At 37.0% G+C, this 57,671-nt stretch carries 53 protein-coding genes and 1 pseudogene (2 of these 54 running past the window's edge); 9 read left to right on the top strand and 45 right to left on the bottom strand.

Going from position 1 to position 57,671, the window contains the following annotated elements:
* The 7 genes from dnaI to ytaF all read right to left on the bottom strand — a co-directional run.
* Positions 1 to 677, bottom strand: partial view of a primosomal protein DnaI gene (gene dnaI / locus ACE38V_RS13155; protein WP_375841787.1) — the 5' portion only. It extends 253 nt beyond the left edge of the window; 677 of the gene's 930 nt are visible here — the first part of the coding sequence; it begins with the start codon at positions 675 to 677; its stop codon lies beyond the left edge, outside the window.
* A 5-nt stretch (positions 678 to 682) separates the two neighbouring features.
* Complete coding sequence (locus ACE38V_RS13150; RefSeq protein WP_375841785.1) at positions 683 to 2,089, bottom strand: replication initiation and membrane attachment family protein; 1,407 nt, start codon at positions 2,087 to 2,089, stop codon at positions 683 to 685.
* Between the two features lie 112 nt (positions 2,090 to 2,201).
* Positions 2,202 to 2,663, bottom strand: coding sequence for a transcriptional regulator NrdR (gene nrdR, locus ACE38V_RS13145; RefSeq protein ID WP_375841783.1), 462 nt, complete (start codon positions 2,661 to 2,663; stop codon positions 2,202 to 2,204).
* A 233-nt stretch (positions 2,664 to 2,896) separates the two neighbouring features.
* Positions 2,897 to 3,277, bottom strand: a complete 381-nt coding sequence (speD, locus tag ACE38V_RS13140) for an adenosylmethionine decarboxylase (RefSeq protein WP_375841781.1) — start codon at positions 3,275 to 3,277, stop codon at positions 2,897 to 2,899.
* 600 nt (positions 3,278 to 3,877) lie between these two features.
* Complete coding sequence (locus ACE38V_RS13135; RefSeq protein ID WP_375841779.1) at positions 3,878 to 4,906, bottom strand: glyceraldehyde-3-phosphate dehydrogenase; 1,029 nt, start codon at positions 4,904 to 4,906, stop codon at positions 3,878 to 3,880.
* A 160-nt stretch (positions 4,907 to 5,066) separates the two neighbouring features.
* Positions 5,067 to 5,666: a dephospho-CoA kinase gene (gene coaE / locus ACE38V_RS13130; RefSeq protein ID WP_375841776.1), complete on the bottom strand. Its 600-nt coding sequence runs from the start codon at positions 5,664 to 5,666 to the stop codon at positions 5,067 to 5,069.
* Between the two features lie 22 nt (positions 5,667 to 5,688).
* Entirely contained in the window at positions 5,689 to 6,321 is a 633-nt protein-coding gene (gene ytaF / locus ACE38V_RS13125) for a sporulation membrane protein YtaF (protein ID WP_375841774.1), read from the bottom strand.
* 57 nt (positions 6,322 to 6,378) lie between these two features.
* Between ytaF and ACE38V_RS13120 the strand changes: the two genes are divergently transcribed.
* On the top strand, positions 6,379 to 6,525 hold the full coding sequence (locus ACE38V_RS13120; protein WP_375841772.1) for a hypothetical protein: 147 nt from the start codon (positions 6,379 to 6,381) through the stop codon (positions 6,523 to 6,525).
* Positions 6,526 to 7,040: 515 nt separating this feature from the next.
* Here ACE38V_RS13120 and mutM read toward each other — a convergent pair.
* The 10 genes and pseudogenes from mutM to ACE38V_RS13070 form a co-directional block, all read right to left on the bottom strand.
* Positions 7,041 to 7,880: a DNA-formamidopyrimidine glycosylase gene (gene mutM / locus ACE38V_RS13115; protein ID WP_375841770.1), complete on the bottom strand. Its 840-nt coding sequence runs from the start codon at positions 7,878 to 7,880 to the stop codon at positions 7,041 to 7,043.
* A 24-nt stretch (positions 7,881 to 7,904) separates the two neighbouring features.
* Complete coding sequence (polA, locus tag ACE38V_RS13110; RefSeq protein ID WP_375841768.1) at positions 7,905 to 10,538, bottom strand: DNA polymerase I; 2,634 nt, start codon at positions 10,536 to 10,538, stop codon at positions 7,905 to 7,907.
* A gap of 310 nt (positions 10,539 to 10,848) precedes the next feature.
* The gene (pnpS, locus tag ACE38V_RS13105) at positions 10,849 to 12,618 is read right to left on the bottom strand and encodes a two-component system histidine kinase PnpS (RefSeq protein ID WP_375841766.1); all 1,770 of its coding nucleotides are present in this window, start codon (positions 12,616 to 12,618) and stop codon (positions 10,849 to 10,851) included.
* On the bottom strand, positions 12,615 to 13,331 hold the full coding sequence (locus ACE38V_RS13100) for a winged helix-turn-helix domain-containing protein (protein ID WP_375841763.1): 717 nt from the start codon (positions 13,329 to 13,331) through the stop codon (positions 12,615 to 12,617). The genes pnpS and ACE38V_RS13100 overlap by 4 nt, the downstream gene beginning before the upstream one ends.
* Positions 13,332 to 13,762: 431 nt before the next feature.
* Positions 13,763 to 14,941, bottom strand: coding sequence for an IS200/IS605 family element RNA-guided endonuclease TnpB (gene tnpB / locus ACE38V_RS13095; protein WP_375841760.1), 1,179 nt, complete (start codon positions 14,939 to 14,941; stop codon positions 13,763 to 13,765).
* Between the two features lie 148 nt (positions 14,942 to 15,089).
* Positions 15,090 to 15,371 (bottom strand): annotated as a pseudogene (locus ACE38V_RS13090) (hotdog family protein); the annotation flags it as partial.
* 157 nt (positions 15,372 to 15,528) lie between these two features.
* Positions 15,529 to 16,467 (bottom strand): malate dehydrogenase, encoded by a 939-nt coding sequence (gene mdh / locus ACE38V_RS13085; protein ID WP_375841758.1) that lies wholly within the window; start codon positions 16,465 to 16,467, stop codon positions 15,529 to 15,531.
* Between the two features lie 86 nt (positions 16,468 to 16,553).
* Positions 16,554 to 17,822, bottom strand: a complete 1,269-nt coding sequence (gene icd / locus ACE38V_RS13080) for an NADP-dependent isocitrate dehydrogenase (protein WP_375841756.1) — start codon at positions 17,820 to 17,822, stop codon at positions 16,554 to 16,556.
* A 276-nt stretch (positions 17,823 to 18,098) separates the two neighbouring features.
* On the bottom strand, positions 18,099 to 19,217 hold the full coding sequence (citZ, locus tag ACE38V_RS13075; RefSeq protein WP_375841754.1) for a citrate synthase: 1,119 nt from the start codon (positions 19,215 to 19,217) through the stop codon (positions 18,099 to 18,101).
* Positions 19,218 to 19,938: 721 nt separating this feature from the next.
* Entirely contained in the window at positions 19,939 to 20,400 is a 462-nt protein-coding gene (locus tag ACE38V_RS13070) for a DUF441 domain-containing protein (RefSeq protein WP_375841752.1), read from the bottom strand.
* Positions 20,401 to 20,844: 444 nt separating this feature from the next.
* Between ACE38V_RS13070 and ytvI the strand changes: the two genes are divergently transcribed.
* The gene (gene ytvI / locus ACE38V_RS13065; protein WP_375841749.1) at positions 20,845 to 21,969 is read left to right on the top strand and encodes a sporulation integral membrane protein YtvI; all 1,125 of its coding nucleotides are present in this window, start codon (positions 20,845 to 20,847) and stop codon (positions 21,967 to 21,969) included.
* A gap of 62 nt (positions 21,970 to 22,031) precedes the next feature.
* Here ytvI and ACE38V_RS13060 read toward each other — a convergent pair whose 3' ends face one another.
* The 8 genes from ACE38V_RS13060 to dnaE form a co-directional block, all read right to left on the bottom strand.
* Positions 22,032 to 22,418, bottom strand: coding sequence for an FxsA family protein (locus ACE38V_RS13060; protein ID WP_375841746.1), 387 nt, complete (start codon positions 22,416 to 22,418; stop codon positions 22,032 to 22,034).
* A 100-nt stretch (positions 22,419 to 22,518) separates the two neighbouring features.
* Positions 22,519 to 24,279 carry a pyruvate kinase gene (gene pyk, locus ACE38V_RS13055; protein WP_375841744.1) on the bottom strand — a complete coding sequence of 587 codons (1,761 nt, stop codon included), beginning with the start codon at positions 24,277 to 24,279 and terminating at the stop codon, positions 22,519 to 22,521.
* Between the two features lie 23 nt (positions 24,280 to 24,302).
* Positions 24,303 to 25,262 (bottom strand): 6-phosphofructokinase, encoded by a 960-nt coding sequence (pfkA, locus tag ACE38V_RS13050; protein ID WP_375841743.1) that lies wholly within the window; start codon positions 25,260 to 25,262, stop codon positions 24,303 to 24,305.
* A gap of 299 nt (positions 25,263 to 25,561) precedes the next feature.
* Positions 25,562 to 26,539, bottom strand: a complete 978-nt coding sequence (accA, locus tag ACE38V_RS13045) for an acetyl-CoA carboxylase carboxyl transferase subunit alpha (RefSeq protein ID WP_375841741.1) — start codon at positions 26,537 to 26,539, stop codon at positions 25,562 to 25,564.
* Positions 26,533 to 27,405, bottom strand: a complete 873-nt coding sequence (gene accD, locus ACE38V_RS13040; RefSeq protein WP_375841739.1) for an acetyl-CoA carboxylase, carboxyltransferase subunit beta — start codon at positions 27,403 to 27,405, stop codon at positions 26,533 to 26,535. The genes accA and accD overlap by 7 nt, the downstream gene beginning before the upstream one ends.
* A gap of 158 nt (positions 27,406 to 27,563) precedes the next feature.
* On the bottom strand, positions 27,564 to 28,187 hold the full coding sequence (locus ACE38V_RS13035) for a FadR/GntR family transcriptional regulator (RefSeq protein WP_375841737.1): 624 nt from the start codon (positions 28,185 to 28,187) through the stop codon (positions 27,564 to 27,566).
* 15 nt (positions 28,188 to 28,202) lie between these two features.
* Complete coding sequence (ystJ, locus tag ACE38V_RS13030; RefSeq protein WP_375841735.1) at positions 28,203 to 29,432, bottom strand: NADP-dependent malic enzyme; 1,230 nt, start codon at positions 29,430 to 29,432, stop codon at positions 28,203 to 28,205.
* 80 nt (positions 29,433 to 29,512) lie between these two features.
* On the bottom strand, positions 29,513 to 32,878 hold the full coding sequence (dnaE, locus tag ACE38V_RS13025) for a DNA polymerase III subunit alpha (RefSeq protein ID WP_375841732.1): 3,366 nt from the start codon (positions 32,876 to 32,878) through the stop codon (positions 29,513 to 29,515).
* 159 nt (positions 32,879 to 33,037) lie between these two features.
* Here dnaE and ytrH point away from each other — a divergent pair, with 159 nt between their 5' ends.
* Both ytrH and ytrI read left to right on the top strand, forming a co-directional pair.
* Positions 33,038 to 33,370: a sporulation membrane protein YtrH gene (ytrH, locus tag ACE38V_RS13020; RefSeq protein ID WP_375841730.1), complete on the top strand. Its 333-nt coding sequence runs from the start codon at positions 33,038 to 33,040 to the stop codon at positions 33,368 to 33,370.
* Positions 33,371 to 33,372: 2 nt separating this feature from the next.
* Positions 33,373 to 33,876: a sporulation membrane protein YtrI gene (gene ytrI, locus ACE38V_RS13015; protein WP_375841727.1), complete on the top strand. Its 504-nt coding sequence runs from the start codon at positions 33,373 to 33,375 to the stop codon at positions 33,874 to 33,876.
* 42 nt (positions 33,877 to 33,918) lie between these two features.
* On the opposite strand, the gene ACE38V_RS13010 is transcribed toward ytrI, so the two are convergent.
* Positions 33,919 to 34,848 carry a DHH family phosphoesterase gene (locus ACE38V_RS13010; protein WP_375841725.1) on the bottom strand — a complete coding sequence of 310 codons (930 nt, stop codon included), beginning with the start codon at positions 34,846 to 34,848 and terminating at the stop codon, positions 33,919 to 33,921.
* 132 nt (positions 34,849 to 34,980) lie between these two features.
* Between ACE38V_RS13010 and ACE38V_RS13005 the strand changes: the two genes are divergently transcribed.
* Positions 34,981 to 35,286 carry a YtpI family protein gene (locus ACE38V_RS13005; protein ID WP_375841723.1) on the top strand — a complete coding sequence of 102 codons (306 nt, stop codon included), beginning with the start codon at positions 34,981 to 34,983 and terminating at the stop codon, positions 35,284 to 35,286.
* Between the two features lie 279 nt (positions 35,287 to 35,565).
* Here the strand turns inward: ACE38V_RS13005 and ACE38V_RS13000 are convergent, their stop codons facing one another.
* The 3 genes from ACE38V_RS13000 to ACE38V_RS12990 all read right to left on the bottom strand — a co-directional run bounded on the left by ACE38V_RS13000 (position 35,566) and on the right by ACE38V_RS12990 (position 37,989).
* Positions 35,566 to 36,885: a DRTGG domain-containing protein gene (locus tag ACE38V_RS13000; RefSeq protein WP_375841721.1), complete on the bottom strand. Its 1,320-nt coding sequence runs from the start codon at positions 36,883 to 36,885 to the stop codon at positions 35,566 to 35,568.
* Between the two features lie 104 nt (positions 36,886 to 36,989).
* Positions 36,990 to 37,229: a hypothetical protein gene (locus tag ACE38V_RS12995; RefSeq protein ID WP_375841718.1), complete on the bottom strand. Its 240-nt coding sequence runs from the start codon at positions 37,227 to 37,229 to the stop codon at positions 36,990 to 36,992.
* Positions 37,230 to 37,308: 79 nt separating this feature from the next.
* Positions 37,309 to 37,989 (bottom strand): metal-dependent hydrolase, encoded by a 681-nt coding sequence (locus ACE38V_RS12990; RefSeq protein WP_375841716.1) that lies wholly within the window; start codon positions 37,987 to 37,989, stop codon positions 37,309 to 37,311.
* A 284-nt stretch (positions 37,990 to 38,273) separates the two neighbouring features.
* On the opposite strand from ACE38V_RS12990, the gene ACE38V_RS12985 reads away from it, so the two are divergent.
* Entirely contained in the window at positions 38,274 to 39,371 is a 1,098-nt protein-coding gene (locus ACE38V_RS12985; RefSeq protein ID WP_375841714.1) for a M24 family metallopeptidase, read from the top strand.
* A 43-nt stretch (positions 39,372 to 39,414) separates the two neighbouring features.
* Here the strand turns inward: ACE38V_RS12985 and ald are convergent, their stop codons facing one another.
* Positions 39,415 to 40,536: an alanine dehydrogenase gene (ald, locus tag ACE38V_RS12980; RefSeq protein WP_375841711.1), complete on the bottom strand. Its 1,122-nt coding sequence runs from the start codon at positions 40,534 to 40,536 to the stop codon at positions 39,415 to 39,417.
* 263 nt (positions 40,537 to 40,799) lie between these two features.
* Positions 40,800 to 40,952, bottom strand: a complete 153-nt coding sequence (locus ACE38V_RS12975; RefSeq protein ID WP_375841708.1) for a hypothetical protein — start codon at positions 40,950 to 40,952, stop codon at positions 40,800 to 40,802.
* Between the two features lie 106 nt (positions 40,953 to 41,058).
* On the opposite strand from ACE38V_RS12975, the gene ACE38V_RS12970 reads away from it, so the two are divergent.
* A complete protein-coding gene (locus ACE38V_RS12970) occupies positions 41,059 to 41,517 on the top strand; it encodes a universal stress protein (RefSeq protein ID WP_375841706.1) in 459 nt (152 codons plus the stop codon).
* Between the two features lie 56 nt (positions 41,518 to 41,573).
* Here ACE38V_RS12970 and argH read toward each other — a convergent pair whose 3' ends face one another.
* Complete coding sequence (gene argH, locus ACE38V_RS12965; protein ID WP_375841703.1) at positions 41,574 to 42,947, bottom strand: argininosuccinate lyase; 1,374 nt, start codon at positions 42,945 to 42,947, stop codon at positions 41,574 to 41,576.
* Entirely contained in the window at positions 42,944 to 44,152 is a 1,209-nt protein-coding gene (locus ACE38V_RS12960) for an argininosuccinate synthase (RefSeq protein WP_375841700.1), read from the bottom strand. The genes argH and ACE38V_RS12960 overlap by 4 nt, the downstream gene beginning before the upstream one ends.
* 232 nt (positions 44,153 to 44,384) lie before the next feature.
* Between ACE38V_RS12960 and ACE38V_RS12955 the strand changes: the two genes are divergently transcribed.
* Positions 44,385 to 44,711, top strand: coding sequence for a hypothetical protein (locus ACE38V_RS12955; protein WP_375841698.1), 327 nt, complete (start codon positions 44,385 to 44,387; stop codon positions 44,709 to 44,711).
* Between the two features lie 90 nt (positions 44,712 to 44,801).
* Here ACE38V_RS12955 and ACE38V_RS12950 read toward each other — a convergent pair whose 3' ends face one another.
* The 9 genes from ACE38V_RS12950 to sppA form a co-directional block, all read right to left on the bottom strand.
* Positions 44,802 to 45,317, bottom strand: a complete 516-nt coding sequence (locus ACE38V_RS12950; RefSeq protein ID WP_375841695.1) for a MogA/MoaB family molybdenum cofactor biosynthesis protein — start codon at positions 45,315 to 45,317, stop codon at positions 44,802 to 44,804.
* Entirely contained in the window at positions 45,307 to 46,155 is an 849-nt protein-coding gene (locus ACE38V_RS12945; protein ID WP_375841693.1) for an EcsC family protein, read from the bottom strand. The genes ACE38V_RS12950 and ACE38V_RS12945 overlap by 11 nt, the downstream gene beginning before the upstream one ends.
* 108 nt (positions 46,156 to 46,263) lie before the next feature.
* Complete coding sequence (locus ACE38V_RS12940) at positions 46,264 to 47,457, bottom strand: acetate kinase (protein WP_375841690.1); 1,194 nt, start codon at positions 47,455 to 47,457, stop codon at positions 46,264 to 46,266.
* A 285-nt stretch (positions 47,458 to 47,742) separates the two neighbouring features.
* On the bottom strand, positions 47,743 to 48,726 hold the full coding sequence (locus ACE38V_RS12935) for a class I SAM-dependent methyltransferase (RefSeq protein WP_375841687.1): 984 nt from the start codon (positions 48,724 to 48,726) through the stop codon (positions 47,743 to 47,745).
* A 152-nt stretch (positions 48,727 to 48,878) separates the two neighbouring features.
* Positions 48,879 to 49,379, bottom strand: coding sequence for a thiol peroxidase (gene tpx, locus ACE38V_RS12930; protein ID WP_375841686.1), 501 nt, complete (start codon positions 49,377 to 49,379; stop codon positions 48,879 to 48,881).
* Between the two features lie 488 nt (positions 49,380 to 49,867).
* On the bottom strand, positions 49,868 to 50,353 hold the full coding sequence (gene ytfJ / locus ACE38V_RS12925; protein ID WP_375841683.1) for a GerW family sporulation protein: 486 nt from the start codon (positions 50,351 to 50,353) through the stop codon (positions 49,868 to 49,870).
* Positions 50,354 to 50,380: 27 nt separating this feature from the next.
* Positions 50,381 to 51,070: a DUF2953 domain-containing protein gene (locus ACE38V_RS12920; RefSeq protein ID WP_375841680.1), complete on the bottom strand. Its 690-nt coding sequence runs from the start codon at positions 51,068 to 51,070 to the stop codon at positions 50,381 to 50,383.
* A 76-nt stretch (positions 51,071 to 51,146) separates the two neighbouring features.
* Positions 51,147 to 51,674 carry an RDD family protein gene (locus ACE38V_RS12915; protein ID WP_375841678.1) on the bottom strand — a complete coding sequence of 176 codons (528 nt, stop codon included), beginning with the start codon at positions 51,672 to 51,674 and terminating at the stop codon, positions 51,147 to 51,149.
* A 12-nt stretch (positions 51,675 to 51,686) separates the two neighbouring features.
* Positions 51,687 to 52,700, bottom strand: a complete 1,014-nt coding sequence (gene sppA, locus ACE38V_RS12910) for a signal peptide peptidase SppA (protein ID WP_375841677.1) — start codon at positions 52,698 to 52,700, stop codon at positions 51,687 to 51,689.
* Between the two features lie 149 nt (positions 52,701 to 52,849).
* Here sppA and ACE38V_RS12905 point away from each other — a divergent pair, with 149 nt between their 5' ends.
* Positions 52,850 to 53,650 (top strand): NAD kinase, encoded by an 801-nt coding sequence (locus ACE38V_RS12905; RefSeq protein WP_375841675.1) that lies wholly within the window; start codon positions 52,850 to 52,852, stop codon positions 53,648 to 53,650.
* Positions 53,651 to 53,953: 303 nt separating this feature from the next.
* Here ACE38V_RS12905 and rarD read toward each other — a convergent pair whose 3' ends face one another.
* The 3 genes from rarD to mbcS form a co-directional block, all read right to left on the bottom strand.
* Positions 53,954 to 54,880: an EamA family transporter RarD gene (rarD, locus tag ACE38V_RS12900; protein ID WP_375841672.1), complete on the bottom strand. Its 927-nt coding sequence runs from the start codon at positions 54,878 to 54,880 to the stop codon at positions 53,954 to 53,956.
* A 106-nt stretch (positions 54,881 to 54,986) separates the two neighbouring features.
* Entirely contained in the window at positions 54,987 to 56,597 is a 1,611-nt protein-coding gene (locus ACE38V_RS12895) for an amidohydrolase (protein ID WP_375841671.1), read from the bottom strand.
* Positions 56,598 to 56,665: 68 nt separating this feature from the next.
* Positions 56,666 to 57,671, bottom strand: the 3' portion of a protein-coding gene (mbcS, locus tag ACE38V_RS12890; RefSeq protein ID WP_375841668.1) for an acyl-CoA synthetase MbcS. Its footprint extends 575 nt past the window's final position; the window shows 1,006 of its 1,581 coding nt (coding positions 576-1,581); its start codon lies beyond the right edge, outside the window; it ends in the stop codon at positions 56,666 to 56,668.

Here is a 57,671-nt window from a genome sequence, read left to right as displayed (position 1 = left end):
ATCAAAACAGGGGCTTTTTTGATTAAATCAATTTTTTGATTTAAATTGTCCTCACCAATGGAGCTCTTTATTTCCCTTAGAAATTCCGGAACATAAACTATAAGAGAAGAAACCTTTCTTTCAGCTAATTCATTGGCAATCGCCCCTAAAATATAGGTTTTACCCGTTCCAAATGGGCCATGAAGGTATAAGCCCTTCATCCACTTTTCAGGATGATAATTCTTGACAAAATCCTTAGCAAATTGGATGGCTTTAAATCTTCCTTCGTCAATATCCAGATTCGAAAATGTGGCCTGTAAAATCTCTTTTGGAACATAAAGACTATTAATGAGCTTCTCATGCTTTTTATGTTCTTCATCCATGATTTTACGTGGACATTTTTCATATTGAATATCAATCATTTGATTTCGAATCACAAGGACAGGGCTGTAGCCTTGAAGCATATTCTTACACTGCTGTAAGCTCGGACAATCATGGCATTCTTTGCTTTGCGAAATAAATTCATAAAGTTTGTTTAATCCTCGGTCTATGATTGCTTGATTTAATTCGTCCCGATGTTCCTGGATAAAATTCTTCACGTATGGGTCGCTTAGAATTTGGCTACGTAATCGCTCATGCCTTTTTTGAAAATCTTGATGATTTGAAAGCCGGCTGATGGTATCGCTAATTCTTTCCACACTCATCACCTCTCTTTTCTAAACTGTTTTAATTCCTCTTCCAATTTTCTTTTCTCTTCTTCGAAATCGAAATCCTTTTCAATCTCGGTATTTTGCTCTGCTTCTTGATCTTGATTCTTAAACCAATCAGGGATGACTTCCGTTCTTATCGCTTTTCTTTTATAAGTATTGACCTTTTGTGAGCGATTGGCTGCATATTCTTTATATTCTTTATCCTGATTCCGTGCAAATTCAATCGCTTCTTTAGCCGTTTTAATATTTTTTCGTGCCCAATGGGAGGCAATCTTCCCGATATAACTTTTATTTAATTTCATATCCTGCTTGATCATAGCAAACTCTATTAATACATTCATAACCCCAGGCTCGAGCTTTTGCTTTGTCATAATGTCTTCGATTAATTTCAAATCAGCTAGGGATGGCTCTGCCCCACCAGCTAATTGTATTAAAAGTTGTCTTGACGAGGTAGTTTCTAAGTAATATATATGCTCTTCTTCTTTATTTTTGGGTGGTTCGGAGAGTGAATGTAGCATAGGGGGTTGTATTTTATCTACTAGTAATGGCAATTTATCATTATGATTAAATTGATACCAAGTTTTTGTATTTTCCTTTAACTCATCCACGTTGATTTCATCCGTGTTCGGTTGAAAAGCATCTAGTACGAGCTGCATCATTTTGATGGCATCGATTCCATAGACAAAAGCAAGAATCCCCATTGTCTTTTTAACGAGTGGTGTAAAGGCTTCAGGTGGAATCATTTTCGATTGATTTATAATAAAATCAATATCGATGAAAGCTTCGGCATTTGTAAATATCTTAGGCGTTTCTCCACTGCCAATAAACCTTCTATCTGATTGAAAATCCATTTTTTTTTCTAATTCAATTGATTCCTGTAGGGCTTTATCAGAAATAGAAGTATATATTTCCTCAAAAGGGATGGTTTCTTCAGTAAATCCGTTTTTAGAAATAAGCTTATCACTAAAATATTGTTTCAGACGGAGATATTGTTTTTCACCAACCTTACGCTCCAAATAAATATTTAACGCCCCACTGTTAAAAAAAAGTTCTGGAGATGGCGGCGGCTGTAATTCATAGATGATAAGGCGCTCCTCCTCGGTTTCCTTGACAAATGTCTTCAATAATCCAATCCCTTCAAGCTTGGTTCTCCACAAATAAATATTGCTTAAGCTTTCCCCAAGCAGATGCATTAAATCCCGATGTAATGATGCCTTATTTGAACGAAGACGATTTTCTTCTAACTCACACCAAAAATTCATATATAAACCATATGACTCTAACCCAATTAATGGTTGATACAAAAAAGTGAGAATTCTTCGATCATATTCTTGCAATAGCCCATTTGACGTAACCACATATCGATCCATAGGTCTTAGTTTATTCCAAAGCTGCATCATTATTTCAATCCTTTTTTCAAATGTTTAAAAGAAGATCCAATCTCAAATAAATGAGGATGTAATGAAACGATATTCTAAAACAAATATTGAATGGAAATGAATTGAGTAACCATTATGATTGGTCTTTTTTCAATAATTCCTTTAATTCTTCAATAAATACATTTATATCTTTAAATTGTCGATAAACAGAAGCAAATCTGACATAAGCTACTTCATCAATATTCGCTAAGCGATCCATGACCATTTCACCAATGACCTCACTTTTAATTTCAGAAACTCCTTGGCTTCTAAGTTCCTTTTCTACCTCAGAAGTAATAAACTCCAGTTCCTTTAAAGCAACCGGTCGTTTTTCACATGCCTTAATAAGGCCGCGTAAAATTTTCTCACGGCTAAATTCTTCCCGCGTTCCTTCTTTTTTCACGACAATCAATGGAATATCTTCCACTTTTTCAAAAGTAGTAAACCGATAACCGCATTTTTCACATTCTCTTCGGCGGCGAATTGAGCGTCCTTCATCAACGGGGCGAGAATCCAGCACTCGTGTATTATTATTTTGACATGAAGGGCATTTCATATGATCAGCTCCAAATCAATATTCCTTTTCGACTATTTCTTACTAATATCTTATATAAAAGAGGGTTTTAGTACAAGTATTACAACAAGCACTCCCAAAGAAAAAAAGCAATCAGCTTCTCACCGATTGCTTTTGGTAAAACTTATATATAGACTATTTATATTCAATTTATGTATTGTTCCATCTAAAAAGAGGTGCATATGTATGTCACCTCTAGTCATTGTACTATATCATTATAGGACATTTGCTTTTGGCTGTTTAACTTGAACAGGACCCATACCTCTTGGGATTTCAATGTTTTCTCTCGTTTGAGCTCCTAATGCCTCTGCAATATAATCTGCAGCGATATTAGGGTCTAGGTCACCGCATGTAAACACATCGATGCTTGCATATCCATGCTCCGGGAAGCTATGAATAGTTAAATGTGATTCTGAAATAATGACAACTCCACTTACTCCTTGTGGCGCAAATTTATGAAATGCTACCTCTCTAATTTCCGCACCAGACTTTAATGCAGCATCTACAAAAATTCGTTCAATTTGATCCATGTCATTTAATTTTTCAAAATCACAACCCCATAACTCAGAGATAACGTGACGACCCATCGTTTCCATATTCAATTTCCCCCTTTACTTTAATGAAGATCCCTTTTTCATTTGGGTTATAACTACCACGGGGGAAAGTTAGTCCTAAGAGGTCCTAACCCTTTAAGTAGAAAAATCACCAAATCTCAAGAAGTTCACGAGCATTAGTATACTTGGTTTGATTTTTTTTTGCAACATGCTTAATAAAAAAAATTACCCAAGCCTGCAATTCTATTCATTTTTAGAAATTACCCTTTTATGATCCATTTCCTATAAAACCGCCTGAAACTTTTCATTGCGTATAAAGTGAAACTTCCATCAGTGGGGGTTTTCGACGCACAGGACGTGAAGTGTGCAGACTTGTGTGTTGACGTCACGCTTTTAGTCTGTCATCCATCCCCCCACTGATGGTTAGTTGAACTTATCGGACCTTTACGGACAGTTGATCTCCCACTTATCTTCTTCGTATTCTCAAAATCTTGAAGTGGGAGTCTTACTGTCCGTTAAGAGTGGGAAAAAAAGACCAACCTTTAAAGAAAATTTTCAAAGATTGGAGAAACGGTTCGTTTTCTCTATGAAAATTCCATAAAAAGTTAGTCTTATATTATATTCAAAATCATTGATTTGCGACTAAACGTTAACCGTTTTGGACTTTAGCAATTTTTGTGCTACATATTTAGTTAAATCCACAACGCGACATGAATAACCCCATTCATTATCATACCACGCTAACACCTTAACTTTGTTGCCTCCAATGACCATGGTGGAAAGTCCATCAATAATTGCAGAGTTTTCATTTGTATTAAAATCCACTGATACTAATGGTTCGTTTGTAATATCTAAAATTCCTTGCAGGGATCCCTTTGAAGCTGTCTCAAACACTTGATTGACTTCTTCAATGGTCACATCTCTACGAAGGTCCACAACTAAATCAACAAGCGATACATTGGGAGTTGGTACGCGAAGCGCCATTCCATGTAGTTTCCCTTTTAAGTGTGGTATCACTTTTGCCAATGCTTTCGCTGCCCCAGTTGTAGTTGGAATAATGGATTCACCGCATGCACGCGCTCTTCGCAAATCTTTATGAGGATTATCAATATTATTTTGATCGTTTGTAAATGCATGAACAGTCGTCATTAATCCATTTTCAATACCAAATTGCTCATCTAATACTTTCACTACAGGTGCAAGACAATTCGTTGTACACGACGCATTTGAAATCACATTATGATCATCTATATTTAATACGCTTTCATTAACACCCATAACAATGGTTACATCTTCATTTTTTCCTGGTGCCGTGAGAATCACCTTCTGAGCACCTGCTTCTAAATGCTGGGCTGCCATTTCCCTTGCATTAAATTTTCCCGTTGCCTCTATAACAATATCGATTCCAAGCTCCCGCCAAGGTAATTCCACAGGGTTACGATTGCTTAGATGTTTAACTCTTTTGCCATTCACCACAATGGATTCTTCCTCGGCACTTATATCCCCATCAAATTTCCCATGTACTGTGTCATATTTTATTAAATGTGCTAACGTTTCCGGTGGATAGCTAGCATTAATAGCCACAATTTCTAAATTTTCATCAAGAATGGCTTTTCTAAATACCATTCTCCCTATTCTCCCAAACCCATTAATCGCAATTTTTGCCTTCATTTTACGGCCCCTTCCGCATAAATGTTATACTTTTTTGTTTGAATTTTAAAATTAGTATAACATAATAGTCCTTGTTTGTGATGAATAAATTGCTGAATTTGAAATATTTGATTCTTATTTAGGCAATAAAAAAGAGAGAGACATCTAATCTCTCTACAGTCTAAAGCACATCCCATTCCCTTAAAATTTGGCTTAGCTGTGCTTCTGTTTCCTCAATAAGACCATTATTATTAATGACTTTATCCGCGAAAGGAATCTTTTCTTTTAAAGGCATTTGCGAATTCATTCTTGCCTGTGCTTCTTCTTCTGTATATTGATTTCGTGCTATTAATCGCTTTAATTGCGTTTCCTCATCCACATAGACAAGGATAATTTTCTCCACCATACTGGTTAATTTACTTTCAATTAATAGGGGAATATCAAGAACAATCAGCTTTTCCCCACACGCTAATGCTTGTTCTTTCTTTTTAAGCATTCTTTTTCTAACGGCTGGATGAACGATGCTATTTAGTTTTAATCTTTTTTCTTCATCATGAAAAATAATCGAGCCCAGCTTTGCTCGATCAATTGACCCATCATCTAAGAGGACATCTTCACCGAAATATTCGATAATTTCGAAATAGGCAGGTTCTCCCTTTTCAACGGCCAGCCTTGCTTCTAAATCAGCATCAATAATCGTATATCCTCTTTTTTTAAGCATATTGGAGACGGTACTTTTTCCACTAGCAATCCCGCCAGTTAATCCGACAACAATGGACATGAAGCAAATTCCTTTCCACTAGTTACATTTTCCATATTCCTATTATAATTAATATCACTCCGGGAATAAACGAAAACTTCTCTAACCAGCTTCCACCTGAAAGAAGTCTGCCCGACTTTAAACCAATATAAACGAATAATGAACTCATAAAAGCAACAGTAAGAGCTAAATAAAATGGGGAAAATCCTAACATAGCTGCTCCTATTCCTGCCCCAAAAGCATCTAAGGACAATGCAAAACCAAGCATAATCGCCTCAATTCCCGTAATCGTCCCTGACTGGTCAAAGTCCGCAGACATTGGTTTTCTTAAAATATGAATGACTAAGCCAAGCGATTTAATTTCAAAATTGACAATTGTTTTTTCTACTGGTTGTTGAACCTTTTTTTCTGGTCGATAAAATTGAAAGATCACCCATGCCCCAAGAATAATAAGGAGAATCCCTCCAATACTTTCAGCAGCATGAGGAGAAATTATCTTTTGAATAACATGCCCCATTACCATTGCCAACATAAGGACAATCGCAGAACAGCCTGCTATAATGACAATGGATTTAAAAGGAATTTGCATTTTCCTGAGTCCGTAGGTGAATCCGACGCTAAAGCTGTCAATGCTAACAGCTAAGGCAAGAAGTATCAGTGATAATGTATATCCCATGGTTGGATTAGCTCCTTCCTATCAAACGCTACGATAGTATATGAAGGAGGGATTGCAATGTTAATGAAAAAGTTTACAGATAGAGAAAACTCGCCGATTGGCAAGCGTTTGGCGAAGACAGAGTATGCTTTATTCCTAAAATTGGCGCTACTTGGTCGATCCTCATCACTGCTGCCAATCAGTATTCTCTTAAGCATAAAGTGAAACTTCCATCAGTGGGGGTTTTCGACGCACAGGACGTGAAGTGTGCAGACGTTGCGATTGACGTCGCGCCTTTAGTCTGCAGTCTGCCATCCATCCCCCACTGATGGTTAGTCACGCAGAGCCTGATTGATTTTTCTAAGGGCTGAAGCCCAAAGAAAAATCTTATTTCACTTATCACGCTCAATAACGCCACGTCCTGTGGCTTCGCCTGACTAGGACCTTAATCCCTCGTCGGACCTTTACGGACAGTTGATCTCCCACTTATCTTCTTCGCATTCTCAGAATCTTGAAGTGGGAGTCTTACTGTCCGTTAAGAGTGGGATAAAAAAGGAAGTGGGATGAAGAATGATCTTCTACACCCGCTTCCCTTTGTCAATTATGCTTTTGTTCTTCCATACAGTCTCTTGTCTTAAACTTTGTTTTTTGTTAGCAACTGATTCAGACTGCAATCGAGTCTAAATCAGAAGCCCTACGCTGAGTTTTAATTGAGATCTGTTCGAAACAACATCACTAGCTTAAACAGCACTATTGTCATTTTTTTGACATTTTGGACAGTAAACACTGCCTCTTCCTCCAACCACTTTTCGTTTCATTTCCGTTCCACACCGTTTGCATGGCTCACCTTTACGGCCATAGGCAAATAGCTCCAATTGGAACATTCCCATCTGTCCTTGTGAGTTTACATACGAACGAATCGTGCTTCCTCCCTTTTTAACCGCTTCAGAAAGAGTCAGCTTGATTTCTTTATAAAGTTTCTTCATTTCTTTCTGTTTCAATTGACTTGCAAGCCGCTCAGGATGAATTTTAGAACGGAAGAGAGCTTCATCAACATAGATATTTCCTAGACCAACAACGATTTTTTGATCCAAAAGCGCAGATTTAATCATGCGATTTGTTTTCAATAATTTGCGTTGAAACTCTTCAAAACGAAACTCCTTTGAAAATGGTTCAGGTCCTAATTGGGATAGAGGAAGGCTTTCCATTTCTGTTCCCTTTTGAAAAAGGTGCATCGTGCCAAACTTTCGTACATCTTTGTAACGCAATTCAGTCCCATCTGTGAAATGAAAGATGACATGCGTATGCTTTGTCACTTCATCTCCTAGTTGATGCAAAGCATATTTTCCTTCCATGCGCAAATGAGAAACTAAAGCAAAATCATTCGTATAGAAAATAAGGAATTTTCCCCTTCTTCCCATTTCGAGAATCGTTTGACCTTGAAGAGCATCTTTAAATTGCTCTACTTCCGGTTGCTTGATAATTTTGGGCCAATTGACCGTTACCGCTTTTATTTTTTTATGAAGGACTAGTTCTTCTAGAGTTCTTCGAATCGTTTCTACCTCAGGAAGCTCAGGCATAATCGAACCCACCTCCCTCCTATTTTATTTTGCATCAAACCAAGTAGAACCATATGCATAATCCACCTTTAATGGAACCTTTAATTCAATTGTGTGCTCCATTACATCTGGAACCACAATCTTTAGCCTTTCAATCTCCTCTTGAGGTGCTTCAAAAATTAATTCGTCATGGACCGATAATAAAAGTCTGGCCTGTAGTCCTTCCTCAACCAAGCGATTTGCCATATCAATCATCGCTTTTTTAATGATATCTGCAGCACTTCCTTGAATCGGAGTATTCATGGCTGTCCGTTCGGCAAAGCTTCTAATGTTAAAGTTTCGGCTCGTAATTTCAGGTAAATATCTTCTTCGATGCAATAAGGTGCTCACATAGCCTTTTTCTTTTGCATCACGAACAATTTCACTCATATACTCTTTCACACCTGGATAGCTCTCTAAATAACGATCAATAAAGTGCCCTGCCTCTTTTCGGCTAATGCCTAAGCTTTGTGATAACCCATAATCACTTATTCCATATACAATTCCAAAATTAACAGCCTTCGCATGACGCCTCATATTTGCCGTGACTTCCTCTTTTTGAACATGGAAAACTTCCATCGCCGTTTTTGTATGGATATCCATACCTTCTTTAAAGGCTTGGATCAATTTTTCATCATCAGCAATATGTGCAAGCACCCTCAACTCAATTTGTGAATAATCTGCTGCAAACATAACCCAATTTTCCTCTGATGGGATAAATACTTGACGAATCTTTCTTCCCTCTTCCAAGCGAATTGGTATATTTTGCAGATTGGGGTCAGTAGAACTTAGTCTTCCTGTTTGTGTAAGCGCCTGATTAAATCGTGTATGGACCTTTCCAGTCTTCGGATTAACTACCTTCAATAAGCCCTCTATATAAGTAGATTGCAGCTTTCCAAGTTGCCTATATTGGAGAATTTCTTTAATGATTTCATGCTTATGCTCTAATTTTTCCAATATATCAGCGGATGTCGAATACCCTGTTTTTGTTTTCTTTACAACAGGTAATCCTAATTTTTCAAATAATATCACTCCAAGCTGCTTTGGAGAATTAATATTAAAGATTTCTCCAGCCAGCTTATAGATTCTTCCTTCGATTTCACTTAGCTTTTGAATGATTTCTTCACCCATTTTACGCAAACGCTCTGTATCGACCTTCACACCAGTGGCTTCCATATCAGCCAGAATGAGGGAAAGGGGCATTTCTAATTCCCGAAATAATTCGTATTGTTGATTTACCTCTAAAGCCTGAACAAGTTTCTCCTGTAAGAAGATAAGAGCCTCTGCCTTTCGTACTAAATGCTCGGCAAGCAGCTTTTCTTCAGGAATTTGACGTTTCGCTCCTTTTCCATAAAAGGAATCATCTGATTGTACATTTTCAAAGCCATAACGTTTAGCAATCGTTGCTACATCCCCAACTGCCTCAGCTGGATTCATAATGTAAGACGCGATAAGAAGATCAAATTCGACCCCTTTTAAATGGATATGATGATTACGCAAGGATACCTCTGATTGCTTTGCATCATAGACGATTTTCTTTTTCGTCTCGTCTTCAGCCCATGATTTAAATGCTTGTGACTTTACTGCCATATCTGTTGGGAAAAAATATCTTCCCTTTTCATTCACTAATGAAAAACCAATAATCTCTGCATAATGATAATTTTCTTCGAGGATTTCAACATAAAAGGCACTTTTCTCTGTGAACATCTCATCCTCTATTTTTTCAACCATTGTAAAAGAAATTTCCTCAAAAGATTTTTCATCTATACTTTCTGGATCATCATCTATTTTTGCAAGAAGGGATTGGAAGCCTAAATCTTTATATAATGCGATTACCTTATCTTTTTGAAATCCATTATATTCAAGTTCATTTAATTGAATCTCTACAGGAGCTTCTCTCATAATGGTGGCAAGCTGTTTACTCATAAGAGCTTGGTCTTTAAATTCTTCAATCTTTTCCTTTAGCTTTTTCCCATTCACTTTATCAAGCGATGCAATTACATCTTCTACAGTTCCAAATTCTTTTAACAGTTTAATGGCCGTTTTCTCACCAATACCGGGAATACCAGGAATGTTATCCGATGCATCTCCCATTAGCCCTTTCATATCAATAATCTGCTCTGGAGTTAAGCCATATTTTTCTTTTATATGCTCTGGGGTATACTCTTCAATTTCCGTAATCCCCTTTTTTGTAACATTAACCGTTGTATGTGCTGAACTTAATTGCGTTAAATCCTTATCTCCTGAAATAACTTTTACTTTAAATCCATCTGTTTCAGCTTGAAGGGAGAGGGTTCCAATAATATCATCCGCTTCATAATTCTCTAATTCATATCGCGAGACTCCATAGGAATCCAATAATTCACGGATTAAAGGAAATTGCTCAGAAAGTTCCGGTGGTGTTTTTTGTCTTCCGCCTTTATATTCAGTGAAGGTTTTATGACGAAAGGTTGTTTTACCAGCATCAAATGCCACCATCATATGGGTTGGCTTTTCATCCTCTATAATTCTTTGCAGCATCATAGTGAAGCCATAAACGGCATTCGTATGTACTCCTTTATCATTATTTAATAATGGAAGAGCAAAAAAAGCCCGATAAGCGATTGAATTTCCATCTATTAAGATCAGTTTCTTTTGCAAAAAAAATCCCCCTAACTTAAAACTTCATATAAGAACGAACGTTTTCCTTTCTATATTTTATCACGGGCTTATTGGAAAGGAAAATGCTGACTCCGAACCGATTCAACATAATACTGGCTTTTCTTTTTCAATCCATCCTATTTTTCTTTAAACCAAATGAAAAAGGCAAAAGCCAATGGCTTTCACCTTTTCATTTGGTTCTTTGGATGAAGGGGTCTTCATCATTTATCCTATCATTCATATGTAAAGGAAAAATGGATGATATGTAAAATTCCTGTAAATTTATCCAACCCTCTTCACCCATTGCTCTTCAATTTTTAGGCTTCGTTTTATTTAATTCAATCGTAAAGGTCGTCCCTTCTCCAACCTTACTATCTACAGTAATATGGCCCCTATGGGCTTCAACAATATGTTTAACGATAGCAAGGCCTAAACCTGTCCCACCTGATTCGCGACTTCTCGCCTTATCAACTCGATAAAATCGCTCAAAGATTCTAGGAATTTCCTTTTTTTCAATCCCGACTCCTGTATCTTGGACCATGACAAAAATCTTCTCATCATCTGAAGCAATAGCAATGCATACCTTTCCTCCCTCTTGAGTATATGAAATGGCATTGGTGATTAAGTTAATAAATACTTGCTTCATCCGATAATTATCAATTTCCACAACCATGTCCTCATTCGGTACTTTGAACTCAATCTCAATGTTCTTCTTATTTGCTTTTCCCTTCAGCATTTCAATGACTTCTCTTAATAGAGATACCATATTTGTCTTTTGATAGTTCAAAGTAAACTCTGGCTGCTCTATTTTCGATAAATCTAATAAATCTTCAATTAGAGTTTGGAGACGATCACTTTCTTTTAAGATGATATTTAAAAAAGCTGTCATCATCTTCTGATCAAACATCGCCCCATCAATAAGGGTCTCTGAGAAACCTTTTATCGAAGTAATCGGAGTTTTAAGTTCGTGGGAAACATTTGCGACAAAGTCTTTTCTCATTTGTTCAAGTTTTTTTAGTTCGGTTATGTCATGAAATACTAATAATATACCTTTCCACACATCATTTGTACTAATAATAGGGACGCCATAAATCTCGAAATGCCTTCTTTCAATCGATAATGGAAGGAGCAATTGTTTTTTTACCTTTTGTTCAGTACGAAAAATATCTTCGATTAATTTAATGACTTCATCCTGATCAATCACTTCGTAATAAAGCTTATAAAGATAATCCGTTGTTCTAACATGGAAAATTTCCTTAAATGCGCGATTGATTAAAATAATATACCCTCTACTATCAATCAAAAGTAGTCCACTGCCGATATTTTCAATCAAAGTAGCTAAACGATCTCGTTGTATATCATGTACCTGGACCATTTCTTCCAGGTTCTTCGCCAAATCGTTGATTGAATTACTAAGCTGCCCGGTTTCCTTACTTTGATCCTCAGGTACCCGAGCAAGATAGTTCCCATTTGCTAACTCCATCGCAACATTGGCTGCTTCCTCAATCGGCTTTGTATATCGCCTTGTGATTTGCAGTCCAAGCATCATGATAAAAACCAAGGCAAAGCTAAGACTACTTGTCAAAATCCACCAAATTTGTTTATAAGCATTTTTGATTTCTGTTAAGGTGGTGCTGACAAATACATAACCATCCATTTGATCGCTATGCGAAAGCTCTTTCCAATAATAATGTACTTTTCGTTTTTCTCCTATATCAAAATCATCCGCTTTTTTGTATTTTCCTGAAAGCAATCCATTAATGATTTCCTGATTATGCTTATGCGTGATGAAATGACTTTCCCCACTATCATAGATAATCCTTCCGTCTGTACGTGTGACCGTTATTCTAGAATCCAACGTTTTACTTAAATGATTTAGTTTCTCTGCATCAATTTTTTCCAAATTTTGATGATCAGTGAAATAGGTTGCCACAAGGCTGACTTCTTTATTTAACCTCTCATCAAAGGCCTGACGATAATATTCTTTAAACAATTGCCCTAAAACTAAACCAAGGCCAATTAATACAGTTATAATCAGTGTAATTAAAGTAAAGAGAAGCCTTTTACGGAATCTAATCATTCTTTTTTAGGCACCTCGAGTTTATAGCCTAATCCCCGAATCGTTTTAATATATTCAGGCTTTTTAGTATTCTGCTCTATTTTTTCACGTAAATGACTAATATGTACATCGACAATTCGAGTATCACCAGCAAAATCATAATTCCATACTGCACTTAATAGCTGATCCCTTGTCAATACACGCCCCACATTTTTCGCCAAATACAATAATAATTCAAATTCTTTTGGAGTGAGTTCAAGCAAATTTGAATCGAAGTAGGCTTCATATTGGTCAGCAAAGATTTTCAAATCTCCAAGTTCAATATATTCCGTTTGATCAACGACTGGTTCATTATAGTTTTCCTGAACCTGTGTTCTTCGCAAAATAGCCTTCACCCGAGCAATGACTTCACGTGGGCTAAAGGGCTTTGTCATATAATCATCCGCCCCTAATTCTAATCCAAGAACCTTATCGAATTCATCATCCTTCGCGGTTAACATTAAGATTGGAATTTGCACTTTTTGCTGCCTAAGCTGCTTGCAAACCTCAATTCCATCTAAAACAGGGAGCATCAAATCTAAGATAATAATATCCGGTTTTTCTGATATTGCGAGATTTTTCCCTTCTTCCCCATTATAGGCTGTAATTACTTCAAATCCAGCTTGTTCTAAGTTGTACTGGAGTAAAAAAACGATTGATTGTTCATCATCAACTACAAGTACCTTTTTCGCCATAAAATTCCTCCATCAAATAGATTCCCTAAAATCCAAAGTACCTATTGTTATTATAATATATCCAAAATCTTTGAGGAGAATTTTTCTTATCTTGAGGATTTGATTTATGAAATTTCATTTTAAAATCCCTAAAACCAAAAGTGATATCCCAGGTATCTTAAAAATTTTCTAGGACTTTTCCATCAATTTTTTCTAAACGATGTGGAGGACAAACTACTAAAGTCCCTTTACTTACAACGTCCTTGCTATCATTTGTAACTTTCACATGAAGGGAAATCGTATGATTTATTCTATTAACATCAATAATTTCAAAGAGTAAATGAATGGTTTCATAGTGGTAGACTGGTTTATTGAACTACTCACCGCTTAACAACCTTGCGTCTTTTTGAAGCGGGAGATTCCTACGAACACGAAAGTATCCTTCAGTTATCTTAGTAGGCGATCCCCGCAGTCCCTGCGGTTAGAAGTCTTATCGCTTCATTCTTTAGATTTTGTCCTGCGTTAATATCCCTTTGATGATGTGTGCCACAAGTAGGGCATTCCCATTCACGCAATGCGAGATTTTTAACGTCTTTGTTTTGATAGCCACAATAGGAACAAAGCTGGCTGGAAGGGAAGTTTTTCGCAACCGTTACGGCTTGTTTTCCATACCATTTTGCTTTGTACTCCATTATGCTTTTGAATTGTGACCATGATACTTCACTAATAGCTTTGGCAAGCTTGTGATTCTTTAACATATTGCTTACTGACAAATCTTCCATACCGATGATATCGTGTTTTTTGATAATCTCGGTAGAAATTTTGTGTAAGTAATCATTTCTTGCTTGAGTCATTTTTTCGTGAATACGAGCCATTTTCTTTTTGGATTTGTACCAATTGGCCCCGCCTAATGTTCGTCTACTCATGATTCTTTGTGCTTTAGCCAATTTTTCTTCTAACGTACGAAAGAATTTTGGATTATTGTAAGTCGTACCGTCTGATAGTATGGCAAAATCTTTAAGGCCAACATCTATCCCAATCACTGAATTAGTTTTCGGTAGTGCTGTAATTTCGACTTCTGTTCCTATTGAGATGAAGTATTTACCTGATGGGTTACGTCTAATCGTGGCATTCAGAATACGTCCTTCGACTTCTCGACTTTTGGCAAAACGGACAAGACCGAGTTTGGGCAGTTTAATAGAATGGTTTATGACCGCAATATTCCCATTTGTATATTTAGTGGTATAAGACTGAAGAGGATTCTTTTTTGATTTAAAGCGTGGATATTTATTCTGCTTTCGATAATATCTGTTGAAAGAATCAGCTAAGTTTTCAACGGACTTCTGCAAGGCAATACTATCCACTTCTTTCAAAAAGGGATAATGCTCTTTTAATTTTGGAATGGCTTTGACTGTTTCGATTTTATTTAGGCATTTACCCTTCCAGTTATTTGCTGGGAGCTGGCCGTTTTGAACCATTTCTTCAACCATGTACCAATAGGCATCTTTGTTTTTCTGTTCTCCCAAAAAGAAGTTAAACACAAACCTAGAGCAACCTATTGTTTTATTGATCAGTTCTATTTGCTTTTTATTAGGATAGATACGAAACTTAAACGCTTTATTAACTAACACTGTATTTCACCTCTCATTAGACAAACGTTTGTTCTTATTATATCATAGGAGGAAGATTTTGGCTATCACCAACCGACATTCATCTCCCACCTACTTACTGGGCAGCAGCCTTCCCGTTCCTTGAGGTGGGAGTCTTCTGTCGGAAAAGGATAAATTCTAAATTTTGCTTTAATATATGGCTTCCAGGTCCAGGTAAATATTTAGAAACAGATGAGGTAATAATCCCTGTTAGCATACAAGTAGGGACAATCGGTTTTTTATAAGGGGTTTGTGAGGCATAATCATGTTGAATAAATAAAGGATTAGCATCATCAGTTAAACCTAAATATAACAAAATATCCTTATCTGTTATTTTCTCCGATAATGTAAGTTTTTCTCCTTTGGAAATATCTTCAATCATTCTGCCGATTTTCACCTTTTTTCTTAACATTAACCAGCCTCCTTATAATTGAAAACGTTTTCAAAAATAAACATTCTTTTATCGAGTTTTTCTTTTCTACCTTACCATAATTAAACAATTTCATCCAAAATTTAGGATTAAAAAAGCCTAGAGATTATGATTCTCTCTAGGCAATTATTTTAGTTAATTATGACAAAACAGCCATAACATTACGAACTGACTCAGCAGATTTGTTTAATGCTGCTTTTTCTGTTTCTGTAAGTTCAAGTTCGATGACTTTTTCAATTCCATTCGCTCCTAAGATAGTAGGAACACCTAAGTAAATTCCATCATAGCCATATTCGCCTTCTAGGTAAGCAATTGAAGGAAGAACGCGACGCTGATCCTTAAGAATAGCTTCACACATTTCGACTAATGAAGCAGCAGGTGCGTAATAAGCGCTTCCATTTCCTAATAAATTAACGATTTCTCCGCCGCCTTTACGTGTACGTTCCACAATGGCTTCAAGACGATCTTTTGGAATTAAGGTTTCTAATGGAATTCCTCCAGCATAAGAATAGCGAACAAGTGGAACCATATCGTCCCCATGTCCTCCTAATACAAATCCCGTTACATCTTTCACGGATAGATTTAATTCTTGAGCGATAAAGGTACGGAAACGTGCTGTATCCAGTACACCTGATTGCCCAATTACGCGATTTTTTGGGAACCCTGTTTCTTTGAATACTGTGTAAGTCATAGCGTCTACAGGATTGGTTAGAACAACAATATAAGCATTTGGTGCATATTGAACAATTTCTTGTGCTACACTTTTCATGATCTTTTGGTTCGTTTGAACTAAGTCATCACGGCTCATGCCTGGCTTACGTGCAATTCCTGCTGTAATGACCACTATAGCAGAATCCTTTATATCCTCATAATTGGATGTTCCGATAATATTGGCATCAAATCCTTGAACTGGACTAGCTTCAAGCATATCCAATGCCTTCCCCTTTGTTGAATTTTCCATTTGTGGAATATCCACTAAAACGACATCTGCAAGCTCCTTTTGTGCTATAAAGAAAGCCGTAGTTGCTCCAGTAAATCCTCCACCGATGACAGAAACCTTCTTACGATTCAATGACATTTTAAGTTCCCCCCTTAAATTTGTCTTAAATTGTGAAAGAATCAATGCTGTTCTCTATATTAGAGAACAGCTTTAATAGGCCATCATTAATCCATGTTCTTAATTAATTCATCTCCAAATTCAGAACATTTCACTTCAGTTGCCCCATCCATTAAACGAGCAAAGTCATAGGTTACAACTTTAGAATCTATTGATTTCTCCATAGATTTTACAATTAAATTTGCCGCTTCATTCCAGCCTAAATGTTCTAGCATTAATACACCAGATAAAATGACTGAAGAAGGATTTACTTTATCTAGGCCTGCGTATTTTGGTGCTGTACCATGTGTTGCTTCAAAGATTGCATGCCCAGTTTCATAATTGATATTTGCTCCTGGAGCAATACCAATTCCACCTACTTGTGCAGCTAGTGCATCAGAAATGAAATCACCATTTAAATTCATTGTAGCTACAACATCAAATTCACGTGGGCGAGTGAGGATTTGTTGTAAGAAAATATCTGCGATTGCATCCTTCACAATGATTTTTCCAGCTGCTTCAGCATCTGCTTGAGCCTTATTTGCAGCTTCTACCCCTTGTTCCTCTTTAATGCGGTCATATTGAGCCCAAGTGAATACTTGTTCCCCGAATTCAGCTTCAGCAAGCTCATAACCCCAATTTTTGAACGCACCTTCCGTATATTTCATAATATTGCCTTTATGTACAATCGTAACAGATTTACGTCCTTCTTTAATGGCATAATTGATTGCTGCACGAACTAAACGACTAGTGCCTTCTTTTGAAATTGGTTTAATCCCAATGCCTGAAGTTTCTGGAAAACGAATCTTTTTAACCCCTAATTCATTTTGAAGGAAGCTTATAAGCTTTTTCACTTCTTCTGTTCCTTGAGCATATTCAATTCCAGAATAGATATCCTCTGTATTTTCGCGGAAAATAACCATATCTGTATCCTGTGGACGTTTTACTGGTGAAGGAACTCCTTCAAACCAACGAACTGGTCGTAAACAAACAAATAAATCTAATTCCTGACGGAGTGCTACGTTTAAAGAACGAATTCCTCCACCAACAGGAGTTGTTAATGGACCTTTAATAGCGATTAAATATTCATTAATAACTTCTAAAGTTTCAGCTGGTAGCCACTCACCTGTTGTGTTAAAGGCTTTTTCACCCGCTAATACTTCTTTCCATACGATTTTACGTTCACCTTTATAAGCCTTTTCTACAGCAGCATCTAAAACTCTGGATGCAGATGCCCAAATGTCTGGTCCTGTACCGTCTCCCTCAATAAAAGGGACAATTGGATTATTTGGTACGTTTAGAACTCCATTAGTAACCGTGATTTTTTCACCTTGCATATTTTTCTCCCTCCAAAATCAAAAAAGTTTGAACACCCATTTGTCCTCTTTTATAATACTTCTTGTTTTGTTCAAAGAAAAGACAAATTCTTTTAGCTCTTTACTTTTTATCATAATACAAAGGTTAGAAAGTTAATTTCTAACCTTTTTACCCTATTTTCTCGTATGCAGCCACTTTACTTTTACGTGAAATGCTGCCTTCTATATATATTTGTTAAAAGAAGCATGATTCGGATTTTTCACCCGAAACGTTCTTCATATACCCATGTAAGTAGCTTAGCCTCTTTGGACAATTGGAATATATCTCTGCATTCCAGGACCAATATAGTCTGCTCGAGGACGAATTAGACGATTATTTTCATATTGTTCTAGAATATGAGCTAACCAACCTGACGTGCGGCTAACAGCAAAAATTGGAGTAAATAAATCATGATCAATTCCTAAACTATGATAAACAGAAGCAGAATAGAAATCTACATTTGGTGGTAAATTCTTTTCACCCGTTACAATTTCTTCAATTCTTGTAGACATTTTATACCATTGTGGCTCACCTGTTAGCTTCGTAAGCTTTTCAGACATTAATCTTAAGTGCTTCGCCCGAGGATCTCCGTTTTGATATACACGATGTCCAAAGCCCATTATTTTTTCTTTATTCGCTAATTTTTCACGAATATAGCTTTCGGTATTTTCAATGGATCCAATTTCGGAAAGCATCTTCATAACTGCTTCATTTGCTCCCCCATGTAGCGGACCCTTTAGAGCTCCTATGGCTGCAGTAATACCAGAATAAATGTCAGATAAAGTTGCAACACAAACACGGGCTGTAAATGTAGAGGCATTTAATTCATGATCCGCATGAAGAACGAGTGCTTTATTAAATGCTTCAACAGCAATTTCTTTTGGCTCTTCACCGCTTAACATATAAAGAAAATTTGCTGCAAAGCTTAGATCTTTTCTCGGAGATACTGGAGCTAATCCTTTTCTTATACGAGCGAATGCAGTTACTATTGTTGGAATTTTCGCTTGCAAACGAATGGCTTTACGATAGTTTGCTTCTGGGTCCATTTTGTCTGCTTCTTCATCATAAAGGCCAAGTAAAGAAACTGCTGTTCGAAGAGCTGCCATTGGATGAACTTTTTCAATTGGATACATCGAAAAATGATCTAGCACTTCTTTTGGTAAATCCGCATTTTCAGCTAATTGTTGATTTAATTCCTCTAATTCAGAAAGCGTTGGAAGCTTTCTATGCCATAAAAGATAGATTACTTCTTCGAAACTAGCATTAACGGCTAAATCATCGATATTATACCCAACATAAGTTAAAGTATCATCAATAATAGAACTAATCGAAGATGTTGTTGCTACAACCCCTTCAAGACCACGTGTAACTGTCATCATTCATTCTCCTTTACAATAAAAATTTCCCCTTGCCCTTTTGTCATCGTTCTTATGGTGCTAATGGTTTTCTCCTAAATAAAAGCTGTAACCATCCCTGCCCAACACACCCTTATTAGCTGAGCCCTCCCCTGTCTAATAAGAACATCCTTCTTATTAAAAAAAGAAAATGCTTACATTTCTCTTTAATTTAATAACATTTTTACTGTGTATATATCGAAATGCGCATATTCCACATGTGGGCTGCGCTACAAGTCTTATTATAAACAATTATCAGATTTTTGTGAATGGAAAAGCTCAAATTATGTAAAAATATTATTTTTTTAGAAAACTATATCCTCTCTTTTTTCGATAAAAAAAGAATAGCCGCATGAGGTCAGCCATTCCTTTTCTATAAAGTGAAACTTCCATCAGTGGGGGTTTCCATTCATCCCCCACTGATGGTTAGTCACGCAAAGCCTGATTGGTTTTTCTAAGGGCTGAAGCCCAAAGAAAAATCTTATTTCACTTATCACGCTCATAGCGCCACGTCCTGTGGCTTTCGCCTGACTAGGACATCCTGTCCGTCGTCGGACCTTTACGGACAGTTGATCTCCCACTTATCTTCTTCGTATTCTCAGAATCTTGAAGTGGGAGTCAAAATGTCCGTTAAGAGTGGGATAAAAACGAGACAAAAAATAAGATGAGAAAAGCTTTTCTACAAAATTCTCTCTTTTATACGCTAATGAAATAACTCAAAAATTCTCATCGCCAAATAGGCAATCCCTGCCCCGATAAGAGGACCTACAGCCACTCCCTTAAAAAGAGCTACAGAAATGATGGTACCTAAAACTAAAGCCGTCGTAATTTGTGGATCTTCTGCTAATAGTGAGACGCCCCCCTTGGCAAGCAACGCGACTGCTACCCCGGAAACTAACGCTATCCATGCAAACGGAGATTTAAAAGTACTTGATAAATCTTTAAATCCGATTTCCCCTGCCGCAATGGGCGCTAACACAGCAATTGTTATGACTGTCACCCCCCAATTAATCCCTTTTGATTGTATATAAGAAAAAATTTTTGAATCAATGCCAAGCACTTTTAATAATAACAAAAAGCCTACAGCAAACATCAGTGAATTATTTTTTGATAAGAAGCCCATAAATAGTATAAGTAAAAGAAATATATATGGTCCGAATGCCAATGGAACCCATCCTTTCTCAATAAGTGTTCATTCAATACTTAAGCCTAATAAAGTGAAACTTCCATCAGTGGGGGTTTTCGACGCACAGGACGTGCTAGTGCAGACGTTACGATTGACGTCGCGCTTTTAGTCTGCCATTCATCCCCCACTGATGGTTAGTTGAACTTATCGGACCTTTACGGACAGTTGATCTCCACTTATCTTCTTCGTATTCTCAGAATCTTGAAGTGGGAGTCTTACTGTCCGTTAAGAGTGGGATAAATAGAGATCCGTGAAGATTCCATCAACTATAATTGGTTCAATCGTCACGTGAATTTGAGATAAAACCAAATGATTTTCCCTTTCACCTAATAAATTTAATAAAATTCAAGCCAATTGAAACTTTCATTTCTTTTTAAACGTATTTAGAATAAATAAAAAGGGATTTGAAATGGAGGTATTTATTTGAATTCCACTTACATATATCGCACAATTCGCTTTCTTATTGTAATCGGACTCGTAGCTTTGGCCCTACTTGCGTTTTTCTTTCTTTCAAAAGTTACATACCCATTTATTATTGGTCTTATTATTGCCTTTTTTATTAATCCGCTTGTGAATTTTTTAGAAAGAAAAGCAAAATTTCCAAGAGCACTTGCCGTTCTCGTCAGTATTATCTTTATACTTGCTATTTTCGCCGGATTGATTACCCTATTGATTGCTGAAATTGTCTCAGGTGCCAACTACCTAGCCAATGTTGTTCCAGGGCATCTCGATACGTTAATCGATTATTTAGAGAAATTCTTCGCAGCGCAGATCATTCCGCTATACAACCAGTTAACAAGCCTTTTTAATAATCTGGATGTCGGACAGCAAGATACAATTATGTCCAACATTCAAAATGTCGGAAAAAATATTGGGTCAACCGTTGGTAATTTTATTCAAACTTTCTTTGGAAATATCCCCGATATTATTTCATGGTTTCCGAACGCAGCCAGTGTTTTGATATTTGCCTTACTTGGCACTTTTTTTATCAGTAAGGATTGGTATCGCTTATCTGCATTAGGTGCCAAGTTATTACCAAAGCGGGCAATGATTAGCTCGAGGACCGTTTTAGCCGATTTAAAAAAGGCTTTATTTGGCTTTATCAAAGCACAGTTAACATTAATTTCCATCACTACAGTTATTATATTAATCGGTCTGCTTGTTTTACGTGTTAATTATGCGATTACGATTGCGCTCATTACTGGGATTGTCGATATTATCCCCTATTTAGGCACTGGTGCTATCTTTGTCCCTTGGATCATTTATGAGGCCATTTCCGGTGATATGGGGTTGGCCATTGGATTAGGAATCCTTTATGTAATTGTTCTAGCTCAAAGGCAAATTATGGAACCTAAGGTCCTCTCCTCCAATATCGGACTTGACCCACTTGCTACCTTAATCGCCTTATTTGTAGGGTTTAAATTATTAGGGTTTATTGGGTTAATTGCCGGCCCTGTAACTTTGGTGATTATCACGACCCTGCATCGAGCAAATGTATTTAAAGATATTTGGTTATTTATTAAAGGAAAAGAAAAAATCATTAAATGATACAACCTTCCCATTAGATGAAAAAGATGAAAAGTCAACTCTTGCAAAGAGAGTTGACTTTTTTAGCGGATGATTTTGATATTTCCATTCTTAATCCTTTTTCTTATCGCATTCATCATTAAAAATTGAAAAAACTTCCTTGTTGGAGGTAATAAAAGCAAAAAGCCAAAAATATCAGTGATAAATCCTGGAGTCAATAGAAAAATCCCACCAATAAGAATACAAACACCATCTAATATAGCCATTCCGGGCATCTGCCCACGCTGAAGCTGATCTTGAAGTTTTCTAATCGTCTCTAGTCCTTGTTTCTTTGCTAAATAAGCTCCCAAAACACCAGTAAAAATAATCATGACAATCGTTGGTAAAATTCCAATTGTTTTTCCTGAAATAATAAGGAGAGCTATTTCTAGTGCTGGGACAATAATTAGGATTAATATTAAATATCTCATGCACAAGATCCTTTCTAAAAATCCTTTTGTATGTACTCCTATTTTACCAACTAAAAACATGAAAAAGGAAGGGAAACCCTTCCTTTCGAAATTTAGCAATTTATAACACACTTGCGTATCCGTTATAAATCACACCACGATTGGCATCAACAGTAATATCTTGGCCATCCTTCAAAAGTGAAGTAGCATTTTCAACACCGACAATGACTGGGATACCAATGCTTAAGCCTACAACTGCAGCATGGCTGGTAAGTCCGCCTTCTTCAGTGATAAGGGCTCCGCATTTTTCAATAGCTGGAACCATTTCACGATCAGAACCTAGCGTTACCAAAATGGAACCTGCTGTAACTTTCTCTAATGCTTCTTGCGCATTCTTAGCAATAACCACTTTTCCATATGCTGATTTTCGTCCAATCCCTTGAGCTTTTGCTAGAATATCCCCAAGAACGTGGATTTTCATCATATTGGTTGTACCAACTTCTCCAGCAGGAACTCCAGCTGTAATCACGACTAAGTCCCCATGTTTGACAATGCCGCTATTTAAACTTTCTTGAACAGCAATATCAAGCATATCATCGGTTGAAGTTGATTTTTGCCCAATTTGAGGATATACGCCCCAAACTAAAGATAACCGGCGGCAAACATAATCGTTTGATGTTACAGCGATAATCGGAGCTTCTGGACGATATTTTGATATCATTCTTGCCGTATGACCGCTCGCTGTTGGAGTGATAATCGCATGAACATCTAAATTCAAGGCCGTATGGGCAACAGATTGTCCAATGGCATCGGTAATATTATGTTCATTATCTTTGCTTCTCTTTGAAAGAATCTCTTTATGATTTAAAGCAGTTTCAGCACGAGAGGCAATATTATGCATCGTTTGAACGGCTTCAACTGGGTATAATCCTGCAGCAGTTTCACCAGAGAGCATAATCGCATCTGTTCCATCAAAAATTGCATTTGCCACGTCACTTGCTTCTGCACGTGTTGGGCGAGGGTTTCTTTGCATAGAATCCAACATTTGTGTAGCTGTAATAACAGGTTTCCCTAATGTATTACATTTTTTAATTAATTGCTTTTGCACTAATGGAACTTCTTCAGCAGGAATTTCCACTCCAAGGTCTCCACGCGCAACCATTAAGCCGTCAGAGATTTCAAGAATCTCATCAATATTATCAACGCCCTCTTGGTTTTCAATTTTAGGAATAATATGAATATGGGTTGCTTTATTCTCTTCTAATAATTGACGAATTTCTAACACATCTGTTGTTCTTCTAACGAAAGATGCCGCAATAAAATCAATTCCTTGCTCAATCCCGAACTTAATATCATTGGCATCTTTTTCAGTAATTCCTGGTAAATTAACAGATACACCTGGAACATTTACACCTTTTTTATTCTTTAGGGTTCCACCATTTAATACTTTTGTTGTAATTTCGCCTGCATCTCGGTTAATATTTGTTACTTCAAGACCAATTAGACCATCGTCTAATAGAATTTTTGAACCCACATGGACATCATCAATTAAGCCAGCATATGTAACTGAGAATTTTTCTGTTGTACCTTCTACTTCAGTCATGGAAATAATGATATCTTGACCAGGAACAAGATCAATAGCACCATTTACCATATTATTTGTTCTAATTTCAGGTCCTTTTGTATCTAATAAAATGGCAACAGTTTTTCCAGTCTTTTCAGCCGCTTCGCGGATATTTTTAATTCTTTGGCCATGTTCATCATGGTCACCGTGAGAAAAATTCAATCTTGCTACGTTCATTCCCGCATCAATTAGTTCGGTTAATTTTTCAACACTTTCACTAGCAGGACCAATTGTACAAACTATTTTCGTTTTACGCATATTCAAAATTTCCTCCTGGTTAATTAGATTGAAAGTTCTTTCGATAATTTAAGTAAATCAAAGTTTATCGTATGTTTACGAGCTAAAGCTTCAATTATGTCGTAATCAACCAATTTATTTTGTTCAATTCCGACTGCACGACCGCCCTTGCCTTCAATTAAAAGTTCAACAGCTCTTGCCCCTAATCGACTTGCTAACACACGGTCAAATGCGGTTGGTGAGCCACCTCTTTGAATATGTCCTAAAACGGAAACACGCGTATCAAAGTCTGTAGCCTCTTTAATTTGTTGACCAATGTCCATACCGCTTGCCGCTCCTTCAGCAACCACAATAATGGAATGTTTTTTGCCACGCTCTACGCCTTTTTTCAAACGTTCAATAATATCATCCATATCATATCCTTCTTCAGGAATGAGGATTGTTTCAGCACCGCCAGCAAGACCTGCCCATAAAGCAATGTCCCCTGCATTTCTTCCCATAACTTCAATGACAAAAGTTCTTTCATGTGAAGTAGCTGTATCACGAATTTTGTCAATCGCATCAATAACTGTATTTAAAGCAGTATCAAAGCCAATCGTAAACTCCGTTCCAGGTATATCATTATCAATCGTACCAGGAACTCCCACACATGGAAATCCTTGCTCCGTTAATGCCTTTGCACCGCGATAAGACCCATCGCCGCCGATTACAACTAAACCATCTATTCCATGTTTCTTTAATTGTTCAATTCCCTTTTGCTGACCTTCTTTTGTTTTAAACTCCAAGCATCTTGCTGAGTAAAGACTAGTACCTCCACGATGAATAATATCACCTACAGAACCTAGTTCTAATCTCTTTATATTTCCACTGATTAAACCTGCATAGCCACCATATATTCCATATACTTCTAAATCATGATAAATTCCTTTTCTAACGACTGCCCGTACGGCAGCATTCATTCCAGGTGCATCTCCGCCACTAGTTAAAACGCCAATTCTTTTCATATGTATTCACCTCATTTTTTGTTAAAGCCTATCAAACAATCCCAAAATGTATTAGATATAAGCTTGATAATAATATTATTCATATTATCAATAAATAAAATACCCTGAAGGAATATCTATAAAATACCACGAAGGAAAGGGCTCCACAACTAAATACAATATATTGTCAAATAGACATAATTGTCAGTGAAATGGAAGCGTTTCAAAAGTAAAAATCTGTTATTCCATTCAATCGTTACTAAGTTTAAGAATGTAATAATAGAAGCAATAAGAAAAACGCACAGAGGAATGTACGTTTTTTAATATACCCTAGTATTTTCTTTATTAATGGAGAATTCACCAATTGCTTTATATTTTTCATAACGAAGGGATAATAATTCTTCGACGGATAGATTTCGAAGTTCTTTTAACGAAAGATAGAGAATTTCTTTAATGGATTCTGCTTGTTTCTTTACATCCTTATGGGCACCGCCCTTCACCTCAGGAACAATTTCATCGATGACACCCAGTTCCTTTAAATCAGGAGCGGTTATTTTCATTGTCTCAGCTGCTTTTTTTGCCTGAGAAGCGTCCTTCCAAAGTAAAGCTGCTGCACCTTCTGGAGAAATAACCGAATAAGTAGAGTTCTCAAGCATATGAATCCGGTCACCCACACCTAATGCAAGGGCACCGCCACTTCCGCCTTCACCAATAACAATACAAACAATTGGAACGGTCAATCCAGCCATTTCGAAAAGATTTCTTGCAATGGCTTCACTTTGTCCTCTTTCCTCCGCTGCTTTTCCAGGATACGCACCTTTAGTATCAATAAAACAAATAATCGGACGATTGAATTTCTCTGCTTGCTTCATTAAACGTAACGCTTTTCTGTAACCTTCTGGATGTGGCATACCAAAGTTTCTTCGGATGTTTTCTTTCGTATCTCTTCCCCGCTGATGACCAATGACCGTAACAGACAAACCATTAAATTTCGCAATACCACCAACAATCGCTTCGTCGTCGCCAAAAGTACGATCTCCATGGCATTCAAAAAAATCAGTGAACAAATAAGGGATATAATCCAGAGTCGTTGGTCTGCTTTGGAGTCTCGCAATTTGCACTCGATTCCACGGCTCTATATTTTGATAGATTTCCTTTTCTAGTTTTATTAAACGTGCTTCTAATTTTTCAATTTCATCAGATAAGTCCACATCAGCAGTTTGGGTAAACTCTTTTAATTCTGTGATCTTTTTTCTTAGCTCAATAATAGGTTTTTCAAATTCTAATTCTCCTACCATTCAAGCATCCCTCCTGTCTGATGTAAATTTAAAATCAAGGATATTTTTTCCTTCAACTCAAGTCTTGAAACAACAGCATCCAGCTGACCATGCTTCAATAAAATTTCAGCTGTCTGAAAATCCTCAGGTAATTCTTCTCGAATTGTTTGTTCAATAATTCTTCGCCCTGCAAATCCAATTAGCGCTCCTGGTTCGGCAAAATTGTAATCACCAAGAGAAGCAAAGCTTGCAGACACACCACCAGTTGTAGGATGAGTCATGATTGAGATGATAAGCCCGCCATTATCACTAAACCTCTTAAGGGCTACACTGGTCTTTGCCATTTGCATTAAGCTTAATACGCCTTCTTGCATTCGAGCACCACCTGAAGCGGTAAAAATAATAAATGGAACAGAGAGCTCATCTGCCTTCTCAATTGCCCTAGTTATTTTTTCACCAACAACGGACCCCATGCTTCCCATTCGAAAACTTGAATCCATTATAGCGAGAACAATTTGAATTTCTTCAACCTCTGCTATTCCTGTAACCACGGCTTCATTCAAATTGGTTTTTTCTTTATCTTTCTCGAGCTTTTCTAGATAATCAGGAAATTGCAATGGATTGACAGAAATCATTTCCTTGTCTAACTCTTGAAAAGTTCCTAGGTCCACAAAGCTTTCTAAGCGTTCCTGAGCATTCATAGGGTGGTGATATCCACACTCGATACAAACCTTCCCGTTCTTTATCAGTTCTTTTGTATACATAATTTTTTTACAATTAGGACATTTCGTCATTATTCCTTCTGGAACATCATTTTTTGCCCTCTCAGTAGGAATCGTTGCATACTTTTTCTTTTTTTGTTTTGTCGTAAATATGTCTTTAAGCAAGGTTAAACCTCCCCCGTTAAATTGCAATCGAAAGAAATTGTTCGATTCTGTAACTGGTCAGACCACTAATAAAAAATAAACACCTATAAGCATAGGTTTTTTCATGTATATTATTCCATTTTAGAATACAAGCTTATGGAAATCTACGGTAATATGTCTTAAAGATTCGACAAATTCCTTAGCCTGCTATAACAATTATTAATGATTTCTACATCTTTTGTCAAAATTGCATCAACTAATTTTAGATAATCTTCTTTTGAAGACTTATTTTTTTCAAAGTCCAGGGAGTTATAATAGTCTTTTAAAATAAGCCAAATTCGCAAGAATAAGTGATTATCTGCGAGCTTCACAATGGTTAAAAAAAATTCATCATCCTGAAATGCTGTATTCTTAACCCAATTTTTAAAATGATGGATTTGTTCCTCATTATTTCTTTGTAGGAGCAGTCTTAAACAATTCATCTCAATTAAAAATTTTGTTTCTTGAACATCTTTTTTGGCTTGTTCGTCTTGCAAGATAAAAGTACTTAGGATGTGAACAAGTTGATGATTTCGAAAATCTTTAAGGAACGTTCCTTCGCCAACTTTCGTTTCAATCAAACCTAAAAGCTCAATCGATCTTAATGCTTCACGAACGGAAGAGCGCCCAACATTTAGGCGCTCTGATAATTCGCGTTCAGATGGGATTTTATCCCCTGGCTTTAGACCATCTAGCTCGATTATGTTCCGCAATTCACTTACAATTTTAATATATACTTTCGAATGGCTTGAAGTTGCACTCATATTATGGCACCCACTTTACTTGATGCTAGCCAACTCACTTGTTCTTTTCTTTATTTCTTCAGGATCAACCTTAACTCTTGCTACTCCTGTTTCCATCGCTGCCTTGGCAACAGCTGAAGCTACTTCTGGTGCGACCCTTGGATCAAATGGTGCAGGAATGACATAATCAGGGTTAAGCTCTTCCTCCTTAATTAAGCTTGCAATTGCTTCAACGGCAGCCACTTTCATTTCCTCATTGATATGAGTGGCCCGCACATCAAGTGCACCTCGGAAAATCCCTGGGAAAGCAAGAACATTATTCACCTGATTCGGATAATCGGATCGTCCAGTTCCAACAACTTTTGCACCTGCTTGTTTCGCAAGGTCAGGCATTATCTCCGGATTTGGATTTGCCATCGCAAAAATAATCGGATCCACATTCATGAAATGTACCATCTCAGGAGTTAACGCTCCTTCTGCAGAAACCCCAATGAAAACATCGGCATTTTTAATGACATCTGATAAACTGCCTTGGATATTCTCGCGATTAGTAAATTTCGCTACCTCTTCTTTTATATCATTCATCCCGAAAGGACGACCTTCATAAATTGCCCCTTTTGTATCACACATAATGATGTCTCGAACACCATAACTATATAATAATTTAATAATTGCAATACCCGCAGCACCTGCACCACTGGCGACAACTTTAATTTCATTCATTTTTTTGCCAACAATTTTTAAAGCATTGACAAGCCCTGCAACTGTCACAATCGCAGTTCCATGCTGATCATCATGAAAAACAGGAATATTAGCTTCCTTCTTTAATCTCTCCTCGATTGCAAAGCAGTTTGGAGCAGCAATATCTTCGAGATTGACTCCACCAAAGGTAGGTTCTAATAACTTAACCGTTTCAATGATTTTTTCAACATCTGTTGTATTTAAACAGATAGGAAATGCATCTACCCCAGCAAAACTTTTAAATAAAACAGCTTTACCTTCCATAACCGGTAATGCTGCTTCTGGACCGATATTCCCTAAACCAAGGACAGCTGTTCCATCAGATACAACGGCGACCATATTGCCCTTCATTGTATATTCATAAACGGTTTCCGGTTTCTCATAGATCACTTTACAAGGTTCCGCAACTCCTGGAGAGTAAGCAAGACTTAAATCCTTTGCATTCTTCACTGGAACCTTTGATTTTGATTCCAATTTTCCTTTATTGATTCTGTGCATATGCAATGCTTCTTCACGCAATGTCAAACGATTCACCCCACAAATAAATTCATGTGGTCAGACCACATTTACAATAATACAATCCTTTTATATTGTAAAGAATGAAATTACATTCTTAATATAACGTTCTTTTCCCCTAATAAGTTTTTCATTTCGGTAATGCATGTATCTGATGCACTTACGCGGTCATTTTTACCGAGCCGAATCGTTTTCCGTGAACTTTCATAAAATAAAATAACTTCTATATTTCCCCTATTTTGTGCTATTACATTTTTTAATTTTTTTAGATGATCAATAGTCTCTATACTTTTTTCGACCTTTAAATACAAAACCCTTTTTTGTTTTTCATTATTTTTGATTTCATTCTCAATTAAGTTGCCTTTTTGAATAATGAATTGTTGATTGCCAAGTCTTTCTTCCAGTTTACCAGAAACAATCAGAATTTGTCCTTGTTTTATTAATGAACTTAATTGTGAATAAGGATTAGGAAATAAAACAGCTTCCATATCACCGCTTTGGTCACTTACTTTTAAGAATGCCATAGCATCCCCTTTTTTCGTTCGAATCTTCTTAACTTCAGAAATGAGGACAATAAGCTTTTCTTGCTTTCCATTCAAGGTTAAATCCGTTATTTGCTTCGCACCAAGTAAATGATAATGAGAATCATATACAGAAACAGGATGACTAGATAAGTATTGCCCTAACACAGCCTTTTCAAATTGAAGCTTATCCTGAAGTCCGATTGGATCTACTTCTACATATTTCGGCTTAATAAAAAATTCATCTTCTGAAAATAGTCCCATTTGATTGACCTCTAGCGGTTTTACAAGTTCAGCATGCTCGATTGCCACATCAAGGCTCGCTAATAACACAGCCCGGTCTACCCCAAACTCATCGAAGCTTCCGGAATGAACCATTGCCTCTAATATCTTGCGATTCAAATTCTTTGACGGAACCCGGATACAGAAATCAAACAAATCCTGAAATTTCTTTGTTTTCCGTACTTGAAAAATATCTTTAAGAGTTGAAACGCCAATTCCCTTAATGGCAGCAAGACTATATCTGATAGCACCTTTTTCAACTAAAAAAGAAAAACCGCTTTTATTGATGGACGGACCTAAGATTGCAAGATTCATTTCTTTTAATTCTCTTGTATATTCAGCTATTTTCGCATCATTTCCAATAACGGCTGATAATAAAGAAGCCATAAAATAAAGAGGATAATGCGCTTTTAAATAAGCCAGCTGATAGGCAATCATACTATAGGCAACGGCATGACTACGATTAAAACCATAATTCGCAAATTTTACAATTAAGTCGTAGATCGTATGAGCTGTTTCCTCATTATAGCCATTTTTCAAAGCACCTTGGACAAAATGATTTCTTTCTTTATCTAAAACTTCCCTTTTCTTTTTGCTGACAGCTCTCCGTAATAAATCAGATTCACCTAAAGAGAAACCAGCCATTTTTGAAGCAATTTGCATAATCTGTTCCTGATAAACAATTACCCCATACGTATTTTCTAAAATCGGTTTTAAATCTGGATGGGGATAATGGATCGGAGCCTGACCTAGTTTTCTCTCAATAAACAACGGGATATTTTCCATAGGCCCTGGTCGATAAAGAGCATTAACCGCCACAATATCCTCAAAGCGGCTCGGTTTTAATCTTCTTAGAACATCTCTCATGCCATCTGACTCAAATTGAAATACACCTGTTGTTGTTCCTTTACTCATTAATTGAAATGTCAGTTCATCATCAAGAGGAATCGATTTAATATCTACCTCTACACCCGTTTTTCTTTTAATTTGGGTTAAGATGGATTCAAGTAAGGATAAATTTCGCAGCCCTAAGAAATCCATTTTTAATAGACCTAAATCTTCAAGATGCTCCATCGAATATTGAGTGAGATGAACCCCGCCAGACCCACGCTGGATGGGAATAACATTAACCAATGGATCTTCACTAATCACCACACCAGCAGCATGTGTAGAAGTATGCCTTGGCAAGCCTTCCAATTTCATCGCAGTTTCAAACAACTGACGATTCGACGGGCTTGCTTCAACAAAGTCTTTTAATCCACTAGATTCACGATAGGCGCTCTCTAAAGAAATGCCCAGTTTAGATGGTATCAGCCTTGACAATTGATCTAATTCTTTAGTATTTAAACCATAGGCCCTCCCAACATCACGAATTGCCGCCTTCGCAGCTAAAGTCCCAAACGTGATAATTTGAGCTACATGAAGCTCTCCATACTTGCTTGATACATAACGAATGACCTCTTCACGACGATGGTCTGGAAAATCAATATCAATATCCGGCATCGTAATCCGTTCTGGATTTAAAAACCGTTCAAACAGCAAATGATAGCGAATGGGGTCAATTTCTGTAATAAATAAAACATAGGCCACCATGGATCCTGCTGCTGAACCCCTTCCAGGACCAGTAAAAATGCCATTTTCTCGTGAAAACTTCATGAAATCCCAAACGATGAGGAAATAATCACTAAATTTCATCTGTTTAATAACACGAAGCTCATATTTAAGCCTTTTTTTATGCTCTTCTGTTGGATGAGGATATCTCACTTGAAAACCTTGATAACAAAGATCCTCTAATAAATCATATGATGCTTGTCCGTCTTTAGTTGGATATTTTGGCAAACTTTTTTTGCCTATCTCAATCATAACATTGCATTTTTCGGCAATATGAAGCGTATTTTCTAACGCGTTAGGGATACTTGAAAATAATTCGGCCATTTCATTTGCAGTTTTTAAATAGTACTCATCGCTTTCCAGTCGCTCACGAGCTTCATCCTGCAGCTTGTCCCCATTTTTAATCGCTAAAAGACATTCATGAGAGCGCGCATCCGATTGATTTAAATAATGAACATGATTCGTAGCCACTACTTCAAGACTTTCTTCCTGTGCCATTTCTAAGATTTTTTTGACCCTCAGCTTTTCCTCATGCAAACCATGATCTTGCACCGCTAAATAAAAGTTTTCCTTTCCAAAAAGGCCAGCAAATAAAAGTGCTAATTCCTTTGCCAACTCATTCTCACCATTGCTTAGAAAACTTTCAATTTCTCCCTCGTTACCAGGCGTTATCGCAATTAATCCAGCCGTATAATGCTTTAGCCATTTTACCGGAATACCATTGGACGATTTCGTTTGGACAGCACTTGAAATCTTCATTAAATTATGAAAGCCTTCTTGATTCTTTGCTAAGAGAACCAAAGGAAAGGAACTATTTTCTTGATAAATACTCAAAATATCAGCTGTTAAGCCAATAATAGGCTTAATTTTATTTTTTAAGCATTCTTTATAAAACGTAATTGTCCCATACATCACGTTTCTGTCCGTCAAAGCCAGTGCCCTATATCCCTTTTGTTTTGCATCCGCAACCAGTTCATCAATTTTAGCCGTACTTGTTAATAAACTATATGCACTATAAACATGAAGGTGTATAAACGACATTTTCATCACACCCTTATCAACTTCTTCGTATTTTTATTATAAACTCACCATTTAAAAAGGAAAGTATGTTCTACTACTTATTCGCATATTTGCCGTTGTTTGTCCATATGATGAAGTATTAATATTAAATCTCTGATCTCCATTGTAAGGATGGTTGCCATGGAAAACGAAACATTTTTCCCTCACTTATTTGATAGCTATTTCATTGCACTCGGTGTTCTTCTTGGTGGAACTTTAATCGGGGGACTTTCGGCCTTTATAACAGGAAAACCGCCCCTAACAGAAATGATTCGCATTTCTTCTTCAATTAGAATTTGGGCGATTATTGCTGCCATTGGTGGAACATTTGACACAGTATATAGTTTTGAAAGAGGATTTTTAGAAGGAGAGACAAAAGATATTTTCAAGCAATTTTTATTAATTTTATCCGCAATGGGTGGAGCGCAAACTGGTGCAATTATTATTAATTGGTTAACCCAGGAGCAAATATAACGATGAGAATTCCACCTATCTATAAGCGCGCATCCTGGCAGCGATTATTTGCAGGCATGGCTATTGGCGGCATGATAAGCTGGTGTTTATTCCTTTATATTTTTGGGGAATGGCAAAATGAATATAGCAAAACCATTGATGATCAGGAGAATGAAATACAAGATTTAAAAAAAGATAAAATCATTTGGCAGCAGGAATTCCAAAAATTAAATAAAGAAAATCGAGAAAAATTAACGGTCCAAAAAATAAAAATCCATATAACCAATAGTGAAAAATATCGACTAAATACCTTTGATGAATTTGAAATTGAAGAAAAGATTAAGGAAGATATTTACATGCTTTTAGCAAAAGATATTGAAACAGCCTTTAATAGCCGGGATTTAATTACGAAAGTAATCGAAAATCAAACCTTTAAGGTTCACGGTAAACGCTATAAATTAGAGGTTAGAGAAATTGTCTTTTATACAACGCTGTCCGTTAATCTCCATATTCATTTAGATAACTAGTTTCAGGCTTCCTCAAAAAAGAGGATAGCCTGATTCTTTTCATTAATATTCTTTACAAGCTCCCTCTAAATCTTCGATGACATTCTTCACAGAATCCCAGGAATAAATGGTAGCCCCTGATGCCAGAGGATGTCCTCCCCCATTGTATTTTCGAGCAATACCATTGATGACAGGTCCTTTCGAACGTAAACGTACGCGAATTTGGTCCCCTTCTTCGATAAAGAAAACCCATGCCTTGATTCCTTCCACATCCCCTAAAGTACTGACAAGTAATGAAGCATCTGATGGCACCGTTTGAAATTTTTCTAATAATTCTTTATTAATGATGATGGACCCCACACCATTTTCACTTAATTTAAAATTTTGTAAAATATATCCATTTAATTTGATGACATTAAGTGGAAGTTCGTACATTTGATTAAATAATTCCGTACGAGAAAATGGAAATTGGATTAATTCTCCAGCAATTAAAAAGGTTTTGTCTGTTGTGCTTGGATATAAAAATCTTCCGGTGTCTCCCACAATTCCCGCAAATAATAATTTTGCAGCTTCAACAGATATTTCTAAGCCCGTTTCCTTTGCAAATTCATAAATCATTTCACTTGTTGAACTTGCAGAGGTTTCCACCCATAATAGATCTCCGTATGGATCCTCGTTAGGATGATGGTCAATTTTGATGATTTTTTCTCCAAGATGATATCTTTGATCACAAATCCGTTCTTCATTGGCTGTGTCACAGACAATGATAAGTGCCCCCATAAACACATCATCTTCTATTTTGTCAAGGCGACGTAAAAACTGCAACGACCGCTCTTCTTTTCCAACCGTGAAAATTTGTTTATTTGGAAAGTTCGTCTTTAATACTTCAGCTAATCCCCCTTGTGATCCGTAAGCATCCGGATCCGGTCTTACATGACGATGGATGATAATGGTATCAAACTTCTTTATTTCAGCTAAAATTTTTTCTTTCATGTTCTGCTCCCTTCAATCAGGTAATGTTTAATTAATAGCATATATCAGAAAAATACAAAAGCGACTGATATAGATATTTTTAAATAAAGCCAGTAAAATAGAAGGAGATTGTCGCAATTTGGAGGTACTAAAATGCCAGTTCTAGTCATTTTCATTATTCTTTCGTTTTCTTTTTATGTATTTTATAGGGTAAAAAGCTTTCGCAGTAAGCATCCAGCAGAAAAAAAATGGATTTCAGCTAAAGCGAGTATCGCATTAGGCTTGTTTGTCGCCTTATTTGGATTCAACGAGATTTTCCTTTATCAAACAACTCTTACCTATTTCGTTGCAGCTGTTTTTGTGGTAATCGGTTTATTAAGTGTCTGGGGCGGACTAAAAGCCTATAAATATTTTCTCCCTATTGCAATTAAAGAAGCGGAAGAGCTTAACCACAAATAAGTTTACTTTTTTTTATTTGAAAAAGCCTTGTCATTTTAAGGGACAAGGCTTTTGTTTTTTATCCCACTCTTAACGGACAGTAAGACTCCCACTTCAAGATTCTGAGAATACGAAGAAGATAAGTGGGAGATCAACTGTCCGTAAAGGTCCGATAAGTGAAATAAGATTTTTCTTTGGGCTTCAGCCCTTAGAAAAATCAATCAGGCTTTGCGTGACTAACCATCAGTGGGGGATGAATGAAAACCCCCACTGATGGAAGTTTCACTTTATACGATTACATTAATTTCGGTCAATGAGCTGACACATCATCATCGCTTTTCCAACTAAGACACTATCATTAAAAACCTCAACATCCACTTTTCCAAACTTACGACCAACTTCTAATATTCGCGGAATAATTTCTAAGTTGCTATCCATTTGAACCGGTTTTAAATAATAGATGCTCATATTCTCGACGACTAAGTCACCCTTTTTATACCCTCTTAATAAACGATTGGCAGCTTCTGTAACAATTGTTGTAAAGACTCCGTATGAAATGGTCCCAATATGGTTTGTCATCTGTGGGGTTACTTCGCAGCGAAAAACCTCTTCACTCTTTAACTTACCCTTTGTTAAAATTAATTGGTTCGTAATAATATCATCAATCGTTTCCCCAACCTGTGGCTGACGTTGAATCATCTGTAATGCCTTAAGAACATCTTGACGACTAATAATCCCTTCTAAGCGATTCGAATCATCCACTACTGGCAGTACTTCAATTCCTTCCCAAACCATCATATGAGCAGAAGAGGCCACACTTGTTTTTCCGCTGACGATCATAGGATTTTTGGTCATGACTTTATCAATCAGCATATCAATAGAAACACCTAGAATATCCTTTGATGTAACCATCCCCTGCACCTTCATATTTTGATCAACCACTGGAAAACGACTATGAGAGGTTTGACTATTCAATTGCCTCCATTCCGCTACCGTCGCATTTGATCTTAGGAAAGAAGTTTCCGCCAAAGGAGTCAAAATATCTTCAACTAATATAATTTCCTTTTTGATTAATTGGTCAAATATCGCCCGATTAATCATCGTAGCAACAGTAAAGGTATCATAGCTTGTGGAAATAATCGGAAGCTGCAGTTCATCAGCCAGTTTTTTCACATCATCATCTGTATCAAATCCACCGGTAATTAAGACTCCGGCTCCAGCTTTCAGAGCTAATTCATGTGCATTAGTCCGATTTCCGACAATCAGTAGATTTCCAGCACCAGTATAGCGCATCATAGCCTCAAGCTTCATCGCACCAATAACAAATTTATTTAAGGTTTTATGAAGCCCGGCTTTTCCACCCAAAACTTGTCCATCGACAATATTAACAACCTCAGCATAAGTTAGCTTTTCGATATTCTCCTTTTTTTTCTGTTCTATTCTGATAGTACCAACTCGTTCAATTGTGCTGACGTACCCTTTATTTTCTGCATCCTTAATGGCACGATAGGCCGTACCTTCACTCACATTCATCGCTTTTGCAATTTGCCTAACCGAGATTTTTTCTCCAACTGGCAAATCATCAATATAAATTAATATCTGTTCATGCTTTGTAGCCAAGATATTCACCTTCTAATGGTAGATTTCCCTAATGTTTTCCTATCTTTTATTATAAGGTGAATTCTAGCATGATTTCAATTTTAGTTTCGATTTGAATCAAGATATTAATAGGAGCGAGCTCTTTTTTTCGTTTCAAACATATTCTTGTTTCCCTTCTTCATCCCTTTTCGAGGTGTATGAAGGAGCGCCGTTAAATTTCCAGCAATCGCAAATATCGCAAATAAGAGCCAGCTAAGTGAGAATAGCCCTTCAGAGCCACTTTTTAAAATAGATATTTGTGGTATGGCATAATAAAGCATGAAGCCAATCATTAATAAACATAATAAATAACGATTCCTATTCATCGTTTTCCTCCTCCTATGCATCTTGATACATTTTATGCGAACAGGGAGAAAAAATGTGCTATGAATAGGAATCGATTCGTTATAATTCGATTGCTTCTCCAGGTTGAAGAATTTTTCCGTTTTTATTTTTTAACAACTGGATAAATTGATTTGGATCTTGTTTGATTGGTGGGAATGTATTGTAATGAATTGGAACTACTGTTTTAGCCGACAAAAGCTCTGCTGCATATGCAGCATCCTCTGGTCCCATTGTAAAGTTATCACCGATTGGTAAAAACGCTAAATCGATTGGCTGCCGATCACCTATCAGCTTCATATCAGAAAATAATCCTGTATCCCCCGCATGATAGATGGTATGACCTTCCAGCGTGATTAGAACTCCAGCAGGCATTCCTAAGTATATCAATTCTTGATTATCGACTTTAAGTCCAGTTCCATGAAAGGCAGGAGTTAACTTAACCTTGCCAAAGTCAAATTCATAGGAACCGCCGATACTCATCCCATGCGTATTAAGACCTTGCCAGCCCAAATAGGTCGCTAATTCGAAATTACCGATTACGAGAGAGTTGTTTTTCTTTGCTAATTCAATCGTGTCACCTAAGTGATCGTCATGACCATGGGTTACAATAATCACATCCGGATGTTCCTGGCTCACATCTAGATCACAGTTACTATTTCCGGTGATAAATGGATCGAGGAGAATGGTAAAATCTTTTGACTGAATTTTGACAACGGAATGTCCATGATAAGAGACAATCATCTGCTTCACCCTTTCTTTATACCTAATAAAAATTATACAATTTCTCTAATTTTATTTCACTTTTCTTTATCTTATGTCCGTTTCTTTTGTCTAGCTCCAGCGGCTAGGGGCTCATGACATAAGCCAATCAGTCCATGGAAAGAAAGGCGCTTCCCACGGCCTGCTTGTCTTATGCAAGTCGCCCCTGAACAAGCCGCTTCCGCTTTTCGTTTAGCAAGTATAAGTTTACTTTTACAAGATTAATTGGTACTCTCAAAATAATAACAATATGAGGAGGCAACGACATGAACCATCAATTACATAAACTCTCCGAATGGATGGGAAAGGAAAAAATAGATTTCTGCTTTATCACTTCACCTGAAAATGTATTCTATTTAAGCGGATTTCTAAGTGATCCCCATGAAAGATTATTAGCGCTAGCGGTCTTCAGGGACCAAGAACCCTTCCTAGTTGTTCCAAGTATGGAGAAGGAAGATGCGAAAAATTCCGGTTGGGACCAAGAAATCATAGGGTATACCGATATTCAAAATCCTTGGAAAATGATCGAACAATCTATTGATAAAAGAATTTCCTCTGTTCAGAAGATTGCGATAGAAAAGGAACATTTAAATGTTGAACGCTACGAAGAACTCTTACAATTATTTTCTTCTGCCACTTTTGTTTCAGCGGAAGAAAAACTGAGAAAACTAAGAATGGTTAAAGATGAGAAAGAGCTATCCATCATAAAAGAAGCATGTGCCCTTGCTGATTATGCCGTTGAAGTCGGCTGCAATGAATTAGAAGAAGGAAAAACAGAATTAGAGATCATCGCAGCAATTGAATATGCCTTAAAGAAAAAGGGCGTTACCGAGATGAGCTTTTCAACAATGGTCTTAACAGGCGCTAATGCAGCCTCTCCGCATGGGACACCCGGCTTAACAAAAATAAAAAAAGGAGACCTTGTCCTTTTTGATTTAGGTGTTGTGGTAGATGGTTATTGTTCAGATATCACAAGAACCGTTGCCTTTGGGGAGATCAATGATAAACAAAAAGAAATTTACGATACTGTACTAAAATCCCAGCTTGCTGCCATCGATGCCGTTAAACCAGGAGTAACCTGTGCCGATGTTGATTTAGCTTCTCGCAATTTAATTGCAGAAGCAGGATTCGGAGAATACTTTCCACATAGACTTGGTCATGGGTTAGGAATTAGCATTCATGAATATCCATCTGTAACAGAAACCAATTCTCTTGTCTTAGAAAAAGGGATGGTATTTACAATTGAGCCTGGCATCTATGTGCCGAATGTGGCTGGTGTTCGCATTGAAGATGACGTCTATGTCACAGAAAACGGCATTGAAGTTTTAACAAAATTTCCAAAGGAATTACAAATCATTAAGTAGCTCGAAAAAATCCGTGGTATTCCTCCACGGATTTTTTTGTTCATTATTCGTGTAATAATAAGGATTTCGCATCAGAATAGCCAAGATTATGTGCTTCTGCAACTGCTTCATAGGTTACATAGCCATTTAATGTATTGATACCTTTTAATAATGCTTCATTATCTAGACACGCTTGTTTGTACCCTTTATTCGCTATTTGAACAGCATACGGAACGGTTACATTTGTTAAAGCAATGGTTGAGGTTCTTGGAACAGCCCCTGGCATATTGGCCACAGCATAATGCACAACTCCATGTTTTTCATATGTAGGATGATCATGTGTCGTAATCCTATCTGTTGTTTCAAATATTCCCCCTTGGTCAATCGCTATATCAACGACAACAGAACCAGGGGTCATTTCTTTAATCATTTCCTCCGTGACAAGCTTTGGTGCCTTGGCTCCAGGAATTAAGACAGCGCCAATAACTAAATCTGATTCCTTAACTGCTTCAGCAATATTATATGGATTAGAGATTAATGTCGTTACATCACTGCCAAAAATATCATCTAGCTGTCGGAGCCGATCCGGATTTAAATCGATAATCGTTACCTTTGCCCCAAGTCCTACTGCCATTTTAGCCGCATTAGTTCCTGCCATTCCGCCGCCAATAATGGTTACAGTCCCCCGCTGAACTCCCGGAACACCTGATAAAAGAATTCCTTTTCCACCATTCACCTTTTCTAAAAACTGAGCACCCACTTGCGTTGCCATTCTTCCTGCTACTTCACTCATCGGGGTTAACAGAGGGAGTGATCGATTGGGAAGCTGTACGGTTTCATAAGCAATCGCAACTACCTTATGGTCGATGAGCGCTCTCGTTAATTCTGGCTCTGGTGCTAAATGTAAATAAGTGAATAAGATTAAGCCTTCACGGAAAAAGGAATACTCATTTGGAAGGGGTTCTTTTACCTTCATGACCATCTCATTTTTCCAGGCTTCCTCAGGAGTTTCCACAATTCTTGCACCCGCGTTTTCATAGTCGATATCTGTGAACCCTGAACCTAGTCCAGCGCCTGTTTCGATATAGACCTCATGTCCATAAGAAATGAGATTGACTACACCAGCAGGCGTCATCGCTACTCGATTTTCATTATTTTTTATTTCCTTAGGTACTCCGATACGCATTTGCAAACCTCCAATCATTATTCACAAAAAATAAATTATAAATTTACTATAGCACCTTTATATATCAAAGAAAACTAATTTATTAGTAAATTCTAACATTATAGATTCATTTACTACTCTATAAAGCCAGAATAGATTTAATACTTCAATAATAGTACCTACTTGGAAAGTTTATAAAAATAATAATAAATAATTCCAACCACAAACGTGAAAAGCAACCGAGTGTATCGGCTGCTTTTCCTTCTAATAAAGCAAATTCACTTTTACATTTGATTGTGATCAAACTTCTCCATATCAAATTCTCCAGTTTCCTTGTCAATAACCCCATTGTTATAAGCATCTCTAATTTGTTGACTAACCTCCCCTGCTCCTTGCTCATCATACAAATACTGATTTTGAGTATTTTGTTTGCCCATTAACTAATCCCCTTTCTAAAATTCTTAAGCTTTTTTATTGTTCGATAATTTGTTACAGATATACTCTTTTCATTATTGTATAATTTAGGAAAGGAGGAGATGGATAATGGGTCTTACCTACAAAAACATCTTAGTTGCTGTTGACGGATCGAAAGAAGCTGAATGGGCATTTAAAAAATCACTTGAAATTGCGAAGAGAAATAATGCAAGTATCGTGCTTGCCCATGTGATTGATACACGTACATTTGCAACCGTAGAAGCTTACGACCGTACCATTGCCGAAAGAGCAGAGCAATTTGGAAAAGAGCTTATGGAAAATTACAAGAAAGAAGCATTTGAAAAAGGGGTTACGAATGTTTCTTATGAAATTGAATACGGTTCTCCTAAAGTAAAAATTCCAAGAGATATGGCAAAGAAATTTAATATTGATTTAATTATTTGCGGCGCAACTGGGTTAAATATGGTGGAACGCTTTTTAATTGGTAGTGTTTCCGAGCATATAACCCGTTATGCTCATTGTGATGTACTAGTTGTCCGTACGGATAAAGAAGAAGAAGAAGAATAGCTTTCATTAGATTTAAAAACAAAGAAGGGTGACCAATCATTTGGTCTACCCTTCTTTTATTTCATACATTCTTTTGCTTTTTCAATCGCATGATAGACTTGAGAAAAGCCTGTCCCACCAGCACTATTACGCCGTTTTACTGCTGTCTTTGGCTCAAGTGCCTCATATATATCAGCCTCAAATAAAGCGCTCGCTTTCTGAAACTCTTCCAGGTTCAAATCCTTCAAATAACAACCTTTTTGCACACATATTAAGACTAGTTCTCCAACGATTTCATGAGCTTGTCGAAATGGAAGTCCCTTTGCTGATAAATAATCAGCTAATTCCGTTGCATTAGAGAAATCATTTTGTGTCGCCTTTTCCATTTGAGCGGATTTTACTTTCATTGTTCGGATCATTCCCGCGAAAATCTTCAAGGAACCACTTACCGTTTTAACGGTATCAAACATTCCTTCCTTATCTTCCTGCATGTCTTTATTATAGGCTAACGGAAGACCCTTTAAAATAGTCAGCAATCCAAATAGATTTCCATAAACCCGACCTGATTTTCCACGAATTAATTCCGCCATATCAGGATTTTTCTTTTGTGGCATGATGCTACTTCCAGTTGAAAAGCTATCTGATAACTCAATAAACTGAAATTCCTGGCTTGACCAAAGGATTATTTCTTCTGCAAATCTTGATAGATGCATCATTAATATCGAACTTGCAGACATGAATTCCAAAATAAAATCACGATCACTAACAGCATCTAAGCTATTTTCATAAATAGAATCAAAGCCCAGAATCTCGGCACTTAAATATCGGTCGATAGGGAAAGTTGTTCCTGCAAGAGCCCCGGCTCCAAGTGGTGAAACATTGATTCGGTTCAAGTTATCAATGTATCTCGCTTTATCTCTTTCTAGCATCCAAAAATAGGCCAGTAAGTGATGGGCGAATGATATGGGCTGTGCCCGTTGAAGATGTGTGTATCCAGGCATGATCGTCTCTACATGCTGTTCTGCTAAAGTGACCAATTCCTTCTGCATTTCCGTAATAAGATCAAGTATATGCTCTACTTGGTTCCGTAAATAAAGATGCATATCGACAGCTACCTGGTCATTTCTACTTCTTCCTGTATGGAGCTTTCCTCCAACTGGCCCAATCATTTCTGTTAAAAGACTTTCAATATTTAAATGAATATCCTCGAGTTCAACGGAAAAAGATAATTCATCTTTTTCCGCCTTTTCTTTAATTTCATATAATCCTTTTTTGATTAACTCAGCTTCTTCCTCTGTCACAATCCCACAGGAAGCAAGCATTGTGACATGTGCTAAGCTGCCCTCTATATCCTCTAATACTAACTGCTGGTCAAATGAGATGGAGGCTCCGAATTCGTCGACCCATTCTTCTGCTGTTTGTGTAAATCTTCCGCCCCACAGCTTTTTCACACTGTCACCTTCTTATTATTATGAACAATGCTTTGTACTTTTGTTGGTAGACCCCATAGATTGATAAAGCCTACTGCTGATGCATGATCAAATTCGTCTTCCTTGGTATATGTTGCAAGCTTTTCATCATATAATGAATAAGGGGATTTTCTTCCTTCCACAATAGCATGACCTTTGAAAAGCTTCACTCGTACAGTGCCAGTCACATATTTTTGTGTTTCTTCTAAAAAGGCAAATAATGCTTTTTGTAAAGGAGAGAACCAAAGACCTTCATAAATCGTTTCCGTAATTTTCTTCTCAATAATTGGTTTAAAATGAGCTACTTCTTTTACTAAAGTTAAATCCTCGAGTTCTTTATGAGCAGTAATTAAAGTGATGGCTCCTGGGCATTCATATACCTCACGAGATTTAATGCCTACTAGACGATTTTCTACATGGTCAATTCGTCCAACTCCATGTTTACCCGCGATCATATTTAAATTTAAAATTAATTGAGATAATGGTTGCTTTTGCCCATTTAATGCAACTGGATTCCCTTCGACAAACTCGATTTCGATCATATCTGGGGTATCAGGAGTTTTATCTAGACTTTGCGTTAAATCATAGGCGTCTTCTGGAGGGGCTGCCCATGGATCTTCTAAGATTCCACATTCATTACTGCGTCCCCAAAGGTTTTGGTCGATAGAGAACGGGCTGTCTAAATTAATCGGAATCGGAATATTTTTCTGCTTTGCATATTCGATTTCTTCTTCACGAGACCAGCTCCACTCACGTACAGGAGCTAGAACCTTTAAATCTGGATTTAAAGCATTGATGGAAACTTCAAAACGTACTTGGTCATTTCCTTTACCCGTACATCCATGAGCAACGGCTACTGCATTTTCCTTCTCTGCAACCTCAACTAGTTTCTTAGAAATAAGCGGACGAGATAATGCTGAAACCAAAGGATATTTTCCTTCATAAAGGGCATGTGCCTGAAGAGCCTTTAATGCATATTCATTAGCGAACTCTTCCTTAACATCTATCACGTAAGAGGCAACAGCACCAACTTTAATTGCCTTTTCCTTCACAAAATCCAAATCCTTACCTTCTCCTAAATCTAGGCAACATGCAACTACAGCATATCCTTGATCTTGTAACCATTTAATTGCAACAGATGTATCTAACCCACCAGAATAGGCGAGTACTACTTTTTGATTTGTCACTGCGGTTCCTCCTTAATTGAATAAATATTCATCCACGTAAATTTTTATCACTTTTCTATTTTAACAATTTTACAAAGTTTTCGAGAAAAATTCAATACTTATTCGTCAAAATGTATAAAAATTTATTTTACAATTTTTCAAACAAATCAAACAAAGGATACACAAGAGTAGTTCTTCTATTGTATAGTAGAATTAAGAAACAGATAACTTATTAATTATGGAGGCGATTGTTATGGAAAACCAATTTAAACAAGATGATCGCTTAGGAATTCCAGTTCCAGTATTGGATAAGGATTGGGATGAATTTTCTTTAGAGACGCAGCAAGACATTCTTTTCCACTGGGAAACCATTCGCGGAAGTATCCCAGATAGAATTGCCGAATTAGAGGAGCAAATCAATCTAAAGCAAGCACAATTATATGATGAAAGCAGCTTTGAACGTTCCTGTGAATTAAATAGTGAAATTGCTGAGCTCGCATCTGTCATTAACGATTTGTGGCTATGGTACCGAACCAATCAAGATATGTCAGAAATGGAAAATCCACAAAGGCTTCAGTAGAAAGTATATGTTACCAAACTGAAAAAGCGCACCACTTATTTTTCTTAAGTGAAGCGCTTTTCTTGTGTTATTTATATCTTGATTGAAAATCTATTTTAAATCCTTGCGAAGCTCTCTCACCACATGACCCAATTCCGGCAGAATGAGCTTATTCATTGCTAATCGCACAGCACCAGACGACCCTGGAGTGGAGAATACGGCTTTATTTTCGATTACCCCAGCAGTTGCCCTAGAAAGAATAGCCGCAGAGCCAATGTCCTCCTGATAGCTTAATAAGCGAAATATTTCTCCAAAGCCACTGATTTCTTTATCAAAAAGTGACGTCACTGTTTCAATCGTAACATCCCGCTTAGCAATTCCAGTCCCCCCGTTTGTCAGTACAATGTCGATCTCAGGATCGTCACATCCTTTAAGAACCTCCAAACGAATAGATTCTTGTTCATCCTTTACAATCACATAATCCATGATTTGATGCCCCGCTTCCTTAAGGAGATCCATCATTAATCGACCACTTTTATCCGTCTCTTTATTCCTTGTATCACTAACGGTAATGACCTTACAATGAACTTTCTTAGGTGCCTCCATTTTATGCTGCTCAGTACTCATATAAATTCTCCTCTTTTGATAATAAATATCGCCATTGATAATAATTATGGGCAAAATCTGTTACTTTTCTAGTAAGTTGATAGTTAGCTCCAGCACCAATTGCCATGCTTAAAATCGGAACTCCTCGCATTGATTTTTTCCTTAATAATAATATCAAAAACGCTTTCAACATATGAGTCAAAGGTTGCTCCATCCATGAAATATCCGTTATTTCCTCTTGACCTTGATAAAAATAATAATCCTCATGCTCATTTAATTCACGAAGCAATTGCTCCCAACCACTTTTTTGCATCCTTCTAGGGGAGGTTGCCGCATGAAAGATCTTTAAAGAGGTCATCATTTCAAACGGATTATTGATTTCAACGCCGTAGGTCATGGCAATCAATTGAATCACCCTTAAATTAATGACAGCCATTGCTGGAATATCAGAGCCGAGGAGGAGTACCTCCCCTGTCCCGGAGATCCCTCCTTGAGCAAGAGAATATAAACGATGACGGGATATTTGTTGTTCAGCTATGTATTGTAATTGATCGATGTTTAAGGATTTTAAGTCATCAATCGTTTCTATTTCAGGAAGGAAGACTCTTCCTGCTGCCAAAATTCTTTCCTTAGCATCCATTTGTAGTTGTGATCCTTGAATAATAGCATGTAAATGAAACAACCATTGGTCTAAAACGGTAAAAAACTTATTTTGTATCTCTTCTGGAAGCAAAGAAAATGTTTTTTCCAAATATTTGTCATAGACGAGTTGAAAATCATTTGGTTCATAATCATAAAGCTGGTCTTCCCACTTCTTAATATTTAAGAAAACGGTTTTTTCTCTCTCAGTAAGTGACATGTAAAGCCCTCCCATCAATTGGAGTATATTCTTAGTATATCACACCTTTTTCAGCAAAAAAAAAGCAACCGATCCCTCATGAATCGGCTGCTTAGCAATTAGATAATATTAAAGAATGTTTCCAAATTTAACAACGTCACGAGCAATCATGACTTCTTCATTTGTTGGAATAACCATAACTTTAACTGGAGAATGTGGATAGCTAATAAAAGCTTCTTCCCCATGAACTTTGTTTAAGGTTGGATCCCAGTATATGCCCATAAATTCAAGGCCTTTAAGTACACGAGCTCGAATCGTATCACTATTTTCACCGATACCGGCAGTAAAGATAATGGCATCTACACCGCTCATACGTGCTGAATAAGACCCAATGTATTTATGAATTCTGCTTGCAAAAACTTGAAGGGCTAGCTCGGCACGCTCATTCCCTTTATTTGCTTCCTTCTCAATATCACGCAAGTCACTAGAGAAGCCAGAAACCCCTAGCATACCGCTTTTTTTGTTTAATATATCTAGTACTTCTTCAGCAGATTTATCTGTTTTTTCCATGATGTATGGAATTAATGCTGGGTCAATATTTCCAGAACGTGTTCCCATTGTCACACCTGCAAGTGGAGTGAAGCCCATAGAAGTATCAACAGATTTTCCACCATCAATCGCCGCAATACTTGCACCATTTCCTAAATGGCAGGAAATAAGACGTAATTGCTCTAAAGGACGGCCAAGCATTTCACCTGCTCTTTGTGAAACGTATTTATGCGAAGTGCCGTGGAAACCATATTTACGAATTCCATATTTTTCATAATATTCATAAGGAAGACTATATAAATATGCATTTTCTGGCATTGTTTGATGAAAAGCTGTATCAAATACCGCTACGGCTGGTACATTGGGAAGAACTTCTTGGAACGCTTTAATTCCAGTAACGTTTGCTGGATTGTGTAAAGGAGCAAGATCAGAGATTTCTTCGATTGTATTTAAAACTTCTTCGGTAATGAATACGGAATCATTAAACTCTTCACCTCCGTGAACTACACGGTGACCAATTCCTTCAATTTCATCCAATGATTGAATAATTCCTAAATTTGTTAGTTTGTCTAAGAGCATTTTTACAGCTACAGCATGATTGGGAATATCTGTTGTTTCTGTTTGTTTTTCATCATTCACTGTGATATTAAAAATAGAATCATTTAATCCAATTCTTTCAATTAATCCTTTTGTAATAACTTCTTCGCTAGGCATTTCAATTAATTGGAATTTCAAAGATGAACTTCCAGCATTTATAGCAATTACTTTAGCCATTTCTATAACCGCTCCTTCTGTTAAAAACATCAAATAATCTTATTGCAAATAAGTTTTTATTATTTTGTACAATAGAGTCCTGTCTTATCTCTCAATTTTTCATTAAATCATTGATAATGAATACTTTCAAGAACATAATTATAATGTGAACGTTTTCACAATAAAGTAATTATTTTCTGATTATTCACATAATTTACTTTACCTGTTTTTATTGAAAAATAGAATAGCCCTACGGCTACTTTGTTAGAAAAGCAACCGCAGGGCAATCCAAAAAATGAGTGTACCCTATTTATTTTCCCGAATCCAGAGATCAATCTTACTTAAAATTTTCTCCATCTGAACAGCATTTGAAAGGCTGGGGAGCATTGCAAGAAGAACCTCTTTTGGAGCATGAACCTGTTCTCCCTTTTTCTGCAGAACTAAAATACTTTTAGCAGATTGCTCATTTTTAAATAAACTTAGTGGGAGCTGCAAAAGAGCTTGAATATTAGCCTGTTCCTTTAAGTATTCATGGAGTTTTCCAGCTTGTTCACTTTCAAAAAGATTGGAAGGAACTAAGAAAAATAAATACCCGCCATTCTTCACATATTTCACGCTTTGCTCGATAAATAGATGGTGAGCATTGGAATGTCCTTCTTCCGCCTTCAATTGATAGTCAAGTGCTCGAATGTCATCAGGATAAAACCCTACAGGCAAATCACTGACAATGACATCCACTGGATCGATGAACAAATTGGATAAGCTGTCCTGGTTAAAAAATTCAACGGCATGCTCTTGCAAATTGGCATTAACATAGGACAATTTTATTAATAAATCATCAATGTCAATCCCAATAGCGTCCATTACTTTATTGCCTTGCTGATTCAACACAGTTGTAAGCAGGTTTCCTGTTCCAACCGCTGGATCTAGTATGCGAAATGAAGATTGCTTCATGAACTTAGCTACTAAATACCCGATCAACAGCCCTATGGAATCGGGAGTCATCTGATGATGAGCCTGGACATTTTCTTTCATACCTTTTAATATCGCGAGTTGAAAAGACTTGCGAATTTCTTCAGAACTGAACTTCGTCAAACTCACTGATTCATAGCTTTTCTTTAACCTTTTTCTAGTTAATTCACTTAATTCTTCCTGAAGGACCGACTGTTGAAAAATATTTTCCCCTGTTTCGGCTAGTGCTTCTAAATATGTACATGACAGCTCTTCTTGTAAAAGGACAGCTGTTTCATTAAAAATGGTAAATAACTCTTCAACCGGAGAGACTTTCACTTCTCATTCCTCCTGATTTTATTCTATTTACCTATTGTAGCGATTGATGCCTGTCTTCACAAGTTATTCCACTTGAATTTAAAAGAGAAAAGGGTGCTCTGTTTATCCAATCCAGATAAACAAAGCACCCTTCATAAAAAATTAATGGGACATTATTTTGCACTTTTTGCTGCTTCAATAGCTGCTTCATAATTTGGATGGTTCGTTGCCTCACTGACATATTCTGCGTAAGTCACAACATCATTGGAATCCACAACAAATACAGCACGTGCAAGGAGCCTTAATTCTTGCATCGCAACACCATAAGCTTCACCAAAAGACAAATCTCGATGATCGGATAAAGTTTGAACATTTTCAATTCCAGCTGCTGCACACCAGCGCTTTTGAGCAAATGGTAAATCCACGCTAATTGTTAAAATCTTAACATTTGGAAGAGATGAAGCTTCTTCATTAAAGCGGCGAGTTTGTGCATCACACACTCCTGTATCAATGGATGGAACCACACTGATTAAACGGACATTTCCTTTTGTACCATCTAAGGTTACCTCTGATAAATCAGGAGCTAATACTTTAAAATTGGGAGCTTTATCCCCAACTTTTACTTCATTACCAAGAAGTGTTACTGGATTTCCATTAAATGTAACGGATGCCATAATCCTTCTCCTCCTTTTCAATATATGTACAGTAAAAATATAGCTTTTTATTTTAAATATTGCAAATAATACTGCTTGATTTCGATTAATTCAATTAAAAAGCTATAAAGTGAAACTTCCATCAGTGGGAGTTTTCGACGCACAGAACGTGAAGTGTGCAGACTTATGTGTTGACGTCGCGCTTTTAGTCTGCCACTCATCCCCCACTGATGGTTAGTCACGCAAAGCCTGATTGATTTTTCTAAGGGCTGAAGCCCAAAGAAAAATCTTATTTCACTTATCACGCTCATAGCGCCACGTCCTGTGGCTTTCGCCTGACAAGGACATCCTGTCCGTCGTCGGACCTTTACGGACAGTTGATCTCCCACTTATCTTCTTCGTATTCTCAGAATCTTGAAGTGGGAGTCAAAAAGTCCGTTAAGAGTGGGATAATTTCAAGAAAAAGAGGCCAGCGTCTCATTTCTTCACCGCCTGTGCCTCTATTGTCTTTAAATATTAAGATCCTCTTTAGGTCCATCATATTTACTTGGATCACTCTGCTGATTTGATTGCGAACCTTGATCCTGTCCTGAACTTGAACCCGAACCTTTTTTCGCCATTAATTGCTGAATTTTATCCACTGCCTGAGGTGCAAGATCAAGAATTTTTTCAATTAAATGTGTCCCTTCATCCATATGAACCATTTTCACTTCTTTAGAATTTACAATTAAAAAAGCAATTGGAGTGATAGAGACTCCACCACCACTACCACCTCCGAAAGGATGTTTATCGGGACCCTGTGCACCACCCGACTGATTTTCAATGATAAATTCGCTTCCTCCTGCTGCAAATCCAAAACCAACCTTAGATACGGTTAAAATCACACTTCCATCAGGGGTTTCAACCGGATCACCAATAATCGTGTTAACATCAATCATTTCTTTCAAGTTTTCCATTGCTGTTGTCATTAATCCTTGAATAGGATGATCGGACATGTCGAATTCCTCCTCATCTATGATATGCTAATTGTTATTAGAAAGGGGAGATAAGGATTTTGATTTAAAGTTGGGTTTCCCCCCCTTCCAATATTTAACTAGTTTAATTGCTGCAAACATAGCTTGCCCGATTCTAAATTGAAACATACACTGAAACCTTGTTTGTGAAATGGCTTTTTGAAAATTAGGCTGAACGCTTAACTTTGGCATATCCATCAAGCGCATATAATTGCTGAATATCCCAATGATACTTCCCTTAATTCCCCAAATAGCACCGATAAGCATACCTGTATAAGCAGCATCCCCTACTCCAATTTCTGTTTCCCATTCTAGATTTTTTAGCTTTACTTTATGTAAAAATTTCCGAATTATTTTATGAAATCCGATCACATGATGCAAAAGGACTTTTGTATCATGGAGACTATTGAATAAATCTTTTGATGTGAATTTATTTGTTTTTTTATCCTGTTTAGCATCAGGACCAATCGATGTCTTTTCCTTTGATATGATAGACTTTGACTCCGCGTCCAATTTTACCAATGGGACATGAATTTTATAGCGAATTAAACCAAACCATGCTTTAAATTCAATTTTTAAATCGTCATTGTCTTGTCCATGATAAAAATCTACAATTACTTTTAGTTTTGTAACAATGATTAATATGAAGAGAATAAGGAAAATCATGAATACAATCAAAAGCCATTTCAATTTATTCACACCTTTCAGCCCATTATTATGTTCCAAAACTTACAAAATAAACCTGCCAACACATAAGTTGACAGGTTTATTTTTCTTATTTTTCATGAATAACGGTTGTGTCGGCGAATAAATCATGCACTCCTTGTTTTTTCGGTAAAAAAGCCACAACTAAATAGGTAATCCAAACTGTTACGGAAATAAAACGTCCTATCCATTCCCTGAAAAGAATCACACTCCACGAAAGCTTGTTCCCCTTCAAATAAATGACTCTTAATCCAAACACCATTTTCCCTAAGGTCTGCCCAAAGAATTTCGTCATGAGCACAAAATATAAATAAAAGAGAATAGCAGTTACTACAGAAATTGGTGCAAACATATTGCCATCCTGCAAATTGAGATCAAGTGCTTTAAAAATTGGATAAATAAGTAATCGATTCAAACTTCCAATCACAATCAAATCAAGAAGATATGCCCAAAATCTCATCCAAAACCCAGCATATCGGAATGTCGCAGGCTGTGGGAGAAGGGGCAATTCCTGAGCATTTTCCTCTTCCTTCTGGAAAGATCCTTGATTGGATTCTAATAATTTATTCTTTTCATCATTATCCTCATGGATGCTCATTTCTGCACCTCCTTATTCAGCATATAAATACATCAATCTAGGTGAATTGGATTGGGACATAAGCTTCAAAAGATTCGTTAACTCCGCATCTTTATTTCCTATGATCTTGCTTGCGCTCATATTAAATAAGGAACCAATTCCAAAGTTTTCTGTATAACTCACAACTTGAGCTCCGGCTAAATCATGATCCTCCTTCATTTGCTTGATACAATCGTCAAAATAGCCAAATTGATCAATTAAATGGAGTTGTTTCGCTTGGCGTCCATCATATACTCGTCCATCAGCAATTTTCTTAACTTCCTTAACAGATAGACCTCTTCCTTCTGAAATGACATTCACAAACCCTTCATAAGAGTGATCAATCATATTTTGAAGGATTTTCCGTTCTTCTTTCGTCATATCCCGTGTTGGGCTCATAATGTCCTTATATGGACCACTCTTAATGGTTTCAAATTTAACGCCATATTTTTCTGCTAACCCAGCATAATTATAGCCTTGCATAATGACTCCAAGAGAACCTGTTAAGGTTTCAGGACTTGCAAAGATTTTATCAGCAGCTGTAGAAATATAATAACCACCTGAAGCGGCCATTGAGCCCATGGAAATATAAACAGGCTTTTTCGTATCCTTTTGAATTTCTTGAATCTTATCATGAATTTCTGCGCTTTCTACCACACCGCCACCAGGAGAATTCACCCTGATAATAATCGCTTTTACTGTATGATCTGTCTTAACGTGCTCTAGTTCTTTCATAAATTCCTGATGGCTGTAGCCTCCATTGCTTAAAATGGATTGAGCCTCACCCGTATCCTGTATAGTTCCATTTACATCAAGAACGGCAATTTTCTTTGCTTCATCTCCCTCTTTTAACACCTTTTCCTGAAACATTTCATCATTAGCTTCAAAAAGTTTTGAAACAGAAGACTCTACATCCGTAAAGGCAAAGGTGGTTAAAAAATTAATCAACACGGAAAAAATAAATAATCCAAAGGCAATGGCTAATGCTGCCCATCTTTTTCCATTCATGAGTCCATACCTCCTTAGTTCATAAATACAAGCAATCAGAAAACTTTAAAAAAATCTGAAAACATTGTACACTATATTCAATCTTTACCATTTTATCAAAATAGTAGCTAAAAAAGGAATCGATTTTAAAAAATTGGGGATGACAACAGATGGAAGATCGACGCAACCTTTTTTTCTTCTACAAAAGCAATAATGAGATAGAAGAAAAAGTAAAAAATCTTATCGAATTAGCTTTACAAAATGGATTTCGTATCGTTACAGATATGAAGCAAGCAAATATTATTGTTAGCATTGGTGAAGATGGAACCTTTCTTCAAGCTGTTAGAAAAACGGGTTTTAGAAGTGACTGCCTCTATGCTGGGATTTCCACGGTTGGGAAAATAAATTTATATTGTGATTTTCCTTTAGAAGAGCCAGAAAAAATTATTAAGGCCATAAATAATGAACAAATTGAAGTAAGAAGATATCCCACTCTAGATGTAAAGGTAGACGATAACACATCCTTTTACTGCTTAAATGAATTTAGTATTAAATCGGCAATTATTAAAACCTTCGTGATGGAAGTTTTTATTGATGATCTCCATTTTGAAACCTTTCGAGGGGATGGAATGGTTATAGCCACCCCTACAGGAAGCACCGCCTATAATAAATCCTTAAATGGAGCTGTAGTGGATCCGCTCCTCCCGTGTATTCAAGTAAGTGAATTAGCTTCTCTTAACAATAATCGCTATCGGACATTGGGATCTTCCTTCATTCTTAACGGAGACCGTAAACTCACGTTAAAAGTAAATCAAGACGGGAATGACTATCCAACCATGGGGATGGATAATGAAGCCTTAAGCATTCGACATGTGGAAAAAATTGAAGTAAAACTAAGTGACCAGCAAATTAAAACGGTTAAATTAAAGGACAATTCCTTCTGGGATAAAGTAAAACGAACATTTTTATAAAGTGAAACTTCCATCAGTGGGGGTTTTTGACGCACAGGACGTGCTAGTGCAGACGTTGTGATTGACGTCGCGCTTTTAGTCTGCCATTCATCCCCCACTGATGGTTAGTTAAACTTATCGGACCTTTACGGACAGTTGATCTCCCACTTCAAGATTCTTCGTATACTCAGAATCTTGAAGTGGGAGTCTTACTGTCCGTTAAGAGTGGGATAAACGATATGAACAGGTAACTTCAGCCATTTTTACATATAAAATAAAAAACAGGCCGACCTATAAATTTGCGTCTGCCTGTTTTTTAATAACCTATGAAGCCCTCTGCTTTTTCCACTTAGATTCTAAGTTGCTTACCATTTTCGTGCTAGCCAATGAATAAATCGCTAATGCTGCCCAAATAAAAATAAAAGATAATAAATGCACCTTGGAAAAATGTTCATGATAAAGAAAGATCCCAAGAATAAGTGTTAAGGTTGGAGAAGCATATTGAAGGATTCCTAAGGTTGATAAAGGAATCAGCTTTGCTCCCTTTGCAAAATAAAGCAAGGGAATGGCAGTCGCTACCCCCGCCCCTATCAATAAGAGATCCGTCCCAATTGAAATGGATAAAAAGGCATGAGTTCCATTGAAAAATAATATCATCATATAAATGAGTGCAATAGGGGTTACAGCCATTGTTTCCAACGTCAAGCCAATAGCAGCTTCAACAATAATTAGTTTTTTGGCTAATCCATAAAGTCCGAAAGTAAGAGCCAACCCAAGAGCAATCCACGGAAACTCTCCATAAGTAATTGTAATGATTAAAACCCCTACAAAAGCTAGAATAAAAGATACATTCTGGGCAATCGATAGTCTTTCCTTTAATACAACCATTCCAAGCAGAACACTAATTAAAGGATTGATGTAATAGCCCAAGCTAGCTTGAATCATATGATCATTATTGACGGCCCAGATATAAATAAACCAGTTTCCACTAATTAATAATGAAGCAAGGACCAATGCTAGAAGTTGTTTTTTGTTTTGTTTCAAACCTTTGAGTGTGGTAACAAAGCCCTGCCATTTTTTGGTCATGAGGAGGATGATGACCATAAAAATAAATGACCAAAATACACGGTTGGCTAATATTTCATCGGAACCAACTTTTTGAAGCAATTTCCAATAGATTGGTAGGATTCCCCACAGGATATAAGAGGCACCTGCATAGATGACTCCTGTTTTCATTTCTTTATTATTCATACCCATACCTCAATTCTTTCTAGTTACGAAATAAATTCATTATATAACGAAAAAAATGGGGTTGCTAGTAGAAATAACCATTTTTTATTTCCAAGACAGACCAAGTTTATTCTTTCGATTTTTCGCAATTATAGACGATTTCTCCTCCAATAACCGTTTTATCAATCTTGACATCAACGATTTTCTCCCGGTCTATTACGAAAATATCCTCCTTCAAGATTGTAAAATCTGCTAAAAAGTCTACATTAATTTCTCCACGACTTTGTTCATGACATGCAGCATACGCGCTTCCACTTGTATATAAACAAACCGCTTCATAAGGGGTCAACACCTCTTCAGGCATATATACCGTCTTACTTGAGTCCTCTCTTTTTGTACGATTCACTGCCGTATGAATTCCTAAAAGAGGACTTAAAGGTTCAATTGGAGCATCAGAACCTCCAGCACAGGATAATCCTCTTGTTAACAAGGTTTTCCAAGCAAAATTATATTCCATATTTTCTTGTCCAACTCGATCGATTACCCAAGGAAAATCGGAAGCTACAAAGCCTGGTTGAATATCCAGTGTAAGTGGAAGATGTAATGCTCGCTCTATTAAATCATTCCGCCATATTTCAGCATGTATTAATCGATCTCTTCCCTTACCTGCCAAAGGGTTTCTTTCAATAGATGTTAGAGCCATATCAAAGGCTTGATCCCCAATCGCATGAATGGCAACAGGCATCTCCAGTCTTCGTGCTTCTCTCACCAGGTCATCTAACTCATGCTGAGAAAAAATCGCCAAACCGCTTGTTGTTGGATCATCTGCGTATGGATAACTCAATAATGCCGTTCTTCCTCCTAACGAGCCATCAGCAAATATTTTGATTGCACCAAATTCAAGCCATTCATTTCCTTGTAAATAACTACCGCCATATTTTTCAAACTCGTTCATCACTCCATAATGAACTAACAGATGAGTTCGAAATCTTAATCCTTCTTTATTGATAACTTTCTTCATACAATCGAATGTGCTTCTAAACCCGTTGTAATAATTTAGATCCTCTGTATGTACCCCTGTAAGACCAAGTCGGTATGCGTCTTTGATAGCTGCTCGAAGACAATTTTCTATATAATAGGAAGTGACTTTTGGAATTTTCGTTGTTAAGAGATCTTGAGCTTGATCCTTTAAAAGTCCATTCAATCGACCATTATGATCCCTACCAATAACTCCACCAGCTGGATCTAGGGTTGATTCATCAATCGAAGCTTTATTTAGCGCCAACGAATTCGCCACTAGTACATGCCTACAAATCCGTTTTAAAAGCATTGGATGGTTTGGATCAATTTGATCTAGATCCTCACGTGTGATGGGTACAGGATTTTCCCACAAAAATTCATTCCAGCCTTCCCCAATAATCCACTCTCCTTCCAGAGCCTCTTTTGCATAATTTTCTACAGCAGAAAGAACCTCATCCTTTGACTGCATATGGGATAAATCTAACCTTAATAACCTTTCTCCATGACCGATCAAATGCACATGACTATCGACAAATCCCGGAAGCATTGTACTCCCTTTTAAATCAACGCTTTCTTTGATTTCTGATCTGTAGCGATTTTCTATTTCGTCTAATGATCCGATTGCTATAATTTTTGACCCATTTGTGAATACTGCTTCCACTTGATGGTGCTCCTGCTGAAGTGTATAAATTGGACCGCCATACCAAAGCTTTCCCATTCTTTTTTCTCCTTTATATGAAGTTAAAAAATGCAGACATACATCGTCTGCATTTTACCACTAATTTATTATGCATTTTGTTCCAATTCTTTTTTTCTTAATTCTACCCTGCGAATTTTTCCTGAAGTAGTTTTCGGAAGTTCTTCCAAAAACTCAATTTTTCTTGGGTATTTATATGGTGCTGTCAAAATCTTGACATGTTCCTGCAATTCCTTAATAAGATTAGGATCATTTTCATTCACTCCGTCTTTTAAGACTACAAAGGCTTTGACAATATGCCCACGAACTTCGTCTGGACTTGCAACAACTGCACATTCCTTTACAGCCTCATGCTTAACTAAAGCATCCTCTACTTCAAAAGGTCCAATCGTATATCCCGAACTAATAATAATGTCATCCCCACGGCCTTCAAACCAGAAGTATCCATCTTCATCCTTTTGGGCCTTATCCCCTGTTATATAAAACTCTCCACGAAACTGCATCGCCGTTCTTTCCGGATCCTTATAATAATTTTTGAATAAGGCAGGGGTTTCAATATGCACCGCGATATCTCCGACTTCACCTATTGCACATATATTTCCTTCCTCATTAACTATTTCCACATGATTACCTGGAATGGGTTTTCCCATTGAACCTGGTCGTAGTTCCATTCCCTTTGTCATACCAACAAGTAAAGTATTTTCCGTTTGTCCATAACCATCCCGAACCTCAACATCAAAGAATTTTTTAAATGTATCAATCACATTTCGATTCAAAGGCTCTCCTGCTGAAACAGCGCTATGAAGATGTGGAAGATGATAATCAATAAGATTATCAACCTTTGCCATTAAACGATACTCCGTTGGGGTGCAGCAAAGAACATTGACTTGATACTTCTCTAATAATTGTAAATATTTGTTTGGCTCAAATTTTCCAAAAAAAACGAGACCTGTTGCACCAGAACCTAAAACTGAGAGAAAAGGACTCCAGATCCATTTTTGCCAACCGGGTCCAGCAGTTGCCCAAACTACATCCTCTTCATTTATGCAAAGCCAGTTTGGTGCAGCTGCACGCAAATGTGCATAGGCCCAAGCA

Origin of the sequence: Cytobacillus sp. Hz8 (assembly GCF_042263505.1) — a bacterium.
GTDB lineage: Bacteria > Bacillota > Bacilli > Bacillales > Cytobacillaceae > Bacillus_BE.
Note: the sequence above shows the minus strand (reverse complement) of the source record. Positions and strands in the feature narration are given on the sequence as shown.

What these genes read in the sequence shown, in the direction of transcription:
- ACE38V_RS13150 (WP_375841785.1), bottom strand. Translation starts at nt 2,089, where the DNA reads ATGATGCAGCTTTGGAATAAACTAAGACCTATGGATCGATATGTGGTT.
- nrdR (WP_375841783.1), bottom strand. Translation starts at nt 2,663, where the DNA reads ATGAAATGCCCTTCATGTCAAAATAATAATACACGAGTGCTGGATTCT.
- speD (WP_375841781.1), bottom strand. Translation starts at nt 3,277, where the DNA reads ATGGAAACGATGGGTCGTCACGTTATCTCTGAGTTATGGGGTTGTGAT.
- ACE38V_RS13135 (WP_375841779.1), bottom strand. Translation starts at nt 4,906, where the DNA reads ATGAAGGCAAAAATTGCGATTAATGGGTTTGGGAGAATAGGGAGAATG.
- coaE (WP_375841776.1), bottom strand. Translation starts at nt 5,666, where the DNA reads ATGTCCATTGTTGTCGGATTAACTGGCGGGATTGCTAGTGGAAAAAGT.
- ytaF (WP_375841774.1), bottom strand. Translation starts at nt 6,321, where the DNA reads ATGGGATATACATTATCACTGATACTTCTTGCCTTAGCTGTTAGCATT.
- ACE38V_RS13120 (WP_375841772.1), top strand. Translation starts at nt 6,379, where the DNA reads ATGTTAATGAAAAAGTTTACAGATAGAGAAAACTCGCCGATTGGCAAG.
- mutM (WP_375841770.1), bottom strand. Translation starts at nt 7,880, where the DNA reads ATGCCTGAGCTTCCTGAGGTAGAAACGATTCGAAGAACTCTAGAAGAA.
- pnpS (WP_375841766.1), bottom strand. Translation starts at nt 12,618, where the DNA reads ATGATTAGATTCCGTAAAAGGCTTCTCTTTACTTTAATTACACTGATT.
- ACE38V_RS13100 (WP_375841763.1), bottom strand. Translation starts at nt 13,331, where the DNA reads ATGGCGAAAAAGGTACTTGTAGTTGATGATGAACAATCAATCGTTTTT.
- mdh (WP_375841758.1), bottom strand. Translation starts at nt 16,467, where the DNA reads ATGTCATTGAATCGTAAGAAGGTTTCTGTCATCGGTGGAGGATTTACT.
- icd (WP_375841756.1), bottom strand. Translation starts at nt 17,822, where the DNA reads ATGCAAGGTGAAAAAATCACGGTTACTAATGGAGTTCTAAACGTACCA.
- citZ (WP_375841754.1), bottom strand. Translation starts at nt 19,217, where the DNA reads ATGACAGTTACACGTGGTCTTGAAGGGGTTGTAGCAACAACATCTTCG.
- ACE38V_RS13060 (WP_375841746.1), bottom strand. Translation starts at nt 22,418, where the DNA reads ATGAGATATTTAATATTAATCCTAATTATTGTCCCAGCACTAGAAATA.
- pyk (WP_375841744.1), bottom strand. Translation starts at nt 24,279, where the DNA reads ATGCGTAAAACGAAAATAGTTTGTACAATTGGTCCTGCTAGTGAAAGT.
- pfkA (WP_375841743.1), bottom strand. Translation starts at nt 25,262, where the DNA reads ATGAAAAGAATTGGCGTTTTAACTAGTGGCGGAGATGCACCTGGAATG.
- accA (WP_375841741.1), bottom strand. Translation starts at nt 26,539, where the DNA reads ATGGTAGGAGAATTAGAATTTGAAAAACCTATTATTGAGCTAAGAAAA.
- ACE38V_RS13035 (WP_375841737.1), bottom strand. Translation starts at nt 28,187, where the DNA reads ATGAGTGCAACTTCAAGCCATTCGAAAGTATATATTAAAATTGTAAGT.
- dnaE (WP_375841732.1), bottom strand. Translation starts at nt 32,878, where the DNA reads ATGTCGTTTATACACCTTCATGTTTATAGTGCATATAGTTTATTAACA.
- ytrH (WP_375841730.1), top strand. Translation starts at nt 33,038, where the DNA reads ATGGAAAACGAAACATTTTTCCCTCACTTATTTGATAGCTATTTCATT.
- ytrI (WP_375841727.1), top strand. Translation starts at nt 33,373, where the DNA reads ATGAGAATTCCACCTATCTATAAGCGCGCATCCTGGCAGCGATTATTT.
- ACE38V_RS13010 (WP_375841725.1), bottom strand. Translation starts at nt 34,848, where the DNA reads ATGAAAGAAAAAATTTTAGCTGAAATAAAGAAGTTTGATACCATTATC.
- ACE38V_RS13005 (WP_375841723.1), top strand. Translation starts at nt 34,981, where the DNA reads ATGCCAGTTCTAGTCATTTTCATTATTCTTTCGTTTTCTTTTTATGTA.
- ACE38V_RS12995 (WP_375841718.1), bottom strand. Translation starts at nt 37,229, where the DNA reads ATGAATAGGAATCGTTATTTATTATGTTTATTAATGATTGGCTTCATG.
- ACE38V_RS12990 (WP_375841716.1), bottom strand. Translation starts at nt 37,989, where the DNA reads ATGATTGTCTCTTATCATGGACATTCCGTTGTCAAAATTCAGTCAAAA.
- ACE38V_RS12985 (WP_375841714.1), top strand. Translation starts at nt 38,274, where the DNA reads ATGAACCATCAATTACATAAACTCTCCGAATGGATGGGAAAGGAAAAA.
- ald (WP_375841711.1), bottom strand. Translation starts at nt 40,536, where the DNA reads ATGCGTATCGGAGTACCTAAGGAAATAAAAAATAATGAAAATCGAGTA.
- ACE38V_RS12975 (WP_375841708.1), bottom strand. Translation starts at nt 40,952, where the DNA reads ATGGGCAAACAAAATACTCAAAATCAGTATTTGTATGATGAGCAAGGA.
- ACE38V_RS12970 (WP_375841706.1), top strand. Translation starts at nt 41,059, where the DNA reads ATGGGTCTTACCTACAAAAACATCTTAGTTGCTGTTGACGGATCGAAA.
- ACE38V_RS12955 (WP_375841698.1), top strand. Translation starts at nt 44,385, where the DNA reads ATGGAAAACCAATTTAAACAAGATGATCGCTTAGGAATTCCAGTTCCA.
- ACE38V_RS12950 (WP_375841695.1), bottom strand. Translation starts at nt 45,317, where the DNA reads ATGAGTACTGAGCAGCATAAAATGGAGGCACCTAAGAAAGTTCATTGT.
- ACE38V_RS12945 (WP_375841693.1), bottom strand. Translation starts at nt 46,155, where the DNA reads ATGTCACTTACTGAGAGAGAAAAAACCGTTTTCTTAAATATTAAGAAG.
- ACE38V_RS12940 (WP_375841690.1), bottom strand. Translation starts at nt 47,457, where the DNA reads ATGGCTAAAGTAATTGCTATAAATGCTGGAAGTTCATCTTTGAAATTC.
- tpx (WP_375841686.1), bottom strand. Translation starts at nt 49,379, where the DNA reads ATGGCATCCGTTACATTTAATGGAAATCCAGTAACACTTCTTGGTAAT.
- ytfJ (WP_375841683.1), bottom strand. Translation starts at nt 50,353, where the DNA reads ATGTCCGATCATCCTATTCAAGGATTAATGACAACAGCAATGGAAAAC.
- ACE38V_RS12915 (WP_375841678.1), bottom strand. Translation starts at nt 51,674, where the DNA reads ATGAGCATCCATGAGGATAATGATGAAAAGAATAAATTATTAGAATCC.
- sppA (WP_375841677.1), bottom strand. Translation starts at nt 52,700, where the DNA reads ATGAATGGAAAAAGATGGGCAGCATTAGCCATTGCCTTTGGATTATTT.
- ACE38V_RS12905 (WP_375841675.1), top strand. Translation starts at nt 52,850, where the DNA reads ATGGAAGATCGACGCAACCTTTTTTTCTTCTACAAAAGCAATAATGAG.
- rarD (WP_375841672.1), bottom strand. Translation starts at nt 54,880, where the DNA reads ATGAATAATAAAGAAATGAAAACAGGAGTCATCTATGCAGGTGCCTCT.
- ACE38V_RS12895 (WP_375841671.1), bottom strand. Translation starts at nt 56,597, where the DNA reads ATGGGAAAGCTTTGGTATGGCGGTCCAATTTATACACTTCAGCAGGAG.